This is a genomic window from Compostibacillus humi (genome assembly GCF_014637175.1).
GTDB classification, from domain to species: Bacteria; Bacillota; Bacilli; order Bacillales; family Amphibacillaceae; genus Oceanobacillus; species Oceanobacillus humi.
The window spans coordinates 1-41,014 of record NZ_BMEV01000027.1; the positions used below are offsets into that span (position 1 = coordinate 1).

38 protein-coding genes are annotated in these 41,014 nt (G+C 40.1%); 29 read left to right on the plus strand and 9 right to left on the minus strand.

What is annotated here, in order from left to right; all coding sequences use genetic code 11:
- The first annotated feature begins 243 nt into the window (after positions 1-243).
- From IEV18_RS08425 to IEV18_RS08440, 5 genes are all read left to right on the plus strand, one after another.
- Positions 244-882, plus strand: coding sequence for a GGDEF domain-containing protein (locus IEV18_RS08425; RefSeq protein WP_188391950.1), 639 nt, complete (start codon positions 244-246; stop codon positions 880-882).
- A 42-nt stretch (positions 883-924) separates the two neighbouring features.
- Entirely contained in the window at positions 925-2,100 is a 1,176-nt protein-coding gene (locus IEV18_RS08430; RefSeq protein ID WP_188391951.1) for an HD-GYP domain-containing protein, read from the plus strand.
- A gap of 213 nt (positions 2,101-2,313) precedes the next feature.
- A complete protein-coding gene (locus IEV18_RS08435) occupies positions 2,314-2,610 on the plus strand; it encodes an SRPBCC family protein (protein ID WP_229733604.1) in 297 nt (98 codons plus the stop codon).
- Positions 2,538-2,717, plus strand: a complete 180-nt coding sequence (locus IEV18_RS17585) for an SRPBCC family protein (RefSeq protein ID WP_373281902.1) — start codon at positions 2,538-2,540, stop codon at positions 2,715-2,717. The genes IEV18_RS08435 and IEV18_RS17585 overlap by 73 nt, the downstream gene beginning before the upstream one ends.
- Positions 2,718-2,729: 12 nt before the next feature.
- Positions 2,730-3,359 (plus strand): GyrI-like domain-containing protein, encoded by a 630-nt coding sequence (locus IEV18_RS08440; protein ID WP_188391952.1) that lies wholly within the window; start codon positions 2,730-2,732, stop codon positions 3,357-3,359.
- A 156-nt stretch (positions 3,360-3,515) separates the two neighbouring features.
- Here the strand turns inward: IEV18_RS08440 and IEV18_RS08445 are convergent, their stop codons facing one another.
- Both IEV18_RS08445 and IEV18_RS08450 read right to left on the minus strand, forming a co-directional pair.
- Complete coding sequence (locus tag IEV18_RS08445) at positions 3,516-3,815, minus strand: phage holin family protein (protein WP_188391953.1); 300 nt, start codon at positions 3,813-3,815, stop codon at positions 3,516-3,518.
- A gap of 144 nt (positions 3,816-3,959) precedes the next feature.
- The gene (locus IEV18_RS08450; protein WP_188391954.1) at positions 3,960-5,099 is read right to left on the minus strand and encodes a cation:proton antiporter; all 1,140 of its coding nucleotides are present in this window, start codon (positions 5,097-5,099) and stop codon (positions 3,960-3,962) included.
- 483 nt (positions 5,100-5,582) lie between these two features.
- Between IEV18_RS08450 and IEV18_RS08455 the strand changes: the two genes are divergently transcribed.
- Both IEV18_RS08455 and IEV18_RS08460 read left to right on the plus strand, forming a co-directional pair.
- Positions 5,583-5,987 (plus strand): hypothetical protein, encoded by a 405-nt coding sequence (locus IEV18_RS08455; RefSeq protein WP_188391955.1) that lies wholly within the window; start codon positions 5,583-5,585, stop codon positions 5,985-5,987.
- A gap of 138 nt (positions 5,988-6,125) precedes the next feature.
- Positions 6,126-6,383, plus strand: coding sequence for a DUF1871 family protein (locus IEV18_RS08460; protein ID WP_188391956.1), 258 nt, complete (start codon positions 6,126-6,128; stop codon positions 6,381-6,383).
- A 144-nt stretch (positions 6,384-6,527) separates the two neighbouring features.
- Here the strand turns inward: IEV18_RS08460 and IEV18_RS08465 are convergent, their stop codons facing one another.
- Together IEV18_RS08465 and IEV18_RS08470 are read right to left on the minus strand one after the other, a co-directional pair.
- On the minus strand, positions 6,528-7,520 hold the full coding sequence (locus IEV18_RS08465; protein ID WP_188391957.1) for an ornithine cyclodeaminase family protein: 993 nt from the start codon (positions 7,518-7,520) through the stop codon (positions 6,528-6,530).
- A 27-nt stretch (positions 7,521-7,547) separates the two neighbouring features.
- Complete coding sequence (locus tag IEV18_RS08470; RefSeq protein WP_188391958.1) at positions 7,548-8,849, minus strand: MFS transporter; 1,302 nt, start codon at positions 8,847-8,849, stop codon at positions 7,548-7,550.
- Between the two features lie 510 nt (positions 8,850-9,359).
- Here IEV18_RS08470 and IEV18_RS08475 point away from each other — a divergent pair.
- From IEV18_RS08475 to IEV18_RS08525, 11 genes are all read left to right on the plus strand, one after another.
- A complete protein-coding gene (locus IEV18_RS08475; protein WP_188391959.1) occupies positions 9,360-11,057 on the plus strand; it encodes an FAD-dependent oxidoreductase in 1,698 nt (565 codons plus the stop codon).
- 19 nt (positions 11,058-11,076) lie between these two features.
- The gene (locus tag IEV18_RS08480; protein ID WP_188391960.1) at positions 11,077-11,421 is read left to right on the plus strand and encodes a sulfurtransferase; all 345 of its coding nucleotides are present in this window, start codon (positions 11,077-11,079) and stop codon (positions 11,419-11,421) included.
- 5 nt (positions 11,422-11,426) lie between these two features.
- Positions 11,427-11,687 (plus strand): metal-sensitive transcriptional regulator, encoded by a 261-nt coding sequence (locus IEV18_RS08485; RefSeq protein ID WP_188391961.1) that lies wholly within the window; start codon positions 11,427-11,429, stop codon positions 11,685-11,687.
- Positions 11,688-11,702: 15 nt separating this feature from the next.
- Positions 11,703-11,999 (plus strand): rhodanese-like domain-containing protein, encoded by a 297-nt coding sequence (locus IEV18_RS08490; RefSeq protein ID WP_188391962.1) that lies wholly within the window; start codon positions 11,703-11,705, stop codon positions 11,997-11,999.
- Between the two features lie 36 nt (positions 12,000-12,035).
- The gene (locus IEV18_RS08495; RefSeq protein WP_188391963.1) at positions 12,036-12,395 is read left to right on the plus strand and encodes a rhodanese-like domain-containing protein; all 360 of its coding nucleotides are present in this window, start codon (positions 12,036-12,038) and stop codon (positions 12,393-12,395) included.
- A gap of 189 nt (positions 12,396-12,584) precedes the next feature.
- The gene (locus IEV18_RS08500; protein WP_188391964.1) at positions 12,585-13,115 is read left to right on the plus strand and encodes a signal peptidase I; all 531 of its coding nucleotides are present in this window, start codon (positions 12,585-12,587) and stop codon (positions 13,113-13,115) included.
- 88 nt (positions 13,116-13,203) lie between these two features.
- The gene (locus tag IEV18_RS08505; RefSeq protein ID WP_188391965.1) at positions 13,204-14,109 is read left to right on the plus strand and encodes a hypothetical protein; all 906 of its coding nucleotides are present in this window, start codon (positions 13,204-13,206) and stop codon (positions 14,107-14,109) included.
- Between the two features lie 168 nt (positions 14,110-14,277).
- On the plus strand, positions 14,278-14,559 hold the full coding sequence (locus tag IEV18_RS08510) for a VOC family protein (RefSeq protein WP_308421559.1): 282 nt from the start codon (positions 14,278-14,280) through the stop codon (positions 14,557-14,559).
- A gap of 119 nt (positions 14,560-14,678) precedes the next feature.
- A complete protein-coding gene (locus tag IEV18_RS08515; protein WP_188391983.1) occupies positions 14,679-15,119 on the plus strand; it encodes a carboxymuconolactone decarboxylase family protein in 441 nt (146 codons plus the stop codon).
- A gap of 309 nt (positions 15,120-15,428) precedes the next feature.
- Positions 15,429-16,706 carry a metallophosphoesterase family protein gene (locus IEV18_RS08520; RefSeq protein WP_188391966.1) on the plus strand — a complete coding sequence of 426 codons (1,278 nt, stop codon included), beginning with the start codon at positions 15,429-15,431 and terminating at the stop codon, positions 16,704-16,706.
- On the plus strand, positions 16,703-20,233 hold the full coding sequence (locus IEV18_RS08525; protein ID WP_188391967.1) for a YhaN family protein: 3,531 nt from the start codon (positions 16,703-16,705) through the stop codon (positions 20,231-20,233). The genes IEV18_RS08520 and IEV18_RS08525 overlap by 4 nt, the downstream gene beginning before the upstream one ends.
- A 79-nt stretch (positions 20,234-20,312) precedes the next feature.
- On the opposite strand, the gene IEV18_RS08530 is transcribed toward IEV18_RS08525, so the two are convergent.
- Together IEV18_RS08530 and uvsE are read right to left on the minus strand one after the other, a co-directional pair.
- Complete coding sequence (locus IEV18_RS08530; RefSeq protein ID WP_229733605.1) at positions 20,313-21,104, minus strand: ABC transporter substrate-binding protein; 792 nt, start codon at positions 21,102-21,104, stop codon at positions 20,313-20,315.
- 66 nt (positions 21,105-21,170) lie between these two features.
- Positions 21,171-22,124 (minus strand): UV DNA damage repair endonuclease UvsE, encoded by a 954-nt coding sequence (uvsE, locus tag IEV18_RS08535; protein ID WP_188391968.1) that lies wholly within the window; start codon positions 22,122-22,124, stop codon positions 21,171-21,173.
- Positions 22,125-22,313: 189 nt separating this feature from the next.
- On the opposite strand from uvsE, the gene IEV18_RS08540 reads away from it, so the two are divergent.
- The 7 genes from IEV18_RS08540 (at position 22,314) to IEV18_RS08570 (ending at position 30,328) form a co-directional block, all read left to right on the plus strand.
- Complete coding sequence (locus IEV18_RS08540) at positions 22,314-23,018, plus strand: response regulator transcription factor (RefSeq protein ID WP_188391969.1); 705 nt, start codon at positions 22,314-22,316, stop codon at positions 23,016-23,018.
- The gene (locus IEV18_RS08545; RefSeq protein ID WP_188391970.1) at positions 23,015-24,016 is read left to right on the plus strand and encodes a sensor histidine kinase; all 1,002 of its coding nucleotides are present in this window, start codon (positions 23,015-23,017) and stop codon (positions 24,014-24,016) included. Before IEV18_RS08540 ends, IEV18_RS08545 begins: the two co-directional genes overlap by 4 nt.
- Before the next feature lie 81 nt (positions 24,017-24,097).
- A complete protein-coding gene (locus tag IEV18_RS08550) occupies positions 24,098-24,862 on the plus strand; it encodes an ABC transporter ATP-binding protein (RefSeq protein ID WP_188391971.1) in 765 nt (254 codons plus the stop codon).
- Complete coding sequence (locus IEV18_RS08555) at positions 24,837-26,732, plus strand: ABC transporter permease (RefSeq protein ID WP_188391972.1); 1,896 nt, start codon at positions 24,837-24,839, stop codon at positions 26,730-26,732. Before IEV18_RS08550 ends, IEV18_RS08555 begins: the two co-directional genes overlap by 26 nt.
- A gap of 152 nt (positions 26,733-26,884) precedes the next feature.
- Positions 26,885-28,117, plus strand: a complete 1,233-nt coding sequence (fabF, locus tag IEV18_RS08560) for a beta-ketoacyl-ACP synthase II (protein WP_188391973.1) — start codon at positions 26,885-26,887, stop codon at positions 28,115-28,117.
- Positions 28,118-28,127: 10 nt separating this feature from the next.
- The gene (locus tag IEV18_RS08565; protein ID WP_188391974.1) at positions 28,128-29,852 is read left to right on the plus strand and encodes a class I adenylate-forming enzyme family protein; all 1,725 of its coding nucleotides are present in this window, start codon (positions 28,128-28,130) and stop codon (positions 29,850-29,852) included.
- 2 nt (positions 29,853-29,854) lie between these two features.
- Positions 29,855-30,328 carry an acyl-CoA thioesterase gene (locus IEV18_RS08570; RefSeq protein WP_188391975.1) on the plus strand — a complete coding sequence of 158 codons (474 nt, stop codon included), beginning with the start codon at positions 29,855-29,857 and terminating at the stop codon, positions 30,326-30,328.
- Between the two features lie 109 nt (positions 30,329-30,437).
- Here the strand turns inward: IEV18_RS08570 and IEV18_RS08575 are convergent, their stop codons facing one another.
- Positions 30,438-30,728, minus strand: a complete 291-nt coding sequence (locus IEV18_RS08575) for a YxcD family protein (RefSeq protein ID WP_188391976.1) — start codon at positions 30,726-30,728, stop codon at positions 30,438-30,440.
- The gene (locus tag IEV18_RS08580) at positions 30,716-31,174 is read right to left on the minus strand and encodes a hypothetical protein (RefSeq protein WP_188391977.1); all 459 of its coding nucleotides are present in this window, start codon (positions 31,172-31,174) and stop codon (positions 30,716-30,718) included. The genes IEV18_RS08575 and IEV18_RS08580 overlap by 13 nt, the downstream gene beginning before the upstream one ends.
- 222 nt (positions 31,175-31,396) lie before the next feature.
- Between IEV18_RS08580 and IEV18_RS08585 the strand changes: the two genes are divergently transcribed.
- Positions 31,397-32,572 carry a DUF4317 domain-containing protein gene (locus IEV18_RS08585; RefSeq protein ID WP_188391978.1) on the plus strand — a complete coding sequence of 392 codons (1,176 nt, stop codon included), beginning with the start codon at positions 31,397-31,399 and terminating at the stop codon, positions 32,570-32,572.
- Positions 32,573-33,118: 546 nt separating this feature from the next.
- Here the strand turns inward: IEV18_RS08585 and IEV18_RS08590 are convergent.
- On the minus strand, positions 33,119-33,718 hold the full coding sequence (locus IEV18_RS08590; protein ID WP_188391979.1) for a phosphatase PAP2 family protein: 600 nt from the start codon (positions 33,716-33,718) through the stop codon (positions 33,119-33,121).
- 387 nt (positions 33,719-34,105) lie between these two features.
- Between IEV18_RS08590 and IEV18_RS08595 the strand changes: the two genes are divergently transcribed.
- From IEV18_RS08595 to IEV18_RS08605, 3 genes are read left to right on the plus strand one after another with little or no spacing between them, the layout of a single operon-like run.
- Positions 34,106-36,478 (plus strand): UvrD-helicase domain-containing protein, encoded by a 2,373-nt coding sequence (locus tag IEV18_RS08595; protein ID WP_188391980.1) that lies wholly within the window; start codon positions 34,106-34,108, stop codon positions 36,476-36,478.
- Entirely contained in the window at positions 36,450-38,978 is a 2,529-nt protein-coding gene (locus IEV18_RS08600; RefSeq protein ID WP_188391981.1) for a hypothetical protein, read from the plus strand. Before IEV18_RS08595 ends, IEV18_RS08600 begins: the two co-directional genes overlap by 29 nt.
- Positions 38,959-40,629 (plus strand): UvrD-helicase domain-containing protein, encoded by a 1,671-nt coding sequence (locus IEV18_RS08605; RefSeq protein WP_188391982.1) that lies wholly within the window; start codon positions 38,959-38,961, stop codon positions 40,627-40,629. The genes IEV18_RS08600 and IEV18_RS08605 overlap by 20 nt, the downstream gene beginning before the upstream one ends.
- The last annotated feature ends 385 nt before the right edge of the window (positions 40,630-41,014 follow it).

Genomic DNA, 41,014 nt, shown 5'->3' on the forward strand with positions numbered 1-41,014 from the left:
GACTATATTTTACCAAAAAGGGATGTTTTTTTGTTCATTTTTAGATATAATGTTGTGAATTCTTTCAGTCATATCAAGTGTTTACTAGTGTTTTTCGACTGCGAAAGTTGAGTAATTATCTTTTAAATATAATAGTAGAATTTCTTGTCGGGAAAATCCTATGCCTTCTTTCGCTATCGTTAAACAGCACAATTCATAATAAAACCATTTATTTCATGTTCCTGCACCGGAAGGAGGATGATTGTGACATATCGCGGACGGATTGCACTATTATTTCTATCTTTATTGACATCATTCTTTTATTACGTATTAGGAAATGAGCTAAGCCTTCTTTCTCTTGTTTTTTCACTATTGCATGCTGCCGTTTCATGGGTTTTTGGCGGGTGGTACGATAAATATAGATTTCTGTCCTATCACGACCCGCTGACAGGGGTTTATAACCGCAGATATGCCCATTTTATCTTTGAAAAAAAGCTGCACCAGGCGAGGAATCGCAACGAGAGGCTTGGCATATTGCTAATTGACGTAAATAATTTTAAGGTTATTAATGATACTTACGGGCATGATGATGGTGATTTTATTTTAAAGGAAACGTGCCGTATAATTCAAAACAGCATGGACAAAAAGGATATTCTCATTCGCTGGGGAGGCGATGAGTTTCTCGTGCTGCTGACAAATAGGGACGATGGAGATATAAGGAAGTTTATCCATCAAATGAATGATGATATTGTCATTGCACGCAGTGAGTGTGAAGAGAAAAATAAAATTTTTCCATCCCTATCGATAGGTTTTTCCTGTTATCCAAAAGATGCGACAAAAATCTCAGAATTAATTTCAATTGCTGATAAAAGAATGTATCAGGCAAAAGACAATGCAAACTAAATGCCCAAAGATAAGGCCAAGTATGAAATGTGAGGTAATTTTATGAAGACTAATAAACTATTACAAGAGGAAAAACGTTCGACGAAGTTGTTTTTATGGCTGTTTTACAGCGTATTTTTTATATATGATATCTTTTATTATGACATTTTCCCCGATTTCCCATGGCTGCCCGATTCTGAGAATACGTTATGGCATGATTCTTTATATATAAAATATTTCGTGATCATTGCATTGATTCCACTATTTGTCTATTTAATCCAAAAGGATAAAACGGAATATGTAAAGTATATTTTGCTGCTTGGCTATCTGAGTGTGAATACGATAGGGGATATCATCTATTATAAAGACAGTCCTCTATCCTATAGCAGCGGAAGCATCGTGGAACTCGTAATAATATTATTTTCTCCTATATTTGTTAATAAGCGATTCACTTATTATGTGACAGGCGGCCTAATTCTTAAATATGCTCTTGTCGGGTTCTTCATTCAAGATCCGGTCGTGCTGTTCCCGATTATTATTAATATTCTATTGTCTGTTATCGCGTTTCTTCTGCTGCACCGCTTTTTAAATTATATTCGTGCTCTGAAAACTTCCTATAATGAACGACTGGAAGGAATGGTAAAGGGAATCATTGCCACGATAGAATTAAAAGACCCGTATACGAGAGGGCATAGCGAGCGGGTGGCCGCCTATGCCAGGAGCATGGCGGAGGCAACCGAAAAGTTTAATAAAGAGGAATTATATGATTTTTATTATGCTTGCCTCTTACATGACATCGGAAAAGTCAGCATACCTGATTCTATATTGACAAAATCCGGCAAATTATCGGATAATGAATACGAGATTATTAAAACGCACCCGGTCGTTGGAGCGAAAGCAATACAGGATGTGGAAGGAATCATCGATAATATTGATGTCATCTACCATCACCATGAAAGATGGGACGGAAAAGGTTATCCGGATGGACTTGCAGGGGAAAATATCCCGTATCTTGCCCGAATTACGGCAATTGCAGATGCCTTCGATGCGATGACTTCCTCCAGATCATATCGGCCGGCGCTTCCTTATGAAGAAGCGTATAAACGCATTGTAGAGGGAAAAGGAACTCAGTTTGATCCCCAATTGGTAGAGTTATTTATGCGTGTATATCCTACTTGGATTGAAATATCCAAACAATATTCCAAAGGTATGGACATGAAAGGGGGGCGTGAAGCATGATGGCACGTATTTTTAGTTGCTGGTGGTGCTTTTTTGTACCAAAAAAATAATCTTTTTACGAGATAGGATGCTAGTTTGTTAGCATCCTATTTTTATTTCTTTAATCGATTTCAATTCACTAATAGACTTTACAGGTGGAAGATGGGAAAATAATTATTATCTAACGGGTAAGATAAGGCATAATGTTACAAAAAAATTGAAGGAGGTAAACATATGAGTATACATTTTGAGGTAACAAGAACATTTAACGTATCAAAGGAAAGGACATATGATGCTCTGCTCGATCTTGATGCTGCAAAAAATTGGATGCAAGGTTTTGTAGGCATCGAAAGATTGGATGAAGGACCGATAAAAGAAGGCAGCGAGTGGAAGGAAACGAGAAAAATGTTCGGGAAAGAAGCAACGGAACGAAGGGGACAACTGGAAAAGGAGAATACATATATACTTATACCGTCCAATCCGCTGGCAATGAAACGGAAGTTACTTTGCATGGGAAAATTAGAGGACTGACTGGATTGGCTAAATTCTTTGGCAAAATGCTGGGCGGCACTTTTGAAAAAGCATGTGCGAAAGATTTAGATGCATTAAAGAACTATCTGGAAAATGAATCCAACTAAGAGGTGGACTAAATGAAACATGAATGGCGTAAAAAAGAAAAAGATTTATATTTGCCGAAAGAAAAACCGCAATTGCTGACGGTGCCAAAGCAGCAATTTCCCATGCTGGAAGGAAAAGGAGATCCGAATAAAGCAGAGTTCGCCGAAAGGGTTGGCGTTCTTTATTCTGTAGCATATGCGATCCGAATGATGCCGAAGTGGGGAACTGCTCCAGAAGGATATTTTGAATATACGGTGTATCCGCTGGAAGGGATTTGGGACTTAACGGAAAAGGGAAGGAAGGAATCTACATTAAATAAAGATGAATTCGTATATACGATTATGATTCGGCAGCCGGAATTTGTGTCCGATGAAATTGTGGAATTGGCGATGGAACGGGTACGGAAAAAGAACCCTCATCCTTATCTTGAGGAGGTTGCTTTCCGGTCCATGGAAGACGGTTTGTCGTTACAAATGCTCCATGTCGGACCCTATGATGAAGAACCAAAAACTTTCCAAATTATGGATGATTTTGCAGAAGAGAATCATTTAAGAAGGACAGATCTGACCCATAGGGAAATTTATCTTTCCGATGTAAGAAAAGTGGAACCGGCCAAATTGAAGACGGTGTTACGATATAAAGTGGAGAAAATCGGAGAATAATTTTTTGGAAAAGCTGTATATCCGGTGAAATAAATAATTTATCCCCTTCATCGACGGCAAAAGCCATCGGTGAGGGGGATGCTTTTAGTGGATTTCAACTTTATGGGTATTTTTATGGATTTTTTCTATGAGGTTTGTGCTGGAAATAATTAAATTTTATTCCTTTTGTTCCTCTATGTCTTTTTTTCTATCATTTTTATTTCCATTGCGGGATAAAATGTTTTGAATAATATCTCGGGACACCATTTCTGCTCCGGTTACTAATATTCCTTGAACAACTGATGTTATGTCAATTCCAAAATATAATAGACATGAAACAATCGAAAAAGCAAGCTTGATCCATGCATGTGTCCACTTTGGGAGCATTGGCGTCTGTTCCAGAATGATGCAGATAAAATACAGTGCTGGAATTAAAATAAACGCTTCAGCACGAATGTAGACCGAAAGTAATTCCATTGATCATTGTCACCCATTTCGCCGTCTGACCAAAATTATGTAATATTATATGTTTTTGGTCATAATTGGTTAAAAAATGGGGTTTAGATGGAGATCAATAAAGAAAAAGCCAGCAACTGCAAAAAAACTGCTGGCTATTTAGTTTTATTTAGCATTATTTTTTTGAAAAAATATTTTCATCATCGGCGGGGTAACAACTGTAGTTATGACAATTACTACAATCGCAGAAGCATATATATCGTCAGCGATTAAATTGGATGCTAATCCCATGGATGCGACGATTAAGGCAACCTCGCCCCGGGACACCATTGCCGACCCGATTCCCATTGAGCTGTTCCAGCCGAAACCGGATAGCTTCGCACCAAGGCCGGCGCCGACAAATTTAGTTAATACTGCCAGAATGCTAAGGGAAATAATAAGACCAAGATTATCTATTACCCCGGAAAATTCAGCGGAAATTCCGATGTAGGCAAAGAATATCGGGACAAAGATGGAATAACTGATGGTTTCCACTTTTTCCATAATAAGCCCTTTGAAATTTGTTGCCCCGATAGCAATTCCAGCAATATATGCACCGATAATATCAGCTACACCAGTGTACTCTGCTGCAAATGCATATACAAAGCAAATGATTAAAGCGCCGGATATAACTGGTTCACTAATCGGCAACTTTGTAAATTTTTGTAAAAGCCAAGGAACGATTTTCCAGGCAACGAAAATCGCCACTAAGAAGAATAAAAATTTCTTAATTACGAGCGTCGTTAAAGATACGTTTGCATCTCCGGCGAAGCTCATTAAAAACGCCAATATAATCATCACAACGACATCATCAATAACCGCCGCACCTAAAATAGTTGTACCTTCTCTCGATTTGAGCTTATTCATTTCTTTCAGAGCTTGGACTGAAATGCTGACACTGGTAGCCGAAAGCATGACACCTAAAAACCAGGATTGCAAGTCGGACAATTCCATCAGTTGTCCGGCAAAGTATCCGAGGAACAACGGAAATATTATTCCCCCAAGCCCAACGAAGGTCGAAGATTTCGCTGAACGTTTGAATTCATCGAGATCCGTCTCTAGTCCGGCAATAAACATGAGCAATATAACACCGATGGTGCTAAAGGTGGCAAGAGTATCACTGGCATGTACCAGGCCAAATACAGATGGCCCTAATAATATCCCTACGATTATTTCTCCTAATACTGAGGGCTGGCCAAACCGAACACTTAAGCTCCCAGCCAATTTGGCCGCTATGATAATGATAGCTAAAGAAAGTATAAACATATGAACACTCCTTTTTAAATTGTCTGATTTTTTGCAAACAAAAAAGGAGTCCATCACCAAAGGGCATACTCATCCCTTTGGTGACAGACTCCTCCATAAAGCAATTTAATATTTATACTTTGTTTATGATAATAACATAGATTTATAGAACAATAAAGTGTTAACATGAAAAGATAATAGGACCTTGACAGGTAGAATTATAAAAAATCCACTAATATACTGCAGCAAATGCGTATTCAAAGAACGGTTAAGATGAATAGAATGACATAGACCTAACAAGAATAGTAGGTGTATATGATGGTTAAATTTTGTACGAGTTGTGGTTTTCGCAGCGATTTATGTCATTGCAATTCTGGGAATTGTCGCAAGCTAACCGATTTGCTTAAATATGATATCGCAAAATCCACATCTATCCAAATGGGTTCCCAAGGACCTCCGGGACCTCCTGGACCTGGATCAGCACTTTTTTTTACACAGCAAGGTTTGGTTACCATTCCGCCGAATGCAAGTAATTTTCCTATTATCGGAGTAGAAGTGACAACAACGGAAAATAACCAGCGGATAAAGCTGGATGCCACGATAAATACTAATATTGAAGTTGAAGAAGATGCAACAGAGTTTGCTTATTCACTGGCATTTTCGTTAGTTCTTATTCCAAACGTATTCATTTCTGAGACTGTGGTTAGAGGATGCTACAACCGGCCAAATATAGTTACTGCCAGAACGTATACCGAGCACCCGAATTTTACCGTTGTTGATGTGCCCGGCCCTGCTGGAACGTATATGTATCAAGTTTTCGTCACCGAAGGGCTTCGTGAAAATATAAGCATGATTCAAAGTTTTAACATCGGATTGACTGCACAGGTTTTTCTGCCAACCAATCCATAACTGTATTTTCGATTCAATTGTTCATAATTGCCAAATATTCACAGGCCAACATACTAGTGTTAGAATATTTTCATTTAACCTTTGTTACGGTATAATAATAGGCAAACTTCACTGTAATCTAAATGCGGGGGAGATAGGTTGAAAAGATTGGCTTTACCTATTGTTACGAAGCATATAAATCAGTGGGATCCGGAGTATCTTTTGGAACTGGGTGCACCGGATGATGAATACGAATATGAAATAAAGCAAATTGTTAAAGCTGTTTTGGAAAGCAAAGACGAAATCGAAGTGGCAGAAGCAATACAAGACACGTTTCGGCGTGCATTCGACAGGGAATATGATTATGAAGAGTGCCACACGATAGCTGCAAAAATTTGGAAAGAATTGTACGAATAGAATCTGTCATTGCTTGAGAAGAAACTGTGCCCTGCATTTTCTCCTTAATAGCGTAGGGTAAATAAAAACTGGTGTTTTGAAAGCAAACACCAGTTTTTAATTGCCATATTTAAAATTCGACGCAATCATTTGCAATAGAAAAACTTAAGAAAGTTTAACTTCTGTCCCCAATCCTGATTGGACGGCTTTTTCGTATACAGATGCAGCAACCGCAAGGTCAAAATATGCGGTCCCTACGGATTTGAAAAAAGTAATTTCCGTGTCATTTTCCCTTCCTGGAATTGCTCCGGCAGCCAATTCATCAAGCTGTCCGTGGAGTCTTTCAAAGCTCCATATTCCTTTCTTTACAGGAATAATAAAGTCTCCCGCTTCCTCTTTCACCCCCTCTATTGTATCTGCGACAATTTTCGAAGAATGGAGAATCGTTGTTTCATCAACTTCCTGCATGTGAGGGAGATAAGAGCCAATCCCATTAATATGGGTGCCGGGATTTAACCGATCTCCTGAAAAAACCGGGGTTTCAGATCTCGTTGAACAGATGATTATATCTGCCTGTTCGACCGCTTTATCAGCGGTTTCAGCCAAATCGATATTCCCGGTAAATTCCGGGTTCTGCTCTTTTATCTTTTCCGCAAACTTTTCTGCTTTCGATTTTGTACGGTTGTAAAGGATGACATGCCTGATGTTTCGGACTGCCAGTATTCCTTTTACCTGTTCCTCTGCCATCGCACCGCAGCCGATAACTGCCGCGGTATTTGCTGATTCTTTTGCCAAATGGTCCGTTGCAATGGCGCTTACAGCTCCGGTACGCAGCCTCGTCAAATAGGAAGCATTCATACAGGCGAGGTGCTCTCCCGTTTCCGTATCCGTAATTAAAATGACACCTTGGGTCGTTTTCTTTCCCAGTTTTGGGTTATTTGGAAAGATGGAAACTACTTTTATGGCGGCAATGTTTGCCGACTTTAAAGCACTGGGCATATAGAGGACGGAATCCCGTCCCCCGGCGAAATTTATGACAGTGCGGCTGGGATTTTTTACTTTTCCGTAGTAATGGTCGGTTAATGCTTGTTTTAAATCAAAAATTGCATCTTTCATGCTGTAAACAGATTGTATTTCTTTTTCTGACAATACCCGCATAGGTTTCCCTTCCCGTCTATAAAAAATTTAGAACGATACATGTACGGCATCCTCTTTTTCCGATTTAATTTCCTTTTTTTCCCGAACGAACATGACACTGATTAAGGAAATAAGAGATGTAAAGATTATATAGATTGCTACTGGGACATAGGAATTATTAAAGGCGCCAAGCAATGCGGTAGCTATTAGCGGTGCAGTTCCTCCTGCTGCAGCCGCACCAATTTGGTAACCGAGGGATACCCCGGTATAGCGGACATTTGATTTGAAAATTTCTGAGAACATTGTCCCCAGCACGGCTGTAATCGGGGCCCAAATAATTCCTAGTCCAATAACGGTTGCAATGATTAAACTTGCGTTCGTTTTCAAGTTGAGAATCCAGAAATAAGGGAAAGCAAAAGCAATCATCAGCAAAGTTCCCCAAATATAAAGCGGTCGCCGGCCCACATTGTCAGAAAGCCGGCCCATAATCGGAATTAGCAGGGTAGTAATGATTGTTGCAATTGTAACTGCATTCAGTGGACTTGTGCTGTCAAAACCAAGGTTATTCGTTGCATAACTGACAATGAACGTTCCGAATATATAGAAAGGGGCCGTTTCCACTACTTTTCCGCCGATGGCAATGAGAACTTCCCGCCAATGGGTTCGCATCGTTTCAAACAATGGCACTTTCGCCACTTCGCCTTTTTCCTGTACTTTTTTGAACTCAGGTGTTTCGTCAATTCCTTTCCGAATCCACAGTCCGAAAATAACTAATATGGCGCTTAATATGAATGGGATTCTCCAGCCCCATACCATGAATGCATCATCGGGCATTAACGTCATGAGCGACATGACTAAGGTGCCGAGAAGCAGGCCGATGGTAACTCCCATTTGCGGAATACTCCCAAACAAGCCTTTTTTATTTTCCGGCGCATATTCATAGGCCAATAGCAGGGCTCCGCCCCATTCCCCGCCTAGCCCGATACCTTGGATTAGCCTTAAGGCAATTAACAGGATTGGCGCCATAATTCCAATTGTTTCATAGGTTGGCAGCAGCCCCATTGCTGCAGTAGCGCCGCCCATCAGACTTAAAGTCAGTACAAGGGTCCTCTTTCTTCCAATTTTGTCGCCGATATGACTGAAAATGATGCCGCCAAGGGGACGAATAAAGAATGCTAACGCAAAGGAAGCATAGGATAGCAGCAATCCGACGGTCGGGTCTTCTGCCGGAAAAAAGATTTTATTAAAAACTAATCCGGCTACTGTTCCATATAGAAAATAGTCAAACCATTCAATGGAACTCCCGACTAGACTTGCTACCAAAACTCGTTTGGATACATTCTTTTCCATAAATTCACCCCATTTATTAGAAAATTTAATATTATACAAATAATATTAAGTAGAATTTTTTTAGATTGCAAATATTTTATAAAAACACGAATTCTCGTTGTTTTAAAATTGGGTTATTTCTCTGAGTATGAATTCATTGTTACTGGGAATGATAAATTTGGATGGAAAGTAAATACTATCAAAAATGGAGGAATTCAGATGGTAAAAGATTCACATGCCCCAAAGAAAAAATCGAACAAAGCGAAACTGCCGAATGAACAAAGAAGGGCAAAAGGTTCGTCGGATACCCGCGGAGGGAATCGATAACAGCCAAAATGACGAGATGTTTCCCCCTGTAAAAGGGGGGATTTTTATTGCATCCTATTTAAGAAAATTTTATTGTTCTTTCATTGACAACATACCTACGGGGGTATATAATGGCGGTAGAATTAAATCCATGTCGTGATATGCGGCTATTTTATTTTCTTCAAAATATACCCCATGGGGTAATGTAAAGGAGAGTGGAAAGCATTGAATAAGCGTATTTTAATTGTCGGAGGAGTTGCAGGCGGGGCCTCGGCAGCCGCAAGGATAAGAAGATTGGATGAAAAAGCAGAAATTATTATGTTTGAGAAGGGTCCCCATGTTTCATTTTCCAATTGTTCCCTGCCCTATCATTTAAGCGGCATTGTGGAAGACAGTGACTCCTTAGTGCTCATGAATCCGGAAACATTCAAGCAGCGGTACAAGATTGAAGCGAGGGTTCATAGTGAAGTGATACAAATTAATCGAGAAAGAAAAACAATTACCGTAAAGGACCTCCTTTCGGATAAAACGTATGAAGAACCTTACGACAAATTGATCCTTTCGCCGGGAGCAACCCCAATCCGGCCTAAAGCTATCCAAGGTATTGAAAAGCCTCATGTATTTACGGTCCGGAATGTGTTGGATATCGAGCATCTGAACAATTATATAAAGCAGAAACAAGTGAAAGATATTGCGGTGATCGGGGGCGGATTTATCGGCGTGGAAGTGGCAGAAAATCTGCGCCTGGCAAATTATAACGTAACTCTCATAGAATTTGCCAATCAGATTATGACGCCTTTTGATTATGATATGGCGCAAATACTCCATAAGGAAATGGCAGACAACGGGGTGCATCTGATTGTAAATGACGGATTGGCGAAAATCGGGGAAGATTTTGTGGAAACCCATTCCGGAAAAAAATTTGCTGCACAAGCCGTTGTTTTAGCAATCGGCGTCAGACCGGAAACAAGTCTTGCTGAAGAGGCCGGATTAGAAATAGGGGAAACTGGTGCCATCAAAGTCGACAGCAATTATGTAACGAGTGATCCGGATATTTATGCGGTTGGAGATGCGGTGGAAGTATATCATCGAATTCTTCATAAGCCGACCCGTCTGGCGTTGGCAGGACCGGCGCAAAAGCAGGCACGGGCCGCCGCGAATCATATTTACGGCATACCGAACCGCAATTTAGGAGTAATCGGTTCATCTTCGATTCATCTGTTTAATTTGAATGCCGCTTCTACCGGGATTAATGCGAGGACGGCTGAAGCTTCAGGATTCCATTTTGACTCTGTTTATGTTATGCCGTCTGATAAAGTAGGTTTAATGCCGGACAGCAATGTGATGCATTTTAAATTAGTATATGAAAAGCCGACAGGAAGGATTTTAGGTGCCCAGGCAATCGGCAAAGGAAACGTGGATAAACGGATTGACGTTATTGCTGCAATGATTACGATGAACGGTACGTTAGAAGACCTGAGAGATTTGGAGTTAACTTACTCGCCGATGTTAGGCACGGCAAGGGATGTCGTCCATCATGCCGCATTAGTGGCTCTAAATCAATTGAACGGCGTTTACCGGGAAGTGAAAGTTTCCCAAGTTCGCGAACTGGTTGAAAAAAATGCCTATATTATCGATGCCCGGGAGAGGAGGGAATATGAAGCAGGCCATTTAAAGAATGCGGTCAATATTCCTTTAAGTGAATTTAGGAACCGTCTCGATGAAATTCCGAAAGACAGGCCAGTATATATTCATTGCCGTTCCGGTCAGCGGAGTTATAATATGGTGATGGCGCTGCAGCATTTAGGTTATACGAATGTGTATAATATTTCCGGTTCTTATTTGGGCATTTGCCTTTATGAATACTTCAATGACTTGGCTGGCGATAGAGAGAAAATAGTGACCGAATATAATTTTAATTAAACGATAACTGGTGGTGAACATGTCGATCTATCTTTTTATCGTTGCAGCAATTGCAATAGTTGTCACACTATATAGAAGGTATTTTCCTGTACTAGGTATTCCTTGCAAAAAGACTGAAGGTAATAATTCAAGTTCCCTCGTCCTGGATATTAGAGATTACAATACGGCTCAAACGGAAGATAGCGACCTTCGCATCCCTTATGCTTATTTAAAACGGTATATTCGAGAAATTCCAAAGAAAAAATTGCACGTAGTCGCGAATGATCGCCTGGAACTGAATCTAGGATTGCGATACTTGAAAAGCAAAGGGTTTGAAATTGAAAGTTTTGAAATAAGCAGCTGTCCATGTACAGGAAAGGAGTGAAGCTAGTGGAATATGATAAGTCAGTCATCCACCGTCTGAAACGGATTGAAGGCCAAATTAAAGGTGTATTAAGAATGATAGAAAATAATGAGGACTGTAAAGCGGTCGTAACTCAGCTTTCCGCATCAAGAAGTGCCATTGACCGGACCATCGGTTTAATCGTAAGCCTGAACTTGGAACAGTGCGTCCGGGAAAACATTGAAAAAGGGGAAAGCACGGAACAAATCGTCAAAGAAGCAGTAGATTTGCTTGTGAAAAGCAGATAATAGGAGGTAGCTTCAATGAAGGAAATTACAGCAAAAGAACTAAAGCAAAAATATGCAGCTGGAGAGAAACTGAATATTATCGATGTCCGGGAAGATGAAGAAGTAGCAATGGGGAAAATTCCGGGAGCAAAACATATTCCTTTAGGCCAAATTCCTGAACGGATGAAGGAATTGGACAGAAATAAGCAATACTATATCGTTTGCCGCTCCGGCGGCCGCAGCGGGAACGCCTGCCGTTTCCTCCATCATGAGGGATATGACGTAACAAACGTGGCAGGCGGCATGCTGGAATGGGAAGGGGAAACAGAGTAAATTCTCCCTTCCTTTAAACGGACAGGAGGGTTTGGAATGGATATTTTACAGTGGGGATTTATCGTGATTATTGCTGTCTTTTTCCTTTATCGGTTTTTGCCTGTAAAGGGAGTAGTCCAAATAAGTGTCCAGGAAGCGAAAGAGAAATTCAAGGATTCGAATGTCCAGTTTATTGATGTCCGAACTCCTGGCGAATATAAAGCATATCACCGCAAGCCTTTTATAAATATTCCTCTTGCTGCCCTTCCGGAGAAGGCAGGCGAGCTGGATAAGGAAAAAGAAGTGGTTGTTATTTGCCAAAGCGGAATGAGAAGCATGCGAGCAGCAAAAATACTGAAGAAACAAGGATTTCAAAAAGTTTATAACGTAAAAGGCGGCATGAATGCTTGGGTTTAAAAGAGAATAGATTAAATAGGAAAAGAGATAGAGACCCCAAAACTAGGATAGGGGGATTCTATCTCTTTTTTTCTGTGCATCAATAGGTATAGGTTTTCTCTATTACGCCTAAACTATCATTTTAATTTTTGCCAACATACATATTCATCCGAAACATAGAATGATACAAATGATAGGAGGGTGGAACGATTGAAAAAGGCAATCAGCGTGATAGGAAATCTAGCAGTCATATTATTGGTTCTTCTATGCATTTTGCTCGGCTATGTAAAAATACAAACGATAACGAATCCAAATCAGATTCCATCTGTAATCGGATATAAACTGCTTTCGGTTTTGTCAGGCAGTATGTATCCGGTGTTTGAAACGGGAGACTTCATAATAGTAAAAGAAGAGAAGGATATTCAAGAGGGAGATATTATTACGTATCGGATTGATGATAGTTTTGTCACCCATCGAGTAGAAGAAGTATTTTTTGAGAATGGACAACCCTTTTATAAAACGAAGGGAGACGCCAATAATATTCAGGATCAGTATACTGTTGCTGTTGAACAAGTCGAAGGAGTCTATCAATGGAAAATTCCGGGCGGGATGGTCGTTTTTCAATTTTTCTCCCATCCTTTATGGTGGATTGCTGCAGCTTCTTTTGCCGGTCTGATTTTCACCGTCAGAGCATTCGTGAAATTGTATCGAAATAATTTAAGAGACTCGCCTGATTCCTAGTATTTAGCAAATTTAAACCTTCAAGGAAAGGAGGAATATTGTTCAACAGACCCTCGAAATTCAATAAAAAGATAAGGAGGAAAATGAAATGAAAAGAAAAGCGACGGCAGGTTTATTGCTTCTGTCGATATTGTTGACAGCAACGATATTTGGAACGTGGGCATATTTTTCCAAGACGTTTAAATCGGAAGACAACATAGCGAAAGCGGCTGTTTTTGATGTAGATGTTGTAAACAAAGATGGGGAAACGATTGCGGATGCAGATTTTGATTTAGATGAAGATTTGTATCCGGGCATGGAAACAAAGGAAGTATACCAGTTTGATATCCAAAGGAACAATACCGAATTGCCGCTGGAATATGAAGTTAATTTGAAGAAGGAAGGGGAGTTATTTAAAGAGGGTTCGCCTGTTGTTATAACCATTGAAAGAAATGTAGAGGGGAAATGGGTGGAGGCAGAGCCTGAATTGAAATTTGTCCCGAACAGCGATGTAGAGCAATTTCGCATTTTGGCAGATTGGCCGCATAGTGATAACGATATCGACTTCCAAGGTTTAACAGGGAAAATCCATTTACAAGTCATCGCGAAACAGACGGACGGGGAAGAGCCGGCAGGACCTCCGTATTATACGGGAGCGATTGAATTTAAAGTGACGCCAAACGGAAGAACATACAAAACTAGCAATAAGGAAATAGATTTTTACCTTAATGATGATGGGGAGAAGGTAATTGAAGTATCGATGGGAGACGGAGAGGCTGATGATCCAAATGCCTTTGAAAATAAGGTGGGCGACTTCCGGATTGTTGAAGAAGACGGGTGGTTTCGTGTATATACAGAGAAGGAGTATTACGCCAGCGAAACACAAATGTGGAGAGTCCGCCCAGATGCGGTGGATGTGTCGAAAGCAGGAGTCATAAGGCTTGCGAAAGTACTAGGTCCATACTTATCTATTGAATCGAAGGAACTTTACGACTGGTATGTTGGAAAGAAATAGTGAATAAATTTAAGTTACGGAGACCTAAGCCTTGGAATGAAATTAATCGTAAATACCCAATCAAAACATTCGAAAAATTTGATATATTATAATCGGAAATATATTTCGGGAGGATGATGATGATTTCAAATTGACAATTCAAGTTTGGGTCTCCAATTTTAATGAACATTGCTAAAACGGGAGCCTGATATTATTCCCCATGATGGATTTGCGGAATGGGAAATCGTTCGCGAATGCTGGCTGCAGCTTGAAGAGGGAGAACCGGCGAAAGGAAATGGGCCAATCCCCTTAGAAGTCGAAAACATAGAAGCGGAGAGAAAAAGGCTTACCGCAGAACTCAAAATTGAACCGTTCGAGATTCATAGGAGACCGGGAGTTCGGGTAAAATGGGGAACATTTGCTGATCCTTGGGGGAATTTGCCTGGATGTTATGAATACTTGGATAAGTAAGAAGAGCATAGGAAAATGAATCGTGCATAACATAGTTTTGTGAGCACAATCCATAAGGAGGGACGGAGATGGGCAGTCTGCTTAGCAAAGGTTTGGTGAAAGGCGCAAGGTTCATGGATTTGAAAAACCGAATCAATTACTTTAAAGCAGCTCCAAAGGCGCTGGAAAATATAATGGAAATGGAAAAGTATACAAGGAAAACGCCGATTGATAAGAAGTTAAGAGAGCTTATTAAAATCCGTGTATCGCAAATCAACGGCTGTTCTTACTGTTTAAATATGCATACAAAGGCGGCGAAAAAACTTAAAGCGACCGATGAAGAAATTAATCAGTTAGCCGCGTGGAAGGAATCCGACCTTTACAGTCCAAAAGAAAAAGCCGCATTGGAATTGGCGGAGAACGTGACGCTTATTGCGGAAAATGGAGTCAGTGATGAATTGTATGACCGGGTAAGGGAGCATTACAGCGAAAAGGAATATGTTGATTTGATTATGATTATCAATCAGATTAATATGTGGAACCGATTATCGATTTCCATGGGAAATCAGGCACCGCAATGAAGAAAAAAATAATAGAAATTGAGTCTGCTTAAAATTTAAGCAGATTTTTTTATGCATAAATAGAAAAGAGCAAATTTGCAGTATGGATTTCATTGTAATTTCTATTGAATTATAAGAACGTATGTTCTATAATAAAGGCAAGCTAGAATGTGCCAGATTGCACCCTTGCCCATGATACAGCGAGATATGCCCTTTCTATCATCTTGATACACTTCGATGGAAAACCTCTCCAATAAGTTTCCCTTTATAGGCAAGGATTCGTAATTGTATAATAGGATACAAGAACTATAGAAATGGGAGGGATGGATATTGACGTCATTTTCTTTTATTCATGCAGCTGACATTCATTTAGACAGTCCTCTTTCCGGCCTGGAACAATACGAAGGTGCTCCAGTTGAAAAAATTCGCAATGCCACAAGGGAAGCTTTCAAAAATTTAGTAGATACTGCCATCGAACGGAAAACGGATTTTGTCATCATTGCCGGGGACCTCTATGACGGGGACTGGAAAGATTTTAATACCGGACTCTTTTTTGTCAGCCAAATGGTTCGGCTGCAGAAGGCGAATATACCGGTATATCTTATTCGGGGAAACCACGATGCCAAAAGCATGATTACGAGAGAATTGAAATTGCCCGATAATGTTTATGAATTTTCAACAAGAAATGCGGAAACTGTTGTGCTTTCGGACTTTGGTGTGGCCATTCACGGCCAAGGATTTGCAAAAAGATCGGTGACTGAGAACCTCGTAAAAAATTATCCGCCCTGCAAAGAAAACTATTTTAATATTGGGATTCTCCATACGAGCGCGACGGGAAGGGAAGGCCATGAAAACTACGCCCCTTGTTCCGTCGAGGATATGAAGGAAAAGGGATACGACTATTGGGCGTTAGGGCATATCCATAAAAGGGAATTGCTTCACGAAAGAAATCCGGTCATTCTGTTCCCCGGGAATATTCAGGGAAGACATATTAGAGAGACAGGGAATAAAGGCTGTACTTATGTCGAAGTAAAGGACGGAACAATTGATTCATTGGAACATATCCCCCTCGATGTTTTGCGATGGGAAATTTGTGAAATTGATGCCCAAAATGTTAATCAGTTAGATGACCTGTTGGATGTGGCACGAGAACAACTGACCGAATTGTATGATGAAGCGGAAGGACGCCCGCTGGCAGTAAGAATTATACTGTCCGGTGCGACCGAACTTCATCAGCAGTTACTGGCAGAAAGAGACGAAATTATAAATAATTTGCGTTCCCTTGCATTGGAAATCGGCTTTGGTGATATTTGGATCGAAAAGGTCAAAATCCGAACAACCGGCAAGCTGCAAATGGAGGAAATGAAAACACAAAATACACCGGTTGCTGCCATTTTAGACTTTATTGACGAGGCGAGCCGGGATTCCAGCATTCTAGAAGAGCTGCTCGAGGAGTTTTCCGACATTCAAAAAGCGCTCCCTCCGGAGCTGAAGCAAGGGGAAGAAGCTTTTGATTTCACAAACGCGGGTGCGCTAAAGAAACGGATAAAAGAGGCGGAAGATTTGATTTTATATTACTTATCAGTTACTGGGGTGGAAGGAAAATGAGATTTGACGAGTTGCATTTAAAAGCTGTCGGTCATTTTACAAATAAAAAGCTGGTCTTTGATCCATCGAAGAACTTTCACCTTTTGTACGGATCCAATGAAGCAGGCAAGAGCACCACGTTGCGATCCATTTATTATTTATTGTACGGTTTCCCAAGCAGGACCAATGATGCTTTCCTCCATAAAAACAGCAAACTGCGGGTGGAAGGAAGTTTGCGGAATAATAAGGGAGAGAAGTTAACGTTTGCCCGCCGGAAGGGAAATAAAGACACGGTATTAAACATGGACGGCCGGCCGATGGATGAAAGAATGGTGGATCAATTTTTGCACAACGTACCTGAGTCCCAGTTTTTAAACATGTTTGCCCTAAACCATGAACGTCTTCGGGAGGGCGGACTTGGACTATTGCAAAGCGGAGGGAATGTCGGAGAAAGTGTTTTTTCTGCCGCATCCGGGATAAATGTTGTAAGGAAAATTATCGATAGGCTGGACAAGGAAATTAGAGAATTATACTTGAAAAAAGGGTCCAACCCAGAACTGAATCAGCGGCTAAAAGAAGAGAAAGATCTGAAAAAACAGTTGCAAGAAATTTTGCTGCATGCGAATACGTGGAAAGACCTGGAAGAAAACTACCGTCAGAGCAAGGAAGAAATCGAAGAACTGAACGAAAAGATAAAACAACTGCGCCAATTGCAATCGAAATTAGAACGGATGAAACAAATTTTGCCAAAGGTTTCCCGTCGCAAAGAATTGCTGCAAAAATTACAAGAACTGAAAGACATCCCTAACCTGCCGCATAATATTGCTGAAATTCGCAATTCCGCACAAAGCGAACGTGCCGCTGCTGCCAACGAATTAAAGGGGCTGGAGCAGGAGATTGCGAACTTAGAACAGCAGCTGAAAGAAATAAAGATACCAGCAGAAATTTTAGAACAAGCTTCCCTAATTGAACGGTTGAACCGGGAAGTCAATGCCTATGTGCAAAATAAAAAGAATTTGCCGCTTCTTACAAGTGAAATTGAATATCGGAAAAAAGAAATTTTGTCGATGATGGAGGAAATTAATCCGTCCGAAGCAGCATTGGAAAAGATAAATCATTTCCGGATTCCGGCAGAGAAAAAGTTGACGCTGCAAGAGCTAATTCAGGAGAAGCCGGCCCTCGATCAACAACTGAAACAATTAGAAAATCAAATTAAAAAACAGGAAAAGGAACGAAACGAGAAAGCAGAGGAATTAAATAATTTTCCTGAGCAACTTTCCATCCATGAATTGGCAGAAACGATCGATAAAGCAAAACGGGAAGGAAATATCGAAGAAAATATAAACAAACTGGAAAATGCGTGCAAGGATGCGGAACATTCCGTTAAAGACCTCGTGAAACAGCTTCCGCTGTGGGACGGAACTTATCAGGAATTAGTCGCATTATCTATTCCCGTTTTAAAAGAAACAATCCATGCCTTTGATAACGAGCGAAATCGTCTTCTTCAGCAAATGGAGGAATTACGTTTACAGATTCGTCAGCAAGAAAAAATGATACAAGCTGCGGAGGAAAGCATTCGCGAGCTGGAATCTAATGCGGAAATCCCGTCCGAGGAGAAACTGGCGGATGCACGGAAGATGCGGGATAAAGGATGGAAAATCATTCGCCATAAACTGCAGTATGAAACGTGGCCGGAAGACCTGGCCGAGTATACAAAGGGAATGGCGATCGAAAAAATTTATGAAGATAAGGTCGGCGAAGCAGACAAGATTGCAGATACGATGCGGGCGCTGGCGGAAAAAGTCGGTGAAAAAAATAAACTGCTCAGCGATATTGCTGAAGGCAAGAAAAAGATTGCCGAATTTGAAAAGGAACAAAAAGAGCTGGAGCGGCAATTCCAAGCTTGGGAAGAGAATTGGAACAAGCTTTGGGAACCGGCTGGAATTATTCCCTTAAGCCCGGCAGAAATGAAAGAATGGCTAACTAAATACGAAACGATTAAGGAAAAAGTGAACCAATACGAGAAACAAGTTCGGGAATGGAAAGATTTAAAGGCAAAGAGAACGGAATTAATAGAGGAGCTGCATTTCGCATTAAGGAAATATGGTCATGAAACAAATGAAAATTCATTGCAAAAATTATTAAACACGGCAGATCAAATATTGGAAAACATTCGCGATACGATGACGAATAGGAAAAACCTGCAACTAAGAATCCGTGAAATCGAAGAGGAAATCCAAGAAAATGAAAATGAAAAAGAGAAATTGCTAAACAAGATGGAGCAATGGAAGAAACGCTGGAATGAGGCAATCGAAGGAACGTCCATTACCGCCAATACTTCCACTAAAGTTGCGCAACAAATCCTTGAAAAATATGACGATTGTATACGCTCCTTTTTGGAATATGAAAAGCAGGTAAGAAGACAGCAGGACATAAAAGAACAGATTTCCCAATTTGAATCAAATGCGGAACAACTAATGGCTGCCATCGGAGAAACAAATTCGGGCGAGGCCTACGATTTATTCGTTCATCATTTGTACGAAACGTGCCAGAAGGCGAAAAATGATCAAGTTGCCTACAACGAACGAAAGGAACAACTTGAAAAGCAAGTGAAAAAGCGTAATAAAGTTAAATTCCGACTAGAAGAAGCGAATGCTCAATTAGAACAATTGCTGCAGCTGGCATCGTGCCGGACGCTGGAGGAACTCATCGAAGTGGAAGAAAAATTCCTGCAGAAAAAGAACGCGGAACAGGAATTGAAGAAAGTGGAGGAAGATATCCTCTCGCTAGGAAGCGGCGAGTCCTTGGAACAACTAGTCGAAGAATCGAAAGCATATCATGTAGACCGTATTGACGGAGAATTACAAGAAATCATGCATAAACTGGAGCAGCTGGACTTGGAGCGCTCCGAAAAAGAGCAGTTCTATGGGGCCATGAAAAAGGAACGGGAAGAGAAAATTCAAGGAAATAATACAAAGGCGGTCGAACTGGAACAGAAGCGAAACAGTCTATTCTCCGAGATTGCCGGGCTTACGGAGAAATATGTCCAGCTTAAACTTGCGTCCGTTCTTTTGCGGAAGGGGATAGAGGAATATCGCAGCCGCAACCAAAATCCAATCATTCAGCGGGCTGGGGAACTGTTTTCCCGGCTAACTTTACAGTCTTTCACTGATTTAACGGTCGATTATAATGAAAAAGACGAGCCGGTACTAATCGGTGTAAGGGAAAACGGAGAACAAGTGACAGTTGAAGGGATGAGTGACGGGACGACAGATCAGCTCTATTTAGCTTTGCGTATTGCCAGCATTGAGAAATACATTTCCGAAAGCGAGCCGCTGCCGTTTATCGTTGATGATATTCTCGTCCATTTTGATGACGCCCGTTCGAGGGAAACGTTAAAAGTGCTGCTAGAGCTGGCGGATCAAACTCAAGTTATATTCTTTACCCACCATGCCCGCTTAACAGAGATTATGGAAGAAATTGCAGACGAAAGCCAATATCAATTGATGGAAATAAACCAAAGGGAAGAAGTAAGTTTAGCCACCTAAATGGAACCCGGGACAAACTTTTGTCCCGGGTTTATATTTTTAGTGCAAAAAATAAATGGCAAGTGAACGAAACGCTAACCTATTTTACCAGCTGGAGTAAGAATTTCTGAAAATAATCGGCTGCTTCAATCATCCGCGGACCATACCAAAACATTTCCCCGTCGATGATTCTCACTTCTGTATTTGGAAGAAAGGATGTAAATGCTGGTATATGTTCCTCCTGAAACGGAAAAGGCTCCGTTGCCAAAAAGAGATAATCAAGCTTGGCTTCTTTCAAGTCTTCCTCGGCAACAACCGGGTATCTTCCTTCGTATTTAGCAAATCCATTGACAAAGCCTAATCTTTCTAAAAGGGAATTGATATAAGTATTTTGGCCGACAACCATATATGGATTTTTCCAAATAACGTAGGCAACCCGTTTTCCCTCAGCCGTTGGCAGAGCATTAAACCGCTGCTGAATCGTCTCAATCAAATCCTTTGCTTTTTCTTGTTTGCCTGTTATGTCGCCCAAATCGCCAATTAATTTATAGACATCCTGAACGGACTGAACTTCTCCCACATAAACAGGGAAATCCGTCTCCAGCTGTTCCACTATTTCCTTTGTATTTTCTTCCTTCTCCGCAAAAATAATGTCCGGCTTCAAACTTTCGATTTTTTCTTTTAATACGCGCTTCGTTCCCCCGACAATTTCTGCCTTTTGAACTTGTTCTTTCGGAAAAATGCAGTAGCGGGTTCTGCCAACAATGTTGTCATGCAGGTTTAAAGCATACAGTGTATCGGTAATGGCAGGTACGATAGAAATAATCCGTTTCGGCGGATACGTATATTGAAGATTTCGGTCTAAGTGGTCGGTCACTTCCCTTATTATCATCGAACCCCTCCTTTATCAGCCATTCTATCATGGATGAAATGTTCAAACTACTGGCAATCGATAGCTTCACCATACAACTGATGCTCCTGATATTCGCTTGACACCGCGAATTTTGCCAATATCTTCTACTAACTGATGCATGGCAAGATTTTTCTGCTTCGCTTCTATCATCATGTCAAAATCCTGGTCAAGGGATTTGGCAAGCTTTAAAAAAGGGAGGATAAAATCCAGGGAGACATAATCCGCATGGGAACGGTACGCTTTTTCCGATTTAGGAGAGGAAATATGGACTTTTGGGACTAATTGGCGCACTTTCCACGTCTGAAAGATCCGTTCCAAATAATCGGCAAGTTCTGCTTCCCCTTTATTCGCCATGTAATGATGGTAATCAAGAATCATCGGAATGCCTTCCTGTTCACAAACAATGAGCGTTTCTTTTACGTTATACGTTTTGTCGTCATTTTCCAATGTCATCACTTTTTTTATTTTTTCCGGCAGTTTTTGTAAATTTTTGTGAAATCGTACGATAGATTCTTTTTTCTCGCCATAAGCGCCGCCGATATGAATATTTAAAATAGCAGAATCTGTAATTCCCATCGCTTCCAGCATCCGGTAATGATATTCCATATCCTTTACCGCATTGATCGTCACCTCTTCCCGCGGACTGGTAAAAAGGGTGAACTGCCCAGGGTGAAAGCTTGCCCTTATTTGATGTTTCCTTACCATTTCGCCAATTTCCTGCCATTCGGATTGGAACGGGGTGATGAAATCCCACAAAACTTCCGGATGGGTAGCCAATGGCACGAGCATGCTGGAAAACCGATATAGCGGAATTTCGTGGGCAATATTATAATGCAAAATCCGTTTCGTATGATATAAATTTTGGTAAGTGACTGTATGCAGCTTTTCCAGACGTTCCTCTTTGGGAAGGGCAGCGTAACGTTTAAACGTTAATGTTTTTGACGGGCTGGCGTCCCATAGCCCAAGGGCGTTTGCAACATAGCCGAAACGAATCTTCATTTGAATCTCCTTAAAATCTGTCGTAGTAGTTCTATTTTCTGTCTTAGGAAAAATCATATACAATGCGGAAATGCCGCCTGGAACGGCAGTGAACAGTATGTCCAACTGCACGCGGTTTTGCCTTGTTCCAGCTGACAACCTATGAAATAATATGGAAAAAGATGGATATCGTAATGAGGAGAAAGGGAAATGGAAAAAATAATGATTGTTGAAGATGACCGGAAAATTGCCGATTATTTGTGCCAGTATATCACGAAGTACGGATATAAAGTAGAGGTTATTAATGATTTCGATAACGTGATGGATGCTTTCCGCAAATCTTTGCCGGACCTCGTTTTGCTTGATATTAATTTGCCGAGGTATGACGGTTATTATTGGTGCCGGCAAATTCGGAAAGAATCCATCTGTCCCGTTATTTTCATTTCTGCCCGGACAGGAGAAATGGATCAAGTCATGGCTCTGGAGAATGGCGGGGATGATTTCATTACGAAACCATTTCATCCGGACATTGTCATGGCAAAAATACGCAGCCAATTGCGCCGAGCCTATGGGGAATATGCAATAAAACGGGAAGAAAGGGTGTGCGTTCAGGACGGACTGCAGCTATTCGTCGAGCGGCAAGAACTGCGTTTTCAAGATCGAGTGACGACGTTGACGAAGAAGGAAACGGATATTTTAGAAAGTTTAATGGAACGGTATCCGCGGATTGCCGGAAGAGAGGATTTGCTCGTCAAATTATGGGATGACCAGGCTTATGTCGATGAAAATACACTTAATGTAAATATTGCCCGGGTCCGCAAAAAACTGCAGGAAATTGGTATTGCCGATGCAGTGGAAACCGTAAGGGGGTCGGGGTACCGGCTGAAAGTGACATGGAAAGAAGGGAAAGCATGAAATTATTCATAAGGGATCATTTCCTGCTCGTTTCCATACAAATTATTCAATGTTTCATATTTCCGGTTATTATTTGGCTGGACGGGTATCGAAACGTCCAATTAATAGCCTATGGAATATTTCTGGCTCTCTTCTTTCTGACCGTTTATCTTGTTATCCGCTATTTGCTGAATAGGGAGTTTTACAAAAGATTATCATCCCAAATGATTGAACTGGACGAGTCGCTGGAACGGACGAATCGGACTCCGATTGCAAAGGCGCTGGATCAGCTGCTTTATTCCCAATATCGGGTTTACAAAAAGGAAATCCAGAAAGCGGAAGACCAAAAAGAGGAACATTTAATGTTTATGGACCGGTGGGTTCATCAGATGAAAACCCCCCTTTCCGTCATTGAATTAACGGCACAGACTCTTGAAGAGCCGGAATCTTCCAGCATCCGGGAAGAAACGGATCGGATGCGGAATGGACTGAATACGGTGTTATATATGGCCCGGCTGCGAACGATTGAACAGGATTTTCAAATTAAACCGGTAATTTTGTCCAAGCTCGTCCATGAGGTGAATAAAGAAAATAAACGGTTCTACATCCGCAATGAAGTCTATCCCCGCCTAATAGAGGCAAGGAAAGGAATAACGGTGGAAACCGACGAAAAATGGCTGTTTTTCATTTTATCCCAATTAATGCATAATGCGGTGAAATATTCGGCAGGAAAAAGCAAGCAAATGATTATTTCCCTTTATGAACGGAAAGGGAAGGCGGTATTGGAAGTGAAAGATTTTGGTATCGGGATTCCGAAAGAAGACCAAAAACGGATTTTTAATAAATTTTATACCGGCGAAAATGGCCGCAAATTCCGGGAATCAACGGGAATGGGACTGTATTTGGTAAAAGAAGTGCTGGAGAAATTGGACCATGAACTGGAAATGGAATCCGCTGTCGAAGAGGGAACGACAGTCCGGATTATTTTTTCTTCATCACAAAACCTTACAACAGTGTAAGATTGATGAAAGCATAATCGATAGTGACATTCTCGCAGTGTGGATATACTTAAAACAGAAATGGATGAAAGGAGTACGATTATGCTTCAATTAAAAAATGTAAGCAAGATTTATGAAGGAAAAGTTGCCTATCGGGCGTTAACGGATATTAACTTGGAAATTGAAACTGGTGAATTTGTTGCCATTATGGGTCCGTCCGGAAGCGGAAAAACAACACTTTTGAACATTATTTCCACCATCGATGAGCCGACGACAGGTGAGGTGTACATTGATGGAAAAAACCCCCATACTTTATCGAAGAATAAGCTGGCAAAGTTTCGCCGTCAGGAACTCGGTTTTGTTTTTCAAGATTTTAACCTGCTTCATACGCTGACTGTGGAAGAGAATATCGTTCTTCCGCTTACACTGGACGGCGAAAAGGTAAAAGAAATGGAGAGGAAAGTGAAGCAAATCGCTGAAAAATTAGGAATTTCCGCTATTTTAAACAAGCGGACCTATGAGATTTCCGGCGGACAAGCCCAGCGGACGGCGATTGCAAGGGCGATGATTCATGACCCGAAGCTTTTGCTTGCAGACGAACCGACAGGAAATCTGGATTCGAAAGCATCCAAAGATGTGATGAATATGCTCGCTGCAATCAATGAAAGAGAGAAAACGAGCCTGTTGATGGTAACCCATGACCCTCAAGCTGCCAGTTATGCAGATCGGGTTGTATTCATTCGCGATGGGAAGCTGCATTCGGAAATATACCGCGGTGAGAGCAGACAAACATTTTTCCAAAAGATTATCGATATGCTCTCCTTGATGGGAGGGGACGGCAATGACCTTTCGTCAATTCGTGTTTAACAACGTCTTGCGGAACAAGCGGCTGTATGTTGCCTATTTTCTCAGCAGCTTATTTACGGTCATGGTATTTTTTACCTTTGCCATGTTTGCCTTTCACCCGGCATTATCTGGTGCGGACATTCATTTCAGCGCGTTATACGGGATGTCGGTTGCCGGGGGAATTATTTATGTCTTTTCCTTCTTCTTTGTTTTATATTCGATGAGTTCCTTTTTGCAATCGAGAAAAAGGGAATTTGGCCTTTTAATGACCTTGGGAGCATCGAGCAGGCAAATTCGCCGTATGGTATTTTTGGAAAATATGATTATCGGTTTTTTTGCCACCGTTGGAGGAATTTTGCTTGGGTTAATATTTGCCAAACTCATTCTCCTGATTGCGGAGAACGTATTGATTATCAGTGAAACCCTTTATTTTTACGTTCCCGTTTTGGCTATTATTATTACCTTTGTCAGTTTTATCGTTTTATTCCTTTGCATTTCCTTTTTCGTTTCCGTTGTACTGCGGACGAAAAAATTAACGGACTTAATTAAAGGAAACAAAAAGTGGAAAGGCGAACCAAAGGCATCCTTTGCATTGGGAATCATTGCCGCCCTGTTGCTATTGGCAGGATATGGAGTTGCGTTGTATGTAAAAGGGATGGAAGTACTTTTTGCGATGGTTCCGGTTATTATCGTTGTTGTCATAGGAACCTATTTATTGTTCACTCAGCTTAGTGTGTACGTCATCCGCCGTCTGAAAGGAAACCGGCACCTCTTTTTCAGAAAAACAAATATGCTGCTGTTTTCCGATCTGGCGTTCCGGATGAAAGACAATGCCCGTACCTTTTTCCTAGTGACGATCATTTCAACGGTTGCCTTTAGTGCCATCGGAACGTTATACGGCTTTCATTCCTATTTGACACGAGGAATAAAGGATTTGAATCCATTCAGCTACACTTATTTTTCGTTTATCGATGATTCGGACGAACGGATTGAAAAGGACGTTCAACGGATAAATGCAATTTTGCAGGAAGAAAATATTAAAGCTGATATGGAAAGAATCGAAATGACTTATTATCATATGGAAGCTTCAGATACCCCGGTTCTTATCGTGAAGGCGTCGGATTACAACCGGTTTGCCCGATTAAATGATGAAAAGGAAGTATCGCCGGATAAAAATGAAGCCGTCGTAGTTAATGTGAGTGCGAGAATGATGGGAAGCAGCAGCGGAAACAGCAGTTTGATTGATCAGCCTATACTTTTGCAAAATGGTGTAGAAATCAAGCCGTCAGAAACGATAGAATCCGAGTTATTGCCTGAAATTAAAGGATACTATATTGTTCATGATGATGCATTTGCAGAATTGGGAGATCCGCTAAACAGCTCAAGCTTTTTCGCCTTCAAAGTCGTGGAAGGGGAAAAGGAATCCGTTATGGACGCAGGCCGGAAAATGATGGAACAAACGGAATACCGGGCTCAAGCCATCGATTACATGGTTTATGAAATTGATAAGGCCTACGGACCAGTATTATTTATCGGGCTATTCATCGGTATCGTATTTTTCGTATCCGCAGGAAGCTTCCTTTATTTCCGCCTATACTCCGACTTGGATGACGACAAGTATAAGTTTCAGTCCATTACGAAGATAGGGCTTACGGTTGGTGAATTGAAAAAGGTCGTAAATCGCCAGACGGCAATTCTCTTTTTCGCGCCCATCATCGTTGCGTTAATCCATGGTGCTGTCGCCTTAACAGCCTTGTCCCGTTTCTTTGACTACAATATTACAGAGGAAGCACTCTTTGTACTTGGCGGGTTTGCGGTGATCCAAATCGTTTACTTTTTCATAGCAAAATTGTTCTACGTCAAACAAATTAAAGAAACGGTGTACCGTTAAGTTCATCCCCCCATAGCCATCCTCGGCTAGGGGGGATTGTTTATTATTGGAGAAGTTGCAGAAGAATGTTTATTGGGAACGTGAAAACCGTGAATATGTTAAAATGAAACGTATGAACAGGCAATACAGAGGTGAAAAGGAGAGTAATCACTTTGAAACGAAGAGTTGTCATTACCGGTGCCGGAGTTGTTTCTCCATTAGGTCATGATGTGGAATCCTTTTGGGATAACATTAAAAAAGGGCAATCGGGGATAAAATGCCTGAATGCTGATGAGTATAAAGATATTAATACGAAAATTGCAGGGATTATTGAAGACTTTCCTAATGAATATCTCGATATGAAAGAAATAAAACGGTCTGACCCGTTTATCCAATACGGGTATGCTGCAGCAATCCAGGCAGTCGAGCAGTCAAATATAGACCTTGAAAAGGTAGATAGAGATCGGATTGGTGTCTATATTGGTTCGGGTGCGGGCGGGCTGCAGACATTATTCGAAAATTACCAAATACTTTTCGACAAAGGGCCGAAAAGGGTATCTCCGTTTTTGATTCCGATGTCCATCCACAATATGATTTCCGGTTTAATCGCTATAAAATATCAGTTCCGCGGACCAAGTTTTGCTCCGGTGTCTGCCTGTGCAACGAGCAATCACGCGATTGGCGAGGCTTACTTGCAAATAGCCCACGGCTATGCAGATGCGATTATAGCCGGCGGGGCGGAATCAACGATTCACCCCCTTTATTTTGCCGGTTTTTCGAAAATGCGGGCTATGTCCACAAGAAACGATGCTCCGGAAAAAGCTTCCCGGCCATTTGACGCAGCTCGGGACGGTTTTGTCATGTCGGAAGGGGCGGGGGTATTATTTCTGGAAGAATATGAGCATGCGAAAAAACGCGGTGCTCGTATTTTGGGAGAAATCATTGGCTATGGAAGCACAACCGATGCGTATCACATTACAGCGCCTGATTATCAAGGTGCTGCAAAAGCAATGGAACTTGCGATGGAAAGGGCAGGAATCAGCCCAAGTGAGGTTGATTATATTAATGCTCATGGTACAAGTACCCCGACCGGCGATGTATCCGAAACAAAGGCAATTAAACAAGTGTTTGGGGACCATGCTTACCGGTTAAAGGTAAGTTCAACGAAATCGATGACTGGTCATATGTTTGGCGCAGCCGGTGCCGTGGAAGCCATTATTACCCTAAAAAGTATGGCAGAAAACGTATTTCCGCCGACTATCAATTTGGAAAATCCTGATAAAGATTGTGATTTAGACTACGTACCAAATGAGGCGGTCGAAGGGGACATACATATTGCCCTGTCCAACGGGTTTGGCTTCGGCGGCCATAATGCAGTAGTTGCCTTTAAAAAATTTAGTCAATGAGGTGTTTGACATGAAGCTAAGTGTATCTGAAAGAAGACAAGCATTAGAAAACCGTTTTCCTGAATGGCCAAGGGATACGATTTCCCGGCATTTTGCGAAAGCTTGCCAAGAGTATCGCAATCGGCCATACCTATACATAGACGGAGAAGAATTTACCTTTGAACAAATATGGAATCAAGGGGTTCAGTATGCGAAAGCATTGTTAAAGCTTGGAGTGAAGAGGCGGGATCATGTAGCGATTTTAATGAACAACCATTATACGTTTCCATCTCTAATGGTTGCCTCTTCCATCGTCGGAGCAGTTGTCATCCCGATTAATGCGATGCTGACGAAAAATGAAGTCAAATATATTGTTTCTCAGTCCGATAGCCAATTTTTAATTTTGCATCAATCGGTAAAAGATAAAAATCATGCCCAGGCTGTTTCCGAACTCCTTGACGATGAGGACTTTATGAGCAATAGCAAATTGAAAAAAGTGATTTGCGTACCGACAGAAGAAAATGCTGCTGTAGATGAACGCTTTATTTTGTGGGATGAATTCCTAGCCTTGGCAAATGAAGTTTCCGATGAACAGCTGGAGGAGAGATGGAAAGAATCCAAATATCCGGATGAAGTGGCGATTATTATGTATACATCCGGTTCAACGGGGAGTCCGAAAGGGGTCATGCTGACGGATGATATGCTGCTGCGCTCTGCCTACAGCACTTGTTTAAGCAGAGCCATTGAGGACGGTCGGGTTACCTTTGCCCCGCTGCCGTTTTATCACTGTTTTGCTATTATTGAAGCGATTCTTGCCATGTCATTCGTCGGGGGATCCGTTATTTCTGCGTTAGGTGCTTCCCCTTTAACATCGTTGCAGTTAATGGAGAAATATAAGGCAAATGACTATCTCTGTGTGCCGTCCACTTTAGTCCCGCTGCTCAATCATCCGCGGGTGGCTGAATTTGATTTATCGAATCTTTTCGCCATGTGGTGCGGTGCTGCTCCTGCTCCGATTCCGGTATGGGAGAAAGCCGTAAAAGTGTTAGGCTTGACGGAAATTATTACCGGATACGGTCAGACAGAGGTCGCTTCCTCTGGAGTTACAACGGAAATAGGCGATTCTTTAGAGCGAATTTCCACAAGAGTTGGCAGGCCAAAACTCGGCGGGGTTACAGGCTTAAAAGAGTTTGATAATAGTGTTGTACAGTATAAAACGATTGATCGGGATACCGGAGAAGATTTGCCTACAGGGGAAGTTGGCGAACTGGCCGTTCGAGGCGTTACCGTCACCCATGGTTACTATAAAAAGCCGAAAGAGACAGCAAAAGTGATTGATAAAGACGGATGGCTGCGCACTGGTGACGTTGGAAGAATTGATGAAAACGGCTATATTCAAATGCTGGGAAGAAGCAAAGAAATGTACAAAGTGTCCGGGGAACTCGTTTCACCTCGGGAAGTGGAAATTGTCATCTCCCAGCATCCGGCGGTCAATCAGGTACAAGTCATTGGTGTTCCCGATGCGATGACGACGGAAATAGGGGCCGCCTTTATTGAATTGAAAGAAGGACAAACGGCAACAAGAAAAGAAATGATTGACTGGTGTACACCGCGGCTCGCCCGTTTTAAAATTCCTCGTCATGTTTGGTTTATTGAAGCGGACGAATGGCCGATGACGAGTACAGGAAAAGTCCAGAAATTCCGCTTAAAAGATATGGCAGAAGAGAAACTTTCCAAAACGAGAAAAGAGGGGTAACAATGTCGGATTATTGGCACCAGCACAATTTGCGCGTTCAGTATAAAGATACGGATCAAATGGGAGTTGTGCATCATGGTAACTATATTACTTGGTTTGAAGTTGCACGGATAGAATGGATGCGGAATTCCGGAATGAATTATCGGCATATGGAAGAGCTGGGGCTTCTGTTGCCTGTGTTAGATGTTAATGTCAGCTATATCAAATCAGCTAAGTTTGATGACTGTGTTGCGCTTTTTACAAAGGTGGCAAGTTTTTCTCCTGTAAGATTAGAATTTTACTATGAAGCAAGGAAAATTACCGAAGAAGAGTTTCATAAAAAAGGAGAGGGGATAAAGGAGCCTTTTGGCGATCTCTTGGCCAAAGGTACAACGAAACATATGTGGGTGAATCAAGACTTTAAGCCAGCCCGGCTCCATAAAGTCGCTCCGGAAATTTTACAAATGCTGGAGAAAACAGCTCGTGTTCCGCATTAAATCGGAGAGGATCTTTCCTCTCCATTTTCATGTCCTGCAGTGGAGTTTTGCTTTCAAAGGATTTTTATAAAATATAGGCTGTCTCCCAAACGGGAGCAGCCTATTATAATTACTCTTGAACGAAGGCAATAATTCCTTCTTCATCATCAAGCTCCAGCTTAATGCCGGTAAAAGGGTTTCTTTGCATATATTCCTTCAGCCATAGCCGTATTGCTTCAATAAGTTTTGCAGTGACGAGCACTTGCTTTCGTTCGTGCCAGTATACTTCTGCCGAAAATCCGGTATCGTCATCATAGATTAATTCTACTGTCACGTCTTCCGGTTTCAAGTCCTTTTTTCTGGCAGTATAAATGCAGACAGCATTAACAATATCCTGTTCCGAAATGATTATCGGGACCATGGATTTGTTTCCTTCTTTTTCTTTTTATCTTTGAAAAACGAATAAATTTTTCCTGCAATCATCAGAAGTGCAAGAATAGCAAATAAATTAATGGCAAGTCCTAACAAGGAACCTAAAACCCCTAAGTTGCCGAGCAATCCGCCGAATAACAATCCAGCAAGTCCTCCTAGCATCAGGCCTTTCATGAGCGGACTGGACATAAAGGTGCCGTTTTTTCCAGCTTGGGTCTTAGCCTGGGATTTATTATTCGTTACCGAATCCTGTTTTTTATTTTGGAAAAGGGAAGGCTTGTTTGAATTGAATTGGTTATTATTGTAGTTGAAGTTTTTCTTTCCTGAGCGGTAGGATTTTGCCTCTACTGTAGAAGAATGGTCCCAAAGAATAGAATCACCGATTGGTGCAAAAATTAGGCTAATCGTCATCAATGCTGTCAAAAGTTTTTTCAAAATGTATACCTCCAATTTGTTATCTCTTGCTGTAATGCTTATTATACTAGAATTTGGCTTAACTATCATTTCCAACGTTGTGGAGAAAATTTGGAAGAATTTAAGATAATAAGTTTAAGTGAAAGGTATGTTAAAATGGACAAGGACACGGGGAGTACATCGTTTGCTCCCTCTTCTTTTTTGTTTATAGAAATACGTGACAGCACAGGAGTGGAAACGGAATTGAATAAAAAAGACATCGCAAATTTTCGCAGACAATTAAAGCTAAATAACGATTTATTAACGATGAAAGATATTTTTCATGTATATGTGATGAAAGAATCGAGTGACATTTACCATTGGGAAAGTACCCCTTTTGGAATGCTGGAACAGGAACAGCAGGAATTATTTATCGACGGTTTTAAAAAGGTGCTTACGGGACAATTGGATGAAAAGTTATTTGAGCTTAAGTTTCAGCGGGATGTGGAAGATAATACCCAGCTTATTTTGCATCAGGGACTTCTAAGCGAAAGTACGGAAGACTGGACAGCACAAATGCTGCGGATTGTGGAAAAAATGCTGAAAGATAGAGAATATGACATGGACATCGTCATTACATTTTTACGTGGGGAATATTTGAAGCCGATGAAACCCGCCGGTGAAGAATCGGAAGAGAGCGACCGGGACAAAGTGTATTCCCATTCCTTTATTCTTTGCAGCATTAATAAAACCCAGGATCCGAGGAAGGAATTGCTCTTTGATTACGTGGAGAAAGAATTTAAATACAATGTCGTCGTCGATCCGATTATTAATCTAAAAGCTCCGATTGGCGGCTTTTTATTCCCGTGTTTTACCGACAATGCGCAAGATGTGAACCATATTTTATACTCCACCGGAAAATCAAAGGAGCTGGATTACCATTTTATTGAGGAAGTTTTAAATGCCGAGGAATTTATGACGAAAGAAGAAGATAAGATTGTATTTGAGGAAATTGTCAAAGATATAGCGGGAGAGCGCATCAATACGTCTACCTTGGCAAATGTGTATGATGAAATCCATCGCACCATCGAGGAAAATGAGGAAGAAGATACGCCGAAGCTGGATTATAAAGATGTGGAAAAAGTATTGAAAAATAGCGGTGTGGAAGATGTGAGCACAGAAAAGGTAGAAGCCGCCTTTAAGAAGGTGATAGACGATGAAAAATATGAACTGAAGGCAAGCAATATATTGCCGAAGTATAATTCGAAATCGATTAAGATTAAAACAAAAGTAGCCAATATTTCCGTCAGCCCGGAAGATTTACGATATGTTCGTCAAGTAGAACTGGACGGAAAAATTTGCTTAATGATTGAGCTGGAGGAAAACACCGTCATCGAAGGCTTCGAAATGATACCGGAAGTATTATTTAAAAAGGCATAAGGTGACGTTGGTGCCACAGGTGCCAGGCACTGGTGTAATTGGTAAATTATTGGATATCTCAAGGCGGATTACGGAACAAAAATAAGGAAAATCATCCGAGAGAATGTCTTTCACGGCTGATTTCGAGAGAAAAGCAGGAAGGATCGACCGAGAGAATGCCTTTCACGGCCGATTTCGAGAGAAAAACAGGGGGAATCGACCGAGAGAACGCTTGTCACGGCTGATTTCGAAGGAAAAGCAGGAAGAATCGACCGAGAGAACGTCTTTCACGGCTGATTTCGAGGGAAAAGCAGGAAGGATCGACCGAGAGAATGCCTTTCACGGCCGATTTCGAGGGAAAAGCAGGAAGGATCGACCGAGAGAATGCCTTTCACGGCCGATTTCGAGGGAAAAGCAGGAAGAATCGACCGAGAGAACGCCTTTCACGGTCGGTTTTTGGGAAGGATGAAAAAAATCTGCCGTGAGAACACACTTTTCTTATGCTCTATGCGAATTCAATAAAATCAAGATGTTTCACCATGCACCCTGATAAAGTCATGACCCTAATTATGTATTGCGTTTGAAACTGATTTCGTACAACTTAACGCAAAGAGTGAACCAGCTGCAGCCGAGCATCCAGCCGGCGAATATATCGGATGCATAATGATGCCCTTCAGCGATACGAGACAGTCCGATGAACAAAATTAATATAGCTGCAATAATCCATAGAATGCTCCGAACTTTTATAGAAGAGACTGTTTTTCCAAGTACGTATGCGATCGTAAATAAATATAAGAGGCCAACCATCGCGTGTCCCGAGGGAAAACTAAAAGAAGTAAATTGATTTAGAAATTCAGGACGGGGCCGTTCAATGATCTGCTTCACAATTTGATTGAGATAATAGCCTAATCCTACTGTTACAAGTATAAAAAGGACAAGCTGAATTTTACGGAAACGAAACCAGGCAAATATGGCTAATACGAATGTAACGGCGATAATTACCTTCGTTGCCCCTAGTGATTGGAAAATTGCGATAGTCTCGTTGCCGTATAGCAAATCAAATGCAGCTTGATCAACAACAGCTATAAATTGTGTATCATAAGTAAGCATAAACAAACAAAAAATAAGAAATGCTGCAATGGCAAAGAAGGATAGCCTTTTATTCATAACACCTCTCCTTTCCTTTACGAATTATTGTATATATAGCAATGTATAGTATAACATTATTTTTACTTAAAAAAGCGATAGAAATAAGATACCTTCACACTTTGATTATAAGGCTGTGAAGGTGTTTTTTAAGAGGATGGAAAATGTAAGGAGATTATTATGGTTGACAGGCAAGCTGGCATGTTATTTTTTTTCATGTTATTTGAAAAAAAACCTCATCAAAAATTGTTTAGGTAATTGCATGTTAATATCATATGATGACATTAACATAAGCTGAAGTGCAAACAGGACCTTCTTGCAATGAAAATATGAATTATATAGGTCATTCGACTTATAAACCTATATAATAGTAGATAATGAAGTTTTGTATAGGAAGAAGGTATATAAATGAAAACATATTCTATATTAATTTTCCAAAATGAAATATACTATCATACCGAAATGCAATTAGAAAAATATATTAAACAGGGGACAAAAGTATACTTCTTTACTTATGACCCAATAGATATGCTAATAGGCAATGAATTTTTGCGAAAGGCAATGAAAGAACAAATACTTTTTTTATACGAAATGAAATATAATGATGTGTTCCAGGAAGATTTTTATTTTTACGATGGCGACGTCCCTCCTGAAACTTTACGATTACTAAGCAAATATACACCAGATTTTAATAGAGAACAATACGCCATAGAACATGCGCCTATTAACGGCAATATTATGGTTTCTGCAGGTGCCGGGACGGGAAAAACAACGGTTATGATAAGTAGGATACTTTTCTTAAAATATAAATATCCAAATTTACGCTTTTCGGAAATTGGACTTGTTACTTTTACGAAGAAGGCAGCTAATCATATTCGGGAAAAGCTTTATCAAAAGGTAAAGCTTTATTTTGAAATGACAAAGGATATGAAATACCTCCAATGGTTAATGGAACTAAAAAATATTTCCATTGGTACCATTCATTCCTTTGCGCAAAATATACTAAGTCTAAATAAGGAAAAAATGTTTGAATCGCAAATCATGCATATACAAACGTTTAAATATAAGCGGAAAAAAATCATCGAAGAAGTATTAGATCAATTCAATAAAAACCATCCTGATATTTTTAGCAAATTTAAATATATTGAACAGTATCGGATTATTCAGGCTGTAGAGACGATCATTGATCAAGTGATGAACTATTCTATTTCCATGGATCAACTGCTCAACATGGATTTTGGGGAATCGGCAGATGACTCTAGTATTATTTATGGCTATGTCGTTAAAGAAACATGCAAGGCATTAAGGGATTATAAGAAGCTCACAAATTCGATGGATGTAAATGATTTAATCATTGCCATGAACCAAATAACAGAACAACAGGAAAAATATACGATCCCCTACAAATATGTCTTTATTGATGAATTCCAGGATACAGACCGGGTACAGACGAAATTTTTTGCCTATTTGGCGAATCAGTATTCTGTCCATCTATTCGTAGTCGGTGATGTAAAACAGAGCATTTACCGTTTTAGAGGAGCGGATTACACTGCTTTTAAGCAGCTTGAAGAACAAACAAGAATGGACAAAAAATATTATTTGCAGCACAACTACCGTTCCAACTCGGATCTATTAAATAGGCTGAACCGAATATTTGCAGTATGGCCAAATTATGTGCCAGCATTTCCGTTCAACAAAGAAGATTATTTAAAGAGTGGTATAGAAAAAGAATCGACTCTAGAACCTTCGTTTATCCACAAAAAATTTGATACAAAAGCAGGCTTTGTTAGCTATCTCCGTGAAATCGAAAATACGGACACTGCGATGTTATTGCGGACAAACGAAGAAGTAAATGAAATGTCAAGACTTTGTGAAGAAAATAATATCTTCTTTACTTCGGAGCAGGATGGAGACTTTTATCGTTCGGTTGCAGTGAGGGAATTTTATCAATTGGTACGAAGATTTACAAATCCAAATCATTGGGCGAATCGGTATGCGGTCCATATTTCTTCCTATGGAGATCGAACCTTAAAAACCGAAGAAATATTGAATCATTTTTCACCAGATCGATCATCGGCAATTTTATTGGAGGAAGTAGACCGCCATTTAACGACCTACGAAGACCGGCTGAAACATCATTCTCCCATTGAGACTCTTCAAGACATCATTTCAGCAGTGGATCCGGCAACCGTTTATGCACAGCGTTATTTACAAGGAAAGAAAAATCAGGACGATGCTACGAAGATAAAGCAAGCAGAAATTTTACGACAAGAATATGAGATGAATCTGGAGAGGTTATTATACCTTTTAAAAAAGGAATTAAGTCATACCATCCCTACGATTGCAAAAATCGAAAGGTTCCTGCGGATTCAAATGCAGACGGATAAAACAATGTCTACACTTTATCATAACGATTCGGAAGTAAAAAGGTTAACGATCATGACCGTCCATAAAGCAAAGGGGCTGGAATTTGACTATGTATTTCTTCCTAACACGAAGATATTATTTAACAATTCAATGAAAACCGATGTCATCATTCAAGGAAATGCAATTGGTTACAAGATTAATTTAAAAAAAGACAGGTTTTATGAAAATGATGTTTATAAAAAATTACGCAAGAAGGAGCAGATGGAAAATATCGGTGAAGAAACGAGATTACTGTATGTCGCTCTAACTCGAGCCAAAAAGAAAGTGATTGTCGATGCACCAAAGCAGACAAATAATCATCGAGTAAGAAATTGGGGGGATCTCATTGCAAAGGGTATATCCGAACAAAAGTAGTACAACTTCGACATACTTTCCGTTTAAAACGTATACATCTTTACGTGATTATTTACAAGGTGTCAAAAATCACCATCAGGAATTACATGTATTTGGTACTGGCAGTTTGTCTAAAGAAGTCAAGAGACACTATTCCATCCATTCCACGAATATCAGTGAAATGGAACAGAAGATTTTTCGTTCCTTTCGAACGGCACAGACAGCCATTTATCTTCAAGCGCTTGCAAGGAAGATAATCCTTGAAAGGAATGATACAAATAAAAAGTTCTTATTAAACCGGTTGGACCAAATTGTAGATAATTATTATAATTTTGTCGATATTGGATTAGAAAGAATTGAAGTTCATTTTCAAGATAATGTAAAAAATCAGATTGCTGCTATTATTAACGGTTTGCTGGCAGATCCTCTTACCATTGAATATTACCGGATGAAAAATACATTGACGAAAAAGGAAATCTCCAGCTTGCTTTGCGGGCATCCATCATTGAATAATATATTTTTCTATGAAATTGAATATATGAATTTTGGGAGAATGAATTTTATTCATTGGCTTAGAGCAAAGGGATTTCACATTGAATTTCGCATACCCTTCCATCCCTTATATCCCAATGTTCATCAATTTTGGGAAAACGTCTACAAAGTCATTACAAACCAATCTCCTTCATCTAGAACGGACTTCGCTCGATGGAGGGAGAAAGATAGTCCAAACCGTTTTGCCTGTTTTTACGAAAACAAAACTGTTCCATCCGCAGACCGGAATGATGTGAAGATAATTGAATTTGAAACGATGCAAGACTTCTCTCAATATGTTAAGAAAAGTCATGACAGCTATTACGCAGTAGATTCCGAGGATATCCAGCCAATTATTCAAGATACATACATGCCAATTTATGAAAATAGTGTCGGCAAGTTTATCTACTATATTCAGTTTTGTAAAATAGAACACGGCCAATTATTTTTATCCTTTGAAACCCTTATTGAACTGATAACAACTAGCTGGGTTTATACGAAAAATGCCAGCGGAATTGATGCGTTATCTCTTCTTATCGATTTACAAGAATATATGAGTGGTACGGAGTCCATTGATGACATAAATGAAAGATTGAAACGGTTAGCAGAACTGGATATGGTGAACAAATCCTTTGACCGGGTAAATTCCGAAGAATCAGGAAGAAATAGGATGAAGCGTTATATGCTAAATCCGTTTCGAACTTTTCCTTATTTAAATGCGGACAGATATCAAGTAACGATCCATCAGTTAATTGAATTAGTCGCCTTCACGGAAAAGCTTTGTAAAAACTTACTTCTCGAGGAAAACGACACATGTAATGTCAATGAATATTTTACTAGATGGAAAACGGTGTTAAATCAAAGAATAAAAGATACGGAACAAAAGGAGCTATTAAATAAGGTTTTTCATGAGAAATATCCTCAGCATTGGGAATTTTCCATCCGTGAATTACTGCAGCTTCTGTATTTGAATATCTCCCGTGTAACAGAAGTAAAAAAAGTCATCCGCTCTCTTCCCCTTATTCAGGAGGAAATGATAGAACGGAAAGAAAGCACTTTGCATCTAACCAATTTAACGCAGATGAATTTTCCTGAGAAACATAAATCGGTGCTCTCAAATATTTTCACCTATACGGATGTGAAGCGGTGTATTCAGCAAGTTTCTAGGAAAAATTCATTGCTTCATGCATTATTGGTAGATTTTACCGTTGCTGATTCCTTCGAAAAGTTAGGTATCTATCAAATATATAATATATTGGAAAACTATACGGGCCCGATTATATTCAGCTGGATCAAGAATCTACATGACGACGCTATTCGTAACGTTTTTTTGGATATTATCGCTGACTTGTATGCAGATGGTGAGATAAAATCCATTCGATTATTAGCGGAACATCATCCTTTAGACGCAGAACAGCAAGTTGAGCCTAAAACACATACAATTGACGTGAAAAATATCCAAGGGAAAATACCTGACTTATTTTGGCTCGATCATGACTTTTGTTCAAAAAAATTCTTTCTTACAGCAATTATTCAGCGTCAGCCCATTTACGAGGAGAATTTCCATCAGGAGATTGTATTTGCAAAAATAGGAAAGCTATTCTCATACTCTAAGATGGAACGGGAAAATTTTCGGAAGTATATTTATCCCCTATTTCCGCATTGGACGGATACAAAAAAGGATAATTTAATTGATACCGAATTTAAACTGCAATTCACCAGATATAAGACTTACGAGAATATTTCTTATCCGAGGGAAATGAAAGGTTTACAGATTTTACGAAGTGTGTATCGGGAAAATCGGCGAACAAAAGCTAGAAATCAATATCGGAAAGATTCTCCCTTTCAGGAGAAAGAAATATTAAAGCAATTTCAAAACAATGTTGGCACATTTAGTGTAAAAGCAGAACCGGGCAACCATTGCAAAATGTGTCCATTTTTAAGCAGTTGTACGGAAGGGATGTATGCCATTGATCACATCAGTCAGTAACCGGGCGGAAGAATTAAAAGCATATAGCGAAAGATTGGCCAAAAAGTGGAAAAACTATTTTTCCCTCGAAGGATTACTACCTGGAATTACACCTACGGCAGAACAGAAACAGGTTGTTCAATCGAGTGAAAAGCAGTTAATTATTCGCGGTTCTGCGGGCAGCGGGAAAAGCCTGATGCTTGCCTACCGGTTAATAAAAATTATGGAGCAGGCGGAGATTCCCCAGCGAATTCTTTATGTCACCTTTAATCAGACCTTAATACAAGATACGGTAAAGCGGTTAAGGCAATCGGAAAAATATAATCAGTTAGTGAAGCAGCATGATGTAACGATTAGTACCTATCATGATTTGGTCCGGAAAATTTTAATGAAAGAATGTGGATACCAAGAAATCAATCGACTGTGGATGAATCAGCAATCTATTAAGGAACATGAATCGTTGATTGACGCAAGAGTAAAAGTTGTTTTGACGAGATTTTATGAATCCGGAGAGGATAAAAAATTTGAACGGTTATATAAAACTCATACAGCGAAGTTTTTAAGAGAAGAATTTTTCTGGATGAAAGCAAATGGACTGATTACGAAAGAGAAGTACGTTGAAAAGGAAAGAACTGGAAGAGGCCATAGTCCCAGTGTGACGAGGAAACAGAAGTATACGATTTTTCATCTGTTTGAAAAATACAATGAATTTATGAAAACCAATTTTAAAGTTCCGCAGCTGGATATGGAAGATTATGCCCTTCATCTGCTCAATGAGTTAAAAATGAGTCCTAGGGCGGATTTTAAATTTGACCATGTGCTGGTGGACGAATTCCAGGACTTACAGCCGATGCAAATTAAAAGTCTGGTAGAACTGACGAAGGATTCTATTACGTTAGTCGGGGATGATAAACAGCGGATTTATAAACGGACTCCGGTATCCTATAAAGATTTAAATTTAAGGGTAAATGCACGTACGAACCAAAAGCTAACGAAGAACTTTCGCTCAACAAAACAAATCATGAATTTGGCAAGTTCCATTCAATTTATCGATGTGGAAAACGTCCGGGAAGATGATCAGCACTTTTTTAGAGAAGGCAAAAAGCCGGTGATAAAACATTTTACAACGAACAGAAAAATGGCAAAGGAAATCATTAGAAGAATTAAAGAAATCCATCAGGAAAATCCAAAAATGACGATTGCCGTCGTTCACCGGTATGATAAAACAGAATTAAATCAGTATGGGAATTTAAAAGACATCCTTTCTTATGAGTTTAATATTATCGGTATTGAAAAATATGGATCCAAATTTGATTATAATAAAGTGAAAAAACCAATCTTCTTTACCGATCCATTTGAGATAAAAGGATTGGAATTTGACTATGTCTTCCTTATTCATTTTGATCGTTTTCACTATCCATCACAAATACGCATTAAAGAGTTAAATGAAAAGTATGGTGGAGAGAAATTTGGAGATTTAAACTATGAAAAAGACTATGATGAAATTTTTAATGATGAGAAAAAATTACTTTATGTTGCCGTGACACGGGCAAGGTTTGAATTAAATATTTATTTTGTAGCAGAAAAATATCAACGAGTTTCCCAATTTATCCGTGATTTTGATACTAGGGATTATGAAAGTAACTTTAGTAAAAAGGCATATAAGAAGTGAGAATAATTCCGATTAGTATTATCTTGAAGCAGAACAATAGCAAAAATATTTTCGATGCATCTACTTACTAAATCTCTAGTAAGTAGTTTTTTCTGTACTTCAGCCTAACACGTTTATCTTGGAATATCTTGAGTTAACAATAAAGTGTTAATACTGGAAACTATAAAACAGCAAATATTTCTGAAGTAATTAACGATTATTTGAATGTAGAGTGGTATGTTTCAAAAATTTAATCCCTATAATCCCATTTATTTACTATGCATTTAAAAGAAATTTTGGCTCTATAATATTTGGTGTTGGTGAGTAAAAACCAGCACCAATTTTTTTGAACAAAAAAATGAGACAGTGACAAAACTCTGGTAAAATGTAATCGCCTAAACACATT

What these genes read in the sequence shown, in the direction of transcription:
- IEV18_RS08570 (WP_188391975.1), top strand. Translation starts at nt 29,855, where the DNA reads ATGTCGGATTATTGGCACCAGCACAATTTGCGCGTTCAGTATAAAGAT.
- IEV18_RS08440 (WP_188391952.1), top strand. Translation starts at nt 2,730, where the DNA reads ATGAAACATGAATGGCGTAAAAAAGAAAAAGATTTATATTTGCCGAAA.
- IEV18_RS08540 (WP_188391969.1), top strand. Translation starts at nt 22,314, where the DNA reads ATGGAAAAAATAATGATTGTTGAAGATGACCGGAAAATTGCCGATTAT.
- IEV18_RS08550 (WP_188391971.1), top strand. Translation starts at nt 24,098, where the DNA reads ATGCTTCAATTAAAAAATGTAAGCAAGATTTATGAAGGAAAAGTTGCC.
- IEV18_RS08505 (WP_188391965.1), top strand. Translation starts at nt 13,204, where the DNA reads ATGAAAAGAAAAGCGACGGCAGGTTTATTGCTTCTGTCGATATTGTTG.
- uvsE (WP_188391968.1), bottom strand. Translation starts at nt 22,124, where the DNA reads ATGAAGATTCGTTTCGGCTATGTTGCAAACGCCCTTGGGCTATGGGAC.
- IEV18_RS08495 (WP_188391963.1), top strand. Translation starts at nt 12,036, where the DNA reads ATGGATATTTTACAGTGGGGATTTATCGTGATTATTGCTGTCTTTTTC.
- IEV18_RS08595 (WP_188391980.1), top strand. Translation starts at nt 34,106, where the DNA reads ATGAAAACATATTCTATATTAATTTTCCAAAATGAAATATACTATCAT.
- IEV18_RS08435 (WP_229733604.1), top strand. Translation starts at nt 2,314, where the DNA reads ATGAGTATACATTTTGAGGTAACAAGAACATTTAACGTATCAAAGGAA.
- IEV18_RS08465 (WP_188391957.1), bottom strand. Translation starts at nt 7,520, where the DNA reads ATGCGGGTATTGTCAGAAAAAGAAATACAATCTGTTTACAGCATGAAA.
- IEV18_RS08545 (WP_188391970.1), top strand. Translation starts at nt 23,015, where the DNA reads ATGAAATTATTCATAAGGGATCATTTCCTGCTCGTTTCCATACAAATT.
- IEV18_RS08490 (WP_188391962.1), top strand. Translation starts at nt 11,703, where the DNA reads ATGAAGGAAATTACAGCAAAAGAACTAAAGCAAAAATATGCAGCTGGA.
- IEV18_RS08555 (WP_188391972.1), top strand. Translation starts at nt 24,837, where the DNA reads ATGACCTTTCGTCAATTCGTGTTTAACAACGTCTTGCGGAACAAGCGG.
- IEV18_RS08525 (WP_188391967.1), top strand. Translation starts at nt 16,703, where the DNA reads ATGAGATTTGACGAGTTGCATTTAAAAGCTGTCGGTCATTTTACAAAT.
- IEV18_RS08445 (WP_188391953.1), bottom strand. Translation starts at nt 3,815, where the DNA reads ATGGAATTACTTTCGGTCTACATTCGTGCTGAAGCGTTTATTTTAATT.
- IEV18_RS08565 (WP_188391974.1), top strand. Translation starts at nt 28,128, where the DNA reads ATGAAGCTAAGTGTATCTGAAAGAAGACAAGCATTAGAAAACCGTTTT.
- IEV18_RS08480 (WP_188391960.1), top strand. Translation starts at nt 11,077, where the DNA reads ATGTCGATCTATCTTTTTATCGTTGCAGCAATTGCAATAGTTGTCACA.
- IEV18_RS08430 (WP_188391951.1), top strand. Translation starts at nt 925, where the DNA reads ATGAAGACTAATAAACTATTACAAGAGGAAAAACGTTCGACGAAGTTG.
- IEV18_RS08575 (WP_188391976.1), bottom strand. Translation starts at nt 30,728, where the DNA reads ATGGTCCCGATAATCATTTCGGAACAGGATATTGTTAATGCTGTCTGC.
- IEV18_RS08590 (WP_188391979.1), bottom strand. Translation starts at nt 33,718, where the DNA reads ATGAATAAAAGGCTATCCTTCTTTGCCATTGCAGCATTTCTTATTTTT.
- IEV18_RS08470 (WP_188391958.1), bottom strand. Translation starts at nt 8,849, where the DNA reads ATGGAAAAGAATGTATCCAAACGAGTTTTGGTAGCAAGTCTAGTCGGG.
- IEV18_RS08450 (WP_188391954.1), bottom strand. Translation starts at nt 5,099, where the DNA reads ATGTTTATACTTTCTTTAGCTATCATTATCATAGCGGCCAAATTGGCT.
- IEV18_RS08530 (WP_229733605.1), bottom strand. Translation starts at nt 21,104, where the DNA reads ATGATAATAAGGGAAGTGACCGACCACTTAGACCGAAATCTTCAATAT.